The sequence below is a fragment of the Streptomyces canus 299MFChir4.1 genome, assembly GCF_000383615.1.
GTDB lineage: Bacteria > Actinomycetota > Actinomycetes > Streptomycetales > Streptomycetaceae > Streptomyces > Streptomyces canus_C.
The window spans coordinates 379924-435294 of sequence record NZ_KB911586.1; the positions used below are offsets into that span (position 1 = coordinate 379924).

General features: G+C 69.8%; 58 protein-coding genes, 1 tRNA gene and 1 pseudogene (1 of these 60 only partly in view). 20 read left to right on the forward strand and 40 right to left on the reverse strand.

The features are described 5' to 3' along the window. The coding region (locus tag H293_RS54830) for a transposase (protein ID WP_199790165.1) at positions 1-289 on the forward strand (289 nt) is incomplete at its 5' end. On the opposite strand, the gene H293_RS0115425 is transcribed toward H293_RS54830, so the two are convergent. Next, positions 279-704 (reverse strand): hypothetical protein, encoded by a 426-nt coding sequence (locus H293_RS0115425; RefSeq protein ID WP_158694421.1) that lies wholly within the window; start codon positions 702-704, stop codon positions 279-281. The two genes, H293_RS54830 and H293_RS0115425, sit on opposite strands and share 11 nt — an antisense overlap. Before the next feature lie 146 nt (positions 705-850). Further along, on the reverse strand, positions 851-1876 hold the full coding sequence (locus H293_RS0115430) for an XRE family transcriptional regulator (protein WP_020118764.1): 1026 nt from the start codon (positions 1874-1876) through the stop codon (positions 851-853). A gap of 155 nt (positions 1877-2031) precedes the next feature. Between H293_RS0115430 and H293_RS0115435 the strand changes: the two genes are divergently transcribed. The 3 genes from H293_RS0115435 to H293_RS0115445 are packed head-to-tail and all read left to right on the forward strand — an operon-like array spanning position 2032 to position 4571. Continuing rightward, the gene (locus H293_RS0115435; RefSeq protein ID WP_078612588.1) at positions 2032-3042 is read left to right on the forward strand and encodes a CBASS cGAMP-activated phospholipase; all 1011 of its coding nucleotides are present in this window, start codon (positions 2032-2034) and stop codon (positions 3040-3042) included. Beyond that, positions 3032-4180, forward strand: a complete 1149-nt coding sequence (locus H293_RS0115440) for a nucleotidyltransferase domain-containing protein (protein ID WP_199790166.1) — start codon at positions 3032-3034, stop codon at positions 4178-4180. The genes H293_RS0115435 and H293_RS0115440 overlap by 11 nt, the downstream gene beginning before the upstream one ends. Continuing rightward, on the forward strand, positions 4152-4571 hold the full coding sequence (locus H293_RS0115445; protein WP_020118767.1) for a type II CBASS E2 protein: 420 nt from the start codon (positions 4152-4154) through the stop codon (positions 4569-4571). The genes H293_RS0115440 and H293_RS0115445 overlap by 29 nt, the downstream gene beginning before the upstream one ends. A 193-nt stretch (positions 4572-4764) precedes the next feature. Here H293_RS0115445 and H293_RS0115450 read toward each other — a convergent pair. The 3 genes from H293_RS0115450 to H293_RS0115460 form a co-directional block, all read right to left on the reverse strand. After that, positions 4765-4838: transfer RNA gene (locus H293_RS0115450), tRNA-Pro, on the reverse strand. Positions 4839-4872: 34 nt separating this feature from the next. Then, the gene (locus H293_RS0115455; protein WP_028807879.1) at positions 4873-5658 is read right to left on the reverse strand and encodes a Pr6Pr family membrane protein; all 786 of its coding nucleotides are present in this window, start codon (positions 5656-5658) and stop codon (positions 4873-4875) included. A 92-nt stretch (positions 5659-5750) separates the two neighbouring features. Beyond that, a complete protein-coding gene (locus H293_RS0115460; protein ID WP_020118769.1) occupies positions 5751-6677 on the reverse strand; it encodes a metallophosphoesterase in 927 nt (308 codons plus the stop codon). Between the two features lie 133 nt (positions 6678-6810). Between H293_RS0115460 and H293_RS0115465 the strand changes: the two genes are divergently transcribed. Then, complete coding sequence (locus tag H293_RS0115465) at positions 6811-7275, forward strand: GatB/YqeY domain-containing protein (protein ID WP_020118770.1); 465 nt, start codon at positions 6811-6813, stop codon at positions 7273-7275. A gap of 114 nt (positions 7276-7389) precedes the next feature. Here H293_RS0115465 and H293_RS0115470 read toward each other — a convergent pair whose 3' ends face one another. Continuing rightward, on the reverse strand, positions 7390-9654 hold the full coding sequence (locus tag H293_RS0115470) for a transglycosylase domain-containing protein (protein ID WP_020118771.1): 2265 nt from the start codon (positions 9652-9654) through the stop codon (positions 7390-7392). A gap of 507 nt (positions 9655-10161) precedes the next feature. Here H293_RS0115470 and wblA point away from each other — a divergent pair. After that, positions 10162-10500, forward strand: a complete 339-nt coding sequence (gene wblA / locus H293_RS0115475; protein WP_020118772.1) for a transcriptional regulator WblA — start codon at positions 10162-10164, stop codon at positions 10498-10500. Between the two features lie 114 nt (positions 10501-10614). Here wblA and bagB read toward each other — a convergent pair whose 3' ends face one another. Continuing rightward, the gene (bagB, locus tag H293_RS0115480; protein WP_020118773.1) at positions 10615-12084 is read right to left on the reverse strand and encodes an ATPase BagB; all 1470 of its coding nucleotides are present in this window, start codon (positions 12082-12084) and stop codon (positions 10615-10617) included. Continuing rightward, positions 12081-13058, reverse strand: a complete 978-nt coding sequence (bagA, locus tag H293_RS0115485) for an ATPase BagA (protein WP_020118774.1) — start codon at positions 13056-13058, stop codon at positions 12081-12083. Before bagA ends, bagB begins: the two co-directional genes overlap by 4 nt. Positions 13059-13176: 118 nt before the next feature. Here bagA and H293_RS57260 point away from each other — a divergent pair, with 118 nt between their 5' ends. The 4 genes from H293_RS57260 (at position 13177) to H293_RS0115505 (ending at position 16031) form a co-directional block, all read left to right on the forward strand. Further along, positions 13177-13341 carry a DUF4177 domain-containing protein gene (locus tag H293_RS57260; protein ID WP_007383662.1) on the forward strand — a complete coding sequence of 55 codons (165 nt, stop codon included), beginning with the start codon at positions 13177-13179 and terminating at the stop codon, positions 13339-13341. Further along, on the forward strand, positions 13338-13817 hold the full coding sequence (locus H293_RS0115495) for a RidA family protein (RefSeq protein ID WP_020118775.1): 480 nt from the start codon (positions 13338-13340) through the stop codon (positions 13815-13817). The genes H293_RS57260 and H293_RS0115495 overlap by 4 nt, the downstream gene beginning before the upstream one ends. A 517-nt stretch (positions 13818-14334) precedes the next feature. Beyond that, positions 14335-15204, forward strand: a complete 870-nt coding sequence (locus H293_RS0115500) for an NUDIX hydrolase (RefSeq protein ID WP_020118776.1) — start codon at positions 14335-14337, stop codon at positions 15202-15204. Continuing rightward, positions 15201-16031: an MBL fold metallo-hydrolase gene (locus H293_RS0115505; RefSeq protein ID WP_020118777.1), complete on the forward strand. Its 831-nt coding sequence runs from the start codon at positions 15201-15203 to the stop codon at positions 16029-16031. The genes H293_RS0115500 and H293_RS0115505 overlap by 4 nt, the downstream gene beginning before the upstream one ends. On the opposite strand, the gene H293_RS0115510 is transcribed toward H293_RS0115505, so the two are convergent. Then, positions 16028-16876, reverse strand: coding sequence for a nucleotidyltransferase domain-containing protein (locus tag H293_RS0115510; protein WP_020118778.1), 849 nt, complete (start codon positions 16874-16876; stop codon positions 16028-16030). The two genes, H293_RS0115505 and H293_RS0115510, sit on opposite strands and share 4 nt — an antisense overlap. 322 nt (positions 16877-17198) lie before the next feature. After that, positions 17199-17873, reverse strand: a complete 675-nt coding sequence (locus H293_RS0115515) for a Crp/Fnr family transcriptional regulator (protein WP_007383667.1) — start codon at positions 17871-17873, stop codon at positions 17199-17201. 252 nt (positions 17874-18125) lie between these two features. On the opposite strand from H293_RS0115515, the gene nth reads away from it, so the two are divergent. The 3 genes from nth (at position 18126) to H293_RS0115530 (ending at position 21807) form a co-directional block, all read left to right on the forward strand. After that, positions 18126-19166, forward strand: coding sequence for an endonuclease III (gene nth / locus H293_RS0115520; RefSeq protein WP_063746917.1), 1041 nt, complete (start codon positions 18126-18128; stop codon positions 19164-19166). Positions 19167-19827: 661 nt separating this feature from the next. Then, positions 19828-20517, forward strand: a complete 690-nt coding sequence (locus H293_RS0115525; RefSeq protein ID WP_028807880.1) for an NUDIX hydrolase — start codon at positions 19828-19830, stop codon at positions 20515-20517. Positions 20518-20607: 90 nt separating this feature from the next. After that, positions 20608-21807: a MarP family serine protease gene (locus H293_RS0115530; RefSeq protein ID WP_020118781.1), complete on the forward strand. Its 1200-nt coding sequence runs from the start codon at positions 20608-20610 to the stop codon at positions 21805-21807. A 22-nt stretch (positions 21808-21829) separates the two neighbouring features. Here H293_RS0115530 and H293_RS60130 read toward each other — a convergent pair whose 3' ends face one another. The 5 genes from H293_RS60130 to acs all read right to left on the reverse strand — a co-directional run bounded on the left by H293_RS60130 (position 21830) and on the right by acs (position 27192). Continuing rightward, positions 21830-22015: a hypothetical protein gene (locus H293_RS60130; protein WP_007383671.1), complete on the reverse strand. Its 186-nt coding sequence runs from the start codon at positions 22013-22015 to the stop codon at positions 21830-21832. Between the two features lie 127 nt (positions 22016-22142). Continuing rightward, entirely contained in the window at positions 22143-23084 is a 942-nt protein-coding gene (locus H293_RS0115535; RefSeq protein WP_020118782.1) for an alpha/beta fold hydrolase, read from the reverse strand. After that, on the reverse strand, positions 23081-23587 hold the full coding sequence (locus tag H293_RS0115540) for a phage holin family protein (protein WP_020118783.1): 507 nt from the start codon (positions 23585-23587) through the stop codon (positions 23081-23083). The genes H293_RS0115535 and H293_RS0115540 overlap by 4 nt, the downstream gene beginning before the upstream one ends. A gap of 76 nt (positions 23588-23663) precedes the next feature. Next, positions 23664-25082, reverse strand: a complete 1419-nt coding sequence (gene nhaA, locus H293_RS0115545) for a Na+/H+ antiporter NhaA (RefSeq protein WP_020118784.1) — start codon at positions 25080-25082, stop codon at positions 23664-23666. A 151-nt stretch (positions 25083-25233) separates the two neighbouring features. Beyond that, positions 25234-27192 (reverse strand): acetate--CoA ligase, encoded by a 1959-nt coding sequence (gene acs / locus H293_RS0115550; protein ID WP_028807881.1) that lies wholly within the window; start codon positions 27190-27192, stop codon positions 25234-25236. 230 nt (positions 27193-27422) lie between these two features. Here acs and H293_RS49520 point away from each other — a divergent pair, with 230 nt between their 5' ends. Together H293_RS49520 and H293_RS0115560 are read left to right on the forward strand one after the other, a co-directional pair. Beyond that, a complete protein-coding gene (locus H293_RS49520; protein ID WP_033415412.1) occupies positions 27423-28028 on the forward strand; it encodes an RNA polymerase sigma factor in 606 nt (201 codons plus the stop codon). After that, positions 28025-28597 carry a hypothetical protein gene (locus tag H293_RS0115560; RefSeq protein ID WP_020118787.1) on the forward strand — a complete coding sequence of 191 codons (573 nt, stop codon included), beginning with the start codon at positions 28025-28027 and terminating at the stop codon, positions 28595-28597. Before H293_RS49520 ends, H293_RS0115560 begins: the two co-directional genes overlap by 4 nt. 52 nt (positions 28598-28649) lie before the next feature. Here the strand turns inward: H293_RS0115560 and H293_RS0115565 are convergent, their stop codons facing one another. After that, positions 28650-31061 carry a SulP family inorganic anion transporter gene (locus H293_RS0115565; RefSeq protein WP_020118788.1) on the reverse strand — a complete coding sequence of 804 codons (2412 nt, stop codon included), beginning with the start codon at positions 31059-31061 and terminating at the stop codon, positions 28650-28652. A 297-nt stretch (positions 31062-31358) separates the two neighbouring features. Here H293_RS0115565 and H293_RS0115570 point away from each other — a divergent pair, with 297 nt between their 5' ends. Then, positions 31359-32636, forward strand: coding sequence for a polysaccharide deacetylase family protein (locus H293_RS0115570; RefSeq protein WP_020118789.1), 1278 nt, complete (start codon positions 31359-31361; stop codon positions 32634-32636). 19 nt (positions 32637-32655) lie between these two features. Here the strand turns inward: H293_RS0115570 and H293_RS0115575 are convergent, their stop codons facing one another. Next, positions 32656-33636, reverse strand: a complete 981-nt coding sequence (locus tag H293_RS0115575) for an ATP-binding protein (RefSeq protein ID WP_020118790.1) — start codon at positions 33634-33636, stop codon at positions 32656-32658. 101 nt (positions 33637-33737) lie between these two features. Between H293_RS0115575 and H293_RS0115580 the strand changes: the two genes are divergently transcribed. Continuing rightward, on the forward strand, positions 33738-34562 hold the full coding sequence (locus H293_RS0115580; RefSeq protein WP_020118791.1) for a Fic family protein: 825 nt from the start codon (positions 33738-33740) through the stop codon (positions 34560-34562). A 336-nt stretch (positions 34563-34898) separates the two neighbouring features. Here the strand turns inward: H293_RS0115580 and H293_RS0115585 are convergent, their stop codons facing one another. Next, complete coding sequence (locus H293_RS0115585; RefSeq protein WP_020118792.1) at positions 34899-35732, reverse strand: HAD family hydrolase; 834 nt, start codon at positions 35730-35732, stop codon at positions 34899-34901. Positions 35733-36340: 608 nt separating this feature from the next. Between H293_RS0115585 and ssd the strand changes: the two genes are divergently transcribed. Continuing rightward, entirely contained in the window at positions 36341-37459 is a 1119-nt protein-coding gene (gene ssd / locus H293_RS0115590) for a septum site-determining protein Ssd (RefSeq protein ID WP_020118793.1), read from the forward strand. A 2-nt stretch (positions 37460-37461) separates the two neighbouring features. Then, a pseudogene (locus H293_RS49525) lies at positions 37462-38241 on the forward strand (ATPase, T2SS/T4P/T4SS family); the annotation flags it as partial. Between the two features lie 127 nt (positions 38242-38368). Here the strand turns inward: H293_RS49525 and H293_RS0115600 are convergent. Genes H293_RS0115600 through H293_RS0115610 form a run of 3 tightly spaced genes read right to left on the reverse strand, consistent with a single transcriptional unit; the run spans position 38369 to position 39089 of the window. Next, positions 38369-38548, reverse strand: a complete 180-nt coding sequence (locus H293_RS0115600) for a hypothetical protein (RefSeq protein ID WP_020118795.1) — start codon at positions 38546-38548, stop codon at positions 38369-38371. Further along, positions 38548-38754, reverse strand: coding sequence for a hypothetical protein (locus H293_RS0115605; RefSeq protein WP_020118796.1), 207 nt, complete (start codon positions 38752-38754; stop codon positions 38548-38550). The genes H293_RS0115600 and H293_RS0115605 overlap by 1 nt, the downstream gene beginning before the upstream one ends. Beyond that, complete coding sequence (locus H293_RS0115610) at positions 38751-39089, reverse strand: hypothetical protein (protein ID WP_020118797.1); 339 nt, start codon at positions 39087-39089, stop codon at positions 38751-38753. The genes H293_RS0115605 and H293_RS0115610 overlap by 4 nt, the downstream gene beginning before the upstream one ends. A 117-nt stretch (positions 39090-39206) precedes the next feature. Between H293_RS0115610 and H293_RS0115615 the strand changes: the two genes are divergently transcribed. Further along, positions 39207-39992, forward strand: coding sequence for a GntR family transcriptional regulator (locus tag H293_RS0115615; RefSeq protein WP_259294476.1), 786 nt, complete (start codon positions 39207-39209; stop codon positions 39990-39992). A gap of 63 nt (positions 39993-40055) precedes the next feature. On the opposite strand, the gene H293_RS0115620 is transcribed toward H293_RS0115615, so the two are convergent. The 19 genes from H293_RS0115620 to H293_RS0115715 all read right to left on the reverse strand — a co-directional run. Continuing rightward, a complete protein-coding gene (locus H293_RS0115620) occupies positions 40056-41150 on the reverse strand; it encodes a lectin-like domain-containing protein (RefSeq protein WP_028807882.1) in 1095 nt (364 codons plus the stop codon). Between the two features lie 10 nt (positions 41151-41160). After that, positions 41161-41844, reverse strand: a complete 684-nt coding sequence (locus H293_RS61395) for a hypothetical protein (RefSeq protein WP_051138103.1) — start codon at positions 41842-41844, stop codon at positions 41161-41163. Continuing rightward, positions 41841-42107 carry a hypothetical protein gene (locus H293_RS0115630; protein WP_020118799.1) on the reverse strand — a complete coding sequence of 89 codons (267 nt, stop codon included), beginning with the start codon at positions 42105-42107 and terminating at the stop codon, positions 41841-41843. Before H293_RS0115630 ends, H293_RS61395 begins: the two co-directional genes overlap by 4 nt. A 31-nt stretch (positions 42108-42138) precedes the next feature. Beyond that, entirely contained in the window at positions 42139-42363 is a 225-nt protein-coding gene (locus tag H293_RS0115635) for a hypothetical protein (RefSeq protein ID WP_020118800.1), read from the reverse strand. 25 nt (positions 42364-42388) lie between these two features. Further along, on the reverse strand, positions 42389-43180 hold the full coding sequence (locus tag H293_RS0115640) for a peptidoglycan-binding protein (RefSeq protein ID WP_020118801.1): 792 nt from the start codon (positions 43178-43180) through the stop codon (positions 42389-42391). Between the two features lie 2 nt (positions 43181-43182). Then, the gene (locus H293_RS0115645; protein WP_020118802.1) at positions 43183-44004 is read right to left on the reverse strand and encodes a C1 family peptidase; all 822 of its coding nucleotides are present in this window, start codon (positions 44002-44004) and stop codon (positions 43183-43185) included. Between the two features lie 65 nt (positions 44005-44069). Next, positions 44070-44321, reverse strand: a complete 252-nt coding sequence (locus H293_RS61400; protein ID WP_020118803.1) for a hypothetical protein — start codon at positions 44319-44321, stop codon at positions 44070-44072. A gap of 10 nt (positions 44322-44331) precedes the next feature. Continuing rightward, entirely contained in the window at positions 44332-44871 is a 540-nt protein-coding gene (locus tag H293_RS0115655; protein WP_020118804.1) for a hypothetical protein, read from the reverse strand. A 13-nt stretch (positions 44872-44884) separates the two neighbouring features. Beyond that, positions 44885-47830, reverse strand: a complete 2946-nt coding sequence (locus tag H293_RS0115660; RefSeq protein ID WP_020118805.1) for a hypothetical protein — start codon at positions 47828-47830, stop codon at positions 44885-44887. Positions 47831-47846: 16 nt separating this feature from the next. Continuing rightward, positions 47847-51173 carry a phage tail tape measure protein gene (locus tag H293_RS52710; RefSeq protein ID WP_020118806.1) on the reverse strand — a complete coding sequence of 1109 codons (3327 nt, stop codon included), beginning with the start codon at positions 51171-51173 and terminating at the stop codon, positions 47847-47849. 39 nt (positions 51174-51212) lie between these two features. Further along, positions 51213-51689 carry a hypothetical protein gene (locus H293_RS0115675; protein ID WP_020118807.1) on the reverse strand — a complete coding sequence of 159 codons (477 nt, stop codon included), beginning with the start codon at positions 51687-51689 and terminating at the stop codon, positions 51213-51215. Then, positions 51682-51837 carry a hypothetical protein gene (locus H293_RS59175; protein ID WP_020118808.1) on the reverse strand — a complete coding sequence of 52 codons (156 nt, stop codon included), beginning with the start codon at positions 51835-51837 and terminating at the stop codon, positions 51682-51684. The genes H293_RS0115675 and H293_RS59175 overlap by 8 nt, the downstream gene beginning before the upstream one ends. Positions 51838-51878: 41 nt before the next feature. Next, positions 51879-52331: a hypothetical protein gene (locus tag H293_RS0115685; RefSeq protein WP_020118809.1), complete on the reverse strand. Its 453-nt coding sequence runs from the start codon at positions 52329-52331 to the stop codon at positions 51879-51881. Between the two features lie 15 nt (positions 52332-52346). Beyond that, positions 52347-53309 (reverse strand): phage tail tube protein, encoded by a 963-nt coding sequence (locus H293_RS0115690; RefSeq protein ID WP_020118810.1) that lies wholly within the window; start codon positions 53307-53309, stop codon positions 52347-52349. Continuing rightward, positions 53302-53481 carry a hypothetical protein gene (locus H293_RS0115695; protein WP_020118811.1) on the reverse strand — a complete coding sequence of 60 codons (180 nt, stop codon included), beginning with the start codon at positions 53479-53481 and terminating at the stop codon, positions 53302-53304. Before H293_RS0115695 ends, H293_RS0115690 begins: the two co-directional genes overlap by 8 nt. A gap of 8 nt (positions 53482-53489) precedes the next feature. Next, positions 53490-53957 carry a hypothetical protein gene (locus H293_RS0115700; RefSeq protein WP_020118812.1) on the reverse strand — a complete coding sequence of 156 codons (468 nt, stop codon included), beginning with the start codon at positions 53955-53957 and terminating at the stop codon, positions 53490-53492. Beyond that, entirely contained in the window at positions 53954-54838 is an 885-nt protein-coding gene (locus H293_RS0115705) for a hypothetical protein (protein WP_020118813.1), read from the reverse strand. The genes H293_RS0115700 and H293_RS0115705 overlap by 4 nt, the downstream gene beginning before the upstream one ends. Positions 54839-54858: 20 nt before the next feature. Then, positions 54859-55182: a hypothetical protein gene (locus H293_RS0115710; protein WP_020118814.1), complete on the reverse strand. Its 324-nt coding sequence runs from the start codon at positions 55180-55182 to the stop codon at positions 54859-54861. Positions 55183-55254: 72 nt separating this feature from the next. Continuing rightward, positions 55255-55371, reverse strand: partial view of a phage major capsid protein gene (locus tag H293_RS0115715; protein WP_020118815.1) — the 3' portion only. Its footprint extends 1323 nt past the window's final position; the window shows 117 of its 1440 coding nt (coding positions 1324-1440); the start codon falls outside the window, past its right edge — the gene reads right to left on this strand; its stop codon occupies positions 55255-55257.

Below are 55371 nucleotides of genomic sequence, written 5' to 3' on the forward strand. Positions count from 1 at the left end.
CGACCTGCTGGCGTTCACCGCGTTCCCGCGTGAGATCTGGCGGCAGATCTGGTCGAACAACCCGCAGGAACGGCTGAACAAGGAAATCCGCCGCCGCACCGACGTGGTCGGCATCTTCCCCGACCGCACCGCCCTCATCCGGCTCGTCGGCGCGGTCCTGGCCGAGCAGAACGACGAGTGGACCGAAGCCCGCCGCTACATGGGCCTCGACCTGCTCGCCAAGGCCCGCCTCCACCCGATCGAGTCAGAAAACGACGACACCGTCGTGCCCACCGAACTCACCGCATAGCCTCAAAGAAGAGATCACCGAGTGGCCGTCGATACACCACTCCCGCGGACGTGACCCCCCGTGTGACGGTCTGAGCGTGGATAACAGCTGTTCGCTGGACGAGGGTGTGTTCCAGGCCAGCGTCCCACCGTTGGAACTCCGCTACCTCAACCCAGCTCTCTCCCCGCACAAGCCGAAGCGGGCCAGGAGTGTCGAGGTCCGAGACCATGTGGCTGCGCAGCTTCTTCTTGAGCTTCTCGGCGATCTCAAAGCTGGTTTTCTCCTGGTCGCGACCGGTCAGGTCGAGTCCACTGCCGGCCACCCCAAGTTTGAGTGCGGACTTGACGCGGGGGTCGAGCCGGACTCCGTTGTCATCGATGACCTCGCCGACGAGCCGCTCGGACCAGTAGACGTACCTGCCTACGGGCTTGGGCAACACTGACCTCCTCGGAGATCGGGCCCAGCCTTCGGGAAGTCAGGGCCGCGGGTATGGGGAAGCGCACAGTCACTGGTGCCGGACTCACGACTCCCTACGGCCGAGGGCACTCCTATGAGGGCTGGCCGCGGGAGGTGGTACTGCGGTTACGCAGCTGACGCTGTTCCGATGCTCTCTATGATCTGCGGGGGTAGGACGGCTCGCGCAAGGCTGCTCTCAGGAGAAGCGAGGTAGTCCAGGAGCCGTGTTGGCTGCTCCGGTCGGCCGAGGGGGACGGGTTCCACGCGGCGCCACCCCCTGGCGGACGCCGCCTTGACAGCCGTCAGGTAGGTGCCGTCGCTGATGCGGCCCAGTGTCCGTGCGCGCATCAGCAAGGCGGCGAGGGACACTTGCCAGAACCGCTTAAGTTCGAACAAGGTCGACCAGTCGACCGTGGTGGGCAACTGGTCGTGGATGTCGTCGGCAGGCATCAAGAAAGCTGCCGCGAACTGATGTGCCTGGGTCTCGACCTCTTTGACACCCCAGATCTGCTCACCGTGCATCACCAGGTGGGCGAGCTCGTGCGTGGCGTCGAACCGGGATCGAGCGCGGTCGTTCTTGTCGGTGCCCAAAACGACGACCGGGTGGTCGGCGAAGGGCAGGGAGAAGGCATCAACGTCCGCACTGTCCAGGGGAAGACGGATCACGGCAACTCCGTGCGCTTCCAGAAGCTCGACGACATTGGGAACCGGGCCCCGTGATACTCCCCACATGGCCCGAACCCTGGCCGCGGTCTGCTCGATCTCGGCTGCTGGAGCCTCAAGCCCACTCACCGGAATCATCGGCACATCACCCGCACAGAATCGTTGCGCGGCCGAGGCCCGGACGGCGAGGTCGTGGGCAACGTGAGCGATTGCCCGGGCACGGCGACGGTCGACTACCGATGTCCTGCGCAGCGACCGGAAGAAGCCCTCATGACTCTCGACCATCGCCTCATGAAAGAACCCGGCGGGCACCATGAGGATCTTGGCCAGAATTCCGACCGTCTCCGGGCTTGGGCGCGCCGAACCGCTCTCGAACTGGCTGATCGCGGCAGGCGTGAGCCCTGCCTCTCGAGCCAGCTGCGCCTGGCTTAGCCCGGCCAACTCGCGGGCTGTTCGAAGTCGAGTGCGCTCGAACGCCTGCGTGTTCATCTCTCCCCTTGCTTGCCCTTGCCTGATCTTGGTCCCCACATATTGGCGGATCGTGAAAGCCGCGCACGCCTCCGGGGGGCGCCACGGGCATAAGCACTACGATCTGAGTGTAGAAGGCCGCGCGGAAAACAGTGCCGTGATATTAAGTACACTCGATGGTGGAGATCCGGCCCGCCGGGCCGGATCTTCTGTGGGCTGCAGCGCTGGGGGCGGTTGAACTGACAGAGCGTTTCCAGATCTTGGCCTTGGATGGCGGAGGTTTTCGAGGCATGTTCTCCGCGGCGGTCCTGACCCGCTTGGAGGAGGATCTCGGCACTCGGATCGTCGATCACTTCGACCTGATCGCAGGCACCTCGACGGGTGGCATCATCGCGCTGGGTCTCGGCCTCGGGCTGTCCCCCCGGGAGATCCTCACCTTCTACACGGAGCACGGCCCGCGGATCTTCCGAGATCGCAGCCGGATGCGCGGTATCCGGCACCTGATGCGGGCGAAGTACGGCTCCGAGCCGCTGGCCGCAGCGCTCACCGAGGTGTTCGGCGACCGAACCTTCGGTGAGAGCACCAAGCGGCTCGTGATCACCTCGTACAACATCGCCGCCGATGACGTCTACCTCTTCCGGACCCCGCACCTGCCCACCCTGAAACGGGACTGGCGCGAGAAGGCCGTGAACGTCGCACTCGCCACCTCCGCCGCGCCGACCTACCTGCCCGGGATGCCGCTGGACGGCGCGCGGCTCATCGACGGCGGGGTGTGGGCGAACAACCCGACCATGGTCGCGCTGACCGAGGCGGTGGGGCCGCTCTCCGTTCCACACAAGTCGATCCGGGTGTTCAGCCTCGGAACCACGATGGACGTTCGCAGCCGCCATCGCCGTCTTGATCGCGGCGGTCTGCTGCCCTGGGCCAGCGACGCGGTGGAGGTGCTCATGCGGGCACAAAGCGAGAGCGCCGCCAAGCAGGTGAAGCACTTCGTCGGGAAGTCCAACGTGCTCCGCCTCAATCCGACGGTGCCGACCGGCGCCGTCGTGCTGGACAAGGTCAACACCGAGACCCTCTACGGACTCGCCGGCCACGTCAGTCGCGACGCCTCGCCAACTGTCCACCGCATGTTCTGCGATCACCGTGCCCCGGTGTTCGTTCCGTACTACCCCGCAAGTGAGGAATGACGTGGACTCGCTCGATCAAATGCTGTCGATGCTGCTCGACGGCGCTGTGGAGGTGCTCGACATCTCCCCCGACCTGTATGACAACGCCGTCGGACGCTACGAGGAGGTCGGAACCTGGCTCGCCGAGCACGGCAGCCCGGGGTGGCAGATCTACCCCCAGGGCTCCTTCCGTCTGGGTACTGTCGTCCGCCCTGGCACGCCCAGCGGCGAGTACGACATCGACCTGGTCTGCTGGCTGCCGTTGCACCACGAGAGCACGACGCAAGAGAAGCTCAAGCAGCGAGTCGGCGACCAGTTGACCGCCTACAGTCAGTGGAAGCAGGAACAGGGCGACACCGACGGCCCAGAGACCCTCGAACCCCGTCGTCGCTGCTGGACCCTGGGGTATCCGGGCTTCCACCTTGACGTCCTGCCCGCCATCCCGGACCAGGACCACCAGCCCACCGGCATCCGCCTGACGGACAAGGACCTCTGGGAATGGCAACGCAGTAACCCCATCGGATACGCGGACTGGTTCCGGCAGCGCTCAGAACTGTCCCTTCAGATCCTGGACAAGCGGCACGCCAGCGTCGCGGACGTCCCGACCTGGCCGGTCCGCAGCCCGCTGCAGCGCGTCGTGCAGATCCTAAAATGGCACTGCATGATCAAGTTCGCGGAGGACTCCGACAACCGCCCCCCGTCCATCCTCATCACCACGCTCGCCGGACATGCCTACTCCGGCGAGGAGGATCTGTTCACCGCTGTGCGCAGCGTGCTGGACAACATGACGGGCTTCATCGAGAAGCGCGACGGCAAGTGGTGGGTGCCCAACCCGGCACATGAGGAAGAGAACTTCACCGACAAGTGGAACGAGTACCCCGAGCGGCGGAGAGCTTTCCACGCCTGGTTCGACGAGATCGCCACGACCGTCACCGAACTCGCCGGCATGGAAGGTAAGGGCCTGCCCGCCGTCTTTGACCGCCTCGTCAAATCCTTCCAACACGACCCCATGCTCCGGTCCTACGAGCGCTACGCCGCCCGTATGGGGAGTGCCACCAACCATCGGATGGGTGCCACAGGACTGCTATCTGCGTCCGCGACCGGGCCCCGCAAGCGGGAGCACACCTTCCATGGCCAGCATTCCCACCCGCGCGATTAACCTCGGCCTCCAGCTGGCCTCTATCAGGGCCGTCCTTCCCGAGGCACAGGGAACCGTGCGTGGTGGCGAACTCGCCTGCACGGTCGCCCTGCAACCCACCCCCGCCAGCCAGTGCTACACGGTGCGGATCGCCTACCGGCACCGGCATCGACCGCGCGTAACGGTTATCGACCCGCCCTTGACTCTGCATCCACGAGCCACGGCCCTGCCGCACGTCTATCCTGGGGGCGACCTCTGCCTGCACCTGCCGGGGGAGTGGAAGGAGCACATGCTCCTGTCACACACGATCCTGCCGTGGGCCTCGGAGTGGCTCCTGCACTACGAACTGTGGCGGGTCACGGGGCGCTGGGCTGGCAGCGGACACGACTACGCGGTGCCACGGGCCCAATAGGAAGCGCAAGGGAGGGGGTGATGTTGACCCCTCACTGCGTGGTGAGCGCTGACCGTACACCTGATCTTGCGGCCCGGCCGTTCGGGAGCGGGATTTCGAACTCGGCTCCCAAATGGCTCCCAAAACGGCCCCCGGAACCACTCAGGGGCCCGACCCGCTAAGCGGATCAGGCCCCTGACCTGGTACTTCACTGTCGGGGTGGCGGGATTTGAACCCACGACCTCTTCGTCCCGAACGAAGCGCGCTGCCAAGCTGCGCTACACCCCGATTGTCGCTGCTCGTCGCGGCGACGTCGTTTACTTTAGCCCACCGGTGGCTGGAGACGAAATCCGGTTTTGGCGCGGTGGCGGGTGGGGTTCGGGCGGACGTGGTCGAGGGCGACCAGGAGGATCGCGAGGGCGTAGAAGGAGAGGCCGAGGAGGAGGGCGTTGCCGAGGACGTTCTTGTAGCCGTGAAGGTCGACGTCCAGGAAGGGGTAGAGGTAGCGGCCCGGTGTGCCCGGGGGGATCAGTTCGCCCCGGGTGAAGGAGAACAGCAGGTACGCCAGGGGGTAGAGCAGCCACGTCGCCGCCTGGCGCAGGTGCAGGCGGCCGGGGGGTGTCAGCAGGAGCCAGTCCGCCAGGGCCGCCGCGGGGATCGCCGTGTGCAGGAGATGGGCGGTCACCGCGTGCCAGCCCGTCGGGTGCGCCGCCTCGCCGGTCAGGAGGAAGGGACTCGCCGCGTTCGCCAGCAGCACGTGGTGGACCAGGGCCGTGATCGTGACGTACAGGAGAGCCGCGCCCGTCAGAGCGGACGGGAGGGGGCGGCGGGCGGTCCAGGCCCTGCGCGCCGACAGCAGGAGCACCATCGTCAGCAGGATCGTGCTCTGGACCGAGAAATAGCTCAGGGTGCGGACGGTGCTGCCCAGGAGCAGTTCGACGGTCACTGTCCCCGCGGCCACCAGGGCCACCAGCACCCGGTAGGCGGCGGTCACGGGATGGCGTACGGGAGCCACCACCGCCGTGGCGGGGACGGGCGAGGGCAGGAATGCGGGCATGCCCGGGAGGGCGGGGAGGTCCGGGATGTCCCTCGGTATTGGCGCGGTCATGCCTTCACGGTAGGCATATCAGGCAAAAGGGGCGATACGGGCGAGCCGTGTGAGTGAGCGCTTCAACACGCCCCAACGCTTCCCGCGCCCTCCTACTCCCTGCCCACCAGCGTCAGCAAGGTCACCTCCGGCGGGCACGCGAACCGCACCGGCGTGTAGCGGCTGGTGCCGCAGCCCGCCGACACGTGCAGGTACGACGTCCTGCCCTCCGCCGTGTGCCGGGACAGACCCTTCACCCGGTCGGTGTCCAGGTCGCAGTTCGTGACGAAGGCGCCGTAGAAGGGGAGACAGAGCTGGCCGCCGTGGGTGTGGCCGGCCAGGATCAAGGGGTAGTCGTCGGCCGCGAACGCGTCCAGGACGCGCAGGTACGGCGCGTGCACGACGCCCATCGAGAAGTCCGCCGCGCTCGACGGGCCGCCGGCCACCTCGGCGTAACGGTCCCGCTTGATGTGCGGGTCGTCCAGGCCGGTCAGCTCGACCGACACGCCCTCGATCTTCAGCATGCCCCGAGTGTTGGTGAGGTTCTGCCAGCCCGCCGCGTCGAAGCCGTCCCGCAGGTTCTCCCACGGGTTGTGGGTGACCCCTACGGCGGGGGCGTTGCCGTTCAGGCCGTGGCGGCCCTGGGCCTTCTCGTACAGGTAGCGGGCGGGGTTACGGAACGTGGGGCCGTAGTAGTCGTTGGAGCCGAAGACGTACGCGCCCGGGAACTCCATCAGCGGGCCCAGCGCGTCCAGGACCTCCGGGACGCCCTCCGGGTCCGAGAGGTTGTCGCCCGTGTTGATCACGAAGTCGGGGCGCAGGCCCGCCAGTGAACGCAGCCATCGCTGCTTCTTGCGCTGGCCGCCGACCATGTGGATGTCGGAGACCTGGAGCACCCGCAAGGGGCGCATGCCGGGCGGCAGGACGGGGACCGTCACTCGTCGCAGCCGGAAGGAACGGGCTTCGAAACCCGCCGAGTAGACGAGACCGGCGGCGCCAACCGCCGCGATTCCCAGGGGAACTCCGTATCGCGAGCGCATGCCTCCATCGTGTCAGATCCCGAGCACCTCCTTGACCGGGCGCCCGCCGTCCCGTAACGCCCGCCCCCACCCCACTGAGCTCCGTCGTTAATGCACGGGCACCCCGCCCCCCACACCTGCGACAATCACCCCCATGACCACGCTCAAGTCGAAGCTGCAGGAAGACCTCAACGCCGCGATCAAGGGGCGCGACGAGCTGCGCTCCTCGACGCTCCGGATGACGCTCGCCGCGATCACCAATGAGGAGGTCGCGGGCAAGGAGAAGCGTGAGCTCTCCGATGCCGAGGTGCTGAAGGTGATCACCAAGGAGGCGAAGAAGCGCCGCGAGGCCGCGGACGCCTTCGCTCAGGGTGGTCGTGCCGAGTCCGCCGAGCGGGAGAAGGCGGAGGGCGCGGTTCTCGCCGAGTACCTGCCCCAGCAGCTCAGCGACGAGGAGCTGAACGACATCGTCGCCCAGGCCGTCCAGGAGGCGAAGGCGGCCGGTGCCGAGGGGCCGCGGGCCATGGGCGCCGTGATGAAGATCGTGAACCCGAAGGTGGCCGGCCTGGCCGAGGGCGGCCGCGTCGCCGCCGCGGTGAAGAAGAACCTGGCCGGCTGAGAACAGCAGCCGACAGCCGTACAGCCGACAGTCGTACAACCGACAGTCGTACGAGAGCCCGGTCCCGCGTGTTCAGCGGGGCCGGGCTCTCATCCGTACGCAGGCCTGCGGGCGTCAGCCGCGCCCGCCTCCGCCTCCGTTGCCGTTCCCGTTGCCCTGGATGAAGCCCTCCGGGATCGAGAAGGTCGGCGTCGGGAAGGTGGTGTTGCCGTTGTTCCCACCGTTGTCGTTGCCGCCGTTGTCGTTCCCGCGGTTGTCGCCGTTGTCACCGTCGTCGTGGCCCTTGCCGGGGTTTTCCTTCTTCGGCATGTCCGGGATGTAGACGGTGTTGAACTGCGGGGCGTCCTTGCCCTCCAGGGCGCCGCTCATCATGTCGCGCCAGATCGGGCCGGGGACCTGGCCGCCGAACACCTTCTCGTTCCATTCGCCGCCGATGCGGATGTACTGCATCTTGCGCTTGTGCGCCGGGTCGCCGACCCAGACCGCGCCGGCCATGTTCGGCGTGTAGCCCACGAACCAGGCCGCGTAGCGCTCGTCGGTCGTACCCGTCTTGCCCGCGCTGTCACGGCTGGGGCCGAGGCCCGCCTTCGAACCCGTGCCGTCCTCGACCACGCCCTTGAGGAGCGTGTTGATGGTGTCCGCGGTGTTCTCCGACATCGCCCGCGAGCAGGTCGACTTCGGGACCCGGAGGGACTTCGACTTCTCGCCGACCCGCTGGGTGATCGACTCGATCGCGACCGGGGTGCAGTACATCCCGCGCGAGGCGAAGGTCGCGTACGCGTTCGCCATGGTCAGCGGGGACATCTCCTGGGTGCCCAGGGCGATCGACGGGGCCTGCTGGATCTTGCGGCCGTCGGCGCGCTGGACGCCCATCTTCGCGGCCATCTCCGTCACCGGGCAGATGCCGATGTCGCTGATCAACGACACGTAGTAGGTGTTGACCGACTTGGCGGTCGCCGTCTTCATGTCGTACGGGCCCTTTTCGGAGGTGTTCTCGTTGGTGACCGGGACGCCCTTCTCGTTCCAGACACCGCCGTTGCACTCCTGGACCGGGGCCGGGTAGTCCATCTTGTACGGCGAGGGGTAGATCTTCGTCGCCGGTGTGCCGCCCTCTATGGCGGCCGCGGCCACGATCGGCTTGAACGTCGATCCGGGCTGGTAGCCCGCGCCGCCGCCCATGTCCGAGTTGACCGAGAGGTTGAGCGTCGTCTCGTTCTTCTTGTTGTTGATGCCGTACGGCCGCGACTGGCCCATCGCGAGGATCTTGCCGGTGCCGGGTTGGACGATGGTCGCGGCGGTGGCCACCTCGTCGCTCTGGTAGACGTGCTCCTTGATGGAGTTCTGGGCCGACTTCTGGGCCTGCGGGTCCATCGTGGTCCGGATCGTCAGACCGCCCTGGTTCCAGACCTTGGCGCGGGCCTCCTTCGTCTTGCCGAAGACCGGGTCGGTCAGGAAGACCTCACGGACGTAGTCGCAGAAGAAGCCGGCGCCCTTGACCGCCGTGATGCAGCCGTTCTTCGGCTTGCTGACCTTGAGGCCCAGCGGCTGCTCCTTGGCCCTGTCGGCCTCCGCCTGGGAGACGTCACCGACCTCGGCCATGCGCTGGAGCACGGTGTTGCGGCGCTTGGTCGCCTCGGCCTCGTCGTTGACCGGGTCGTAGCGGCTCGGGGACTGGACGATGCCCGCGAGCAGCGCCGACTGCTCCAGGTCGAGGTCCTTGGCGTGCCGCGAGAAGTAGCGCTGGGCGGCGGCCTCGACGCCGTACGCCTGCTGGCCGAAGAAGGTGATGTTCAGGTAGTTCTCGAGGATCTTCTTCTTGCCGAGTTCCTCTTCGAGCTGGATCGCGTACTTCAGCTCGCGGATCTTGCGGCCGATGGTCTGCTGGGTGGCCTCGGCGACCTTCGTCGGGTCGTCACCGGCCTCCTCCACCGCGACGTTCTTCACGAGCTGCTGCGTCAGCGTGGAGGCGCCCTGGGCCACCCCGCCGCTCTGGGCGTTCTTGTTGAGCGCGCGCAGGACGCCCTTCAGGTCGACCGCGCCGTGCTGGTAGAAGCGGGAGTCCTCGATCGCGACGATCGCCTTCTGCATGTACGGCGAGATGTTCTTGAGATCGACCACCGTACGGTCGCGCGAGTACACCGTGGCGATGGTGCCGCCCTCGCTGTCGAGGATCGTGGTGCGCTGGCTCAGCGGCGGGGTCTTCAGGTTGGTCGGGAGCTCGTCGAAGCTCTCCACCGTCCCCTTGGCCGCGAGCCCCAGCGCGCCGGCCGCGGGCAGCGCGATGCCGGCCATCACCGCTCCCGCGAGGACACTGACACCGAGGAACTTGGCGGCCTGCTGCGTGGGCGACAGACCGCCGCCCGAGCGCTTCTTCGACATAGGGGCAGCCTAATCCGTACTCATGAGCGTTCAGGGCGAGCCCATGTCACGGCATGGCGACGGAAGCGGGCACCACCGCCCCGGAGCGGGCATGGCGACAGGAGCGCCCTACCTTCTCATTCGCCGGACACGCGCACAGGCCTTGGCCTAAGCTGCTCTCAACTGTCACAGCAGTAGGGCCACGTATCAATACGTCCGGCGACCCCGAATCGTTCCGGAGGTTCCCCGACTTTTTTGGTGGGGACGTGTCCGAATCCGCCTCGTGTGTCATCAGGTGCCCGTTGTGACGCAAGACAAGTGTCCTGGTTTGCCGGGATAGTCATGTATGTCGCGGGCTCACTCCCCCGGGTGATCTGCCGCTTACGCATAGTCCGTTCGGGCCATTCAAGATTGGGCCCGAAGGGGGTGTTGCGCTGTGCCTCCCTTCCGTAACGTCCTCAACTGGCGGCGGTGAATATGCCGCTGCCGCCGTGGGGGAGCCTCGATTCGGGAGAGGACGGCGCCGGTATGGGCTGGGTAGTCGACTGGAGTGCGCAGGCGGCCTGCCGCACTACCGATCCGGATGAACTGTTCGTTCAAGGAGCAGCGCAGAACCGGGCGAAGGCGGTGTGCACCGGATGTCCGGTGCGTACGGAGTGCCTCGCCGATGCGCTGGACAACCGCGTCGAGTTCGGCGTGTGGGGAGGCATGACGGAGCGCGAGCGCCGCGCGCTGCTGCGTCGGCGGCCGACGGTGACGTCGTGGCGCAGGCTGCTGGAGACGGCACGCGTCGAGTACGAGCGGGGGGTCGGCATCCTGCCGCTCGAAGACGACGAGATCTACGAGAACTACGCGGCGGTGGGCTGAGCGGGGACACGCCCCGTTGAGGGGGACGCACCCCTGCTGAGGGGACGCACCCCTCGGGTCAGCCGACCCAGGTCAGCCGATTCGGGTCAACCGACTCAAGTCGGTCGACTCGGATCAGTCGACGGCAGTCTCGGGCAGCTCCGGCTGCCCTGCCGCGAGCCGGTTTCCGATGTCCCGCAGTCCCGCAAGGTCGTGCACATCGCCGGGCAGCGCGGCCACTTCGGCCACCGCCACCTCGGGGTGGAGCGCGGTGAAGCGGTCACGCGTGCGCTGCTCGCGGGAGAGCAGTTGCATACGGTCGGCGTGCAGCTTCAGCAGGCCCGCGGTGAGCTGGTCGACGGACCGGTCAGCCGGATGGGCGGACCGCTCCTTCTCCGTGCGCTTCGAGCTCGGGTTCTCCGAGTGGGCGGGGGAGCCTTCGTCAGGAGCCGGGGCCTCGGAAGCGGGAGATTCTGAACTGCCGTACGTGTCGGAAGAGTTACGAAGTCCAGCTTTCCCGCCCTCCTGATCGACAATGCGGGGCTCTTCAAGATTTTCCACGGCCCCGGGATTTTCGGCGGTCTCGGGGCTCTCGGGGCCCTCCGCGGTCTCGAGGTTCTCCGCGGCGGCGAGCGCCCGCTCGGCCGAGAGCCGTTCGGCGCCGCTGCCGTGGACCCGGTTGAGCACCAGACCGGCGAGCGGCATGCGCTCCGCGGCCAGCCGCTCCACGAAGTACGCGGCCTCGCGCAGCGCGTCCCGCTCCGGGGCCGCGACCACCAGGAACGCCGTCCCGGGCGCCTGGAGCAGCTTGTACGTCGCGTCCGCGCGCGTGCGGAAGCCGCCGAAGGTCGTGTCCATCGCGGCCACGAACGTCTGGACGTCCTTGAGGAGCTGACCGCCCAGCAGTTTGCCGAGGGTGCCGGTCATCATCGACATCCCGACGTTCAGGAACTTCATCCCCGCCCGTCCGCCGAGCTTGGCCGGGGCGGTGAGCATCCGGATGAGCCTTCCGTCGAGGAAGGAGCCGAGCCGCTTCGGCGCGTCCAGGAAGTCGAGGGCGGAGCGGGAGGGGGGTGTGTCGACGACGATCAGGTCCCACTCCTCCCGGGCCCGCAACTGCCCGAGCTTCTCCATCGCCATGTACTCCTGCGTGCCCGCGAAGCCCGCAGAGAGCGACTGGTAGAAGGGGTTGGCCAGGATCGTGGCGGCCCGCTCGGCGTCCGCGTGCGCCTCGACGATCTCGTCGAAGGTGCGCTTCATGTCGAGCATCATCGCGTGCAGTTCGCCGCTCGCGGAGTCGTCGAGACCCTTCACCCGGCGCGGGACGTTGTCCAGCGAGTCGATGCCCATCGACTGGGCGAGCCGGCGGGCCGGGTCGATGGTGAGGACGACCACCTTGCGGCCCCGCTCGGCGGCGCGCAGCCCGAGGGCCGCGGCGGTCGTGGTCTTGCCGACGCCGCCCGAGCCGCAGCAGACCACGATCCGGGTCTTCGGGTCGTCGATGAGGGGGTCGAGGTCGAGCACCGGCGCGGGGGTGAGGCGGTGATGGCGGTCCGGGTGCGGATTGTGGGGCGTTCGGTTGTGCCGGTCGGCGTCCGGACTCATGACATCCCCTGCTTCCGCAGCTCGGTGGCCAGTTCGTACAGACCCGCCAGGTCCATGCCCTCGGTCAGCAAGGGCAGTTCGTGCAGCGGCAGCCCCAGTTCGCCGAGGACCGAGCGCTGTTCGTGCTCCAGCGCGTACCGCTCGGCGTACTCCTCGGCCTGCTGGACCAGCGGGTCGACGAGCTTCTCGGCGTTGCCCCCGCGGCGGGCGCCGCCGAGGCCGGCCGAGGACAGCGCCTTCGCCACGGCTGAACGCGGCGTGGTTCTTACGAGTTCCAGATCGGTGCCGTCCAACACCTCCGGGCGCACCATGTTCACGACGATCCGGCCCACGGGGAGTTGGGCGGCCCGCAGTTCGGCGATGCCGTCCGCGGTCTCCTGGACGGGCATCTCCTCCAGGAGGGTCACCAGGTGGACGGCGGTCTCCTTGGACTTCAGCACCCGCATCACGGCCTGCGCCTGATTGTGTATCGGGCCGATCTTGGCGAGTCCCGCGACCTCGTCGTTGACGTTCAGGAAGCGGGTGATACGGCCCGTGGGGGGCGCGTCCATCACGACGTAGTCGTAGACGAAGCGGCCGGACTTGCTCTTGCGGCGGACCGCCTCGCACGCCTTGCCCGTCAGGAGGACGTCTCTGAGGCCGGGCGCGATGGTGGTCGCGAAGTCGATCGCGCCGAGCTTCTTCAGGGCGCGTCCCGCTCCGCCGAGTTTGTAGAACATCTGGAGGTAGTCCAGAAGGGCCAGTTCGGGGTCTATGGCCAGTGCGTACACCTCCCCGCCCCCTGGAGCGACGGCGATCTTCCGCTCCTCATAGGGCAGCGCCTCCGTTTCGAAGAGCTGCGCGATTCCCTGGCGACCCTCCACCTCGACGAGAAGCGTCCGCTTCCCCTCGGTGGCGAGGGCCAGCGCGAGGGCTGCGGCGACCGTGGTCTTTCCGGTCCCGCCCTTGCCGCTGACGACCTGGAGCCTGCTCACGTATTCGAGCGTAACCAGTCGGCGGCGAACCTAAGCAGGAGGCTGTGGATAACGCGGGTACCGGCTGTGGGGAGCAGCGCCTGAAAGCCGGGGGTGAGCAGCGGCTAAAGTCGGCCGCATGACCAAGAAGTGGGAATACGCGACCGTGCCGCTGCTCGTCCACGCCACGAAGCAGATTCTGGACACCTGGGGCGAGGACGGGTGGGAGCTCGTGCAGGTCGTGCCCGGGCCGAACAACCCCGAGCAGCTGGTGGCGTACCTGAAGCGGGAGAAGGCCGCGTGAGCGGGGGCGGGGCGGTCGAGGCGCGGCTCGCGGAGCTGGGGCTGACGCTGCCGGCGGTGGTGCCGCCGCTGGCCGCGTACCAGCCGGCCGTGCAGTCGGGTGTGTACGTGTACACCTCGGGTCAGCTGCCGATGGTCGACGGGAAGCTTCCGGTCACCGGGAAGGTGGGCGCGGAGGTCACGGCCGAGGAGGCGAAGGAGCTGGCCCGCACGTGTGCGCTGAACGCGCTGGCGGCGGTGAAGTCCGTGGCCGGTGACCTGGACCGGATCGCGCGTGTGGTGAAGGTCGTGGGGTTCGTGGCGTCGGCCTCGGACTTCACGGGACAGCCGGGTGTGATCAACGGGGCGAGCGAGTTGCTGGGCGAGGTGCTTGGCGAGGCGGGTGTGCACGCGCGTAGTGCGGTGGGGGTGGCTGTGCTGCCGCTGGATGCGCCGGTTGAGGTTGAGGTGCAGGTGGAGCTGATCGCTGAGGCGTGACGCCTCCGGCGGTTGAGCGGGGTCTTGTGTGGGTGCGGGTGTGGGTGCGGGTTGGTGGGGGCGGGCGTTTTTGCGCAGTTCCCCGCGCCCCTGATGCCTGCGGCGCAGCTGCGGGTCCGGTGGGGGCTTGTGTAGCGCGTGGGGGGGGGGGGGGGGGGGCGCCGCGGGGGGCGGGTGTTATGTGCGGTGGGGGTGGCGGGGGGACGCCGGCCGCTGCGGGCGGACACCCCCCACCCCGTCCCCTGCCCGCCGTACGCGGCCAACGGCCCGTCGTGGCGCCGGTGACTGCACCCACCCAGGGGCGCGGGGAACTGCGCGACCAGCCCCCACGCACCCGTGGCCGCCCGACAACCTGACCCGGCACCTCCGTAGGCGCCCCGCCCAAGCCCAGCGCAGCTGCCCGCGGGGAACTGCGTGACCAGCCCCCACGCACCCGTGGCCGCCCGACAACCTGGCCCGGTGCCCTCAGAGGTGCCCGGCCCTCGAACATCTGCGCCCCAGGAGTTAGCCTCCGGCCATGGCAAACGGGCAGTGGTACCCAGCGGAATGGCCGGACCGTATCCGTGCGCTCGCGGACGGCTCGCTCGCGCCGGCCGTGCCGAGACGCGCCGCCACCGTGATGCTGCTGAAGGACGGGCCGGCCGGGACTGTCGTGCACATGTTGCGCAGACGGGCCTCCATGGCGTTTGCCGGTGGCGCGTACGCCTATCCCGGCGGTGGCGTCGACCCCCGTGACGACGAGCACCAGATCCACTGGGCGGGCCCCACGCGCGCGTGGTGGGCGGCTCGGCTCGGGGTGGACGAGACGACGGCTCAGGCGATCGTGTGCGCGGCCGTGCGGGAGACGTACGAGGAGGCGGGCGTGCTGCTCGCCGGGCCGACGGCCGAGTCGGTGGTCGGTGACACCACGGGCGCGGAGTGGGAGGCGGACCGGGCCGCTCTCGTGGCGCGGGAGCTGTCCTTCGCGGAGTTCCTGGAGCGTCGGGGACTCGTGCTGCGGTCCGATCTGCTCGGGGCCTGGACGCGCTGGATCACGCCCGAGTTCGAACCCCGCCGCTATGACACGTGGTTCTTCGTCGCCGCCCTCCCGGAGGGGCAGCGCACCCGCAACGCCTCCACCGAGGCCGACCGTACGGTGTGGATCAGGCCCGAGGACGCGGCGGACGGCTACGACAAGGGCGAGCTGCTGATGATGCCGCCCACCATCGCCACGCTGCGGCAGCTCACCGAGTACGGCACCGCCGCCGGCGCGCTCGCCGCCGCGCCCGACCGTGATCTGACCCCTGTGCTCGCGCAGGCCCGGCTGGTGGACGGCGAGATCGTGCTCTCCTGGCCGGGACACGACGAGTTCACCAAACACATCCCGACCGGTGGAGCCTCCGCATGACCGACGCCGCAGCCCTGCCCGGCCAGCCCCGGGGCGGGGTCCTCTCGGGCCCCGCCACCCCACGGGCCGTCAACGTCCTCGCGCCCAACGCCTCCGCGATGACCCTGGACGGGACCAACACCTGGATCCTGTCGGAGCCGGATTCGGAACTGGCGGTCGTGGTCGATCCCGGTCCGCTCGACGAGGGGCATCTGCGTGCCGTCGTCGACACCGCCGAGGCGGCGGGCAAGCGCGTCGCGCTCACGCTGCTCACCCACGGCCACCCCGACCACGCGGAAGGCGCCGTCCGTTTCGCCGGGCTGACCGGCACCAAGGTGCGGGCTCTCGACCCCGCGCTGCGGCTCGGGGAGGAAGGGCTGGGCGCGGGGGAGGTGGTGCGCGTGGGCGGGCTGGAGCTCAGGGTCGTGCCCACACCCGGGCACACCGCGGACTCGCTGTGCTTCCATCTCCCGGCCGATCAGGCCGTCGTGACCGGTGACACCGTCCTGGGGCGGGGTACGACCGTCGTGGCCCATCCCGACGGCCGCCTGGGCGACTATCTGGACTCCCTGCGGCGGTTGAGGTCCCTCACGGTCGACGACGGCGTCCACACCGTCCTGCCGGGCCACGGGCCCGTCCTGGAGGACGCCCAGGGTGCCGTCGAGTTCTATCTCGCCCACCGGGCCCATCGGCTCGCCCAGATCGAGACGGCCGTGGAGAACGGATACCGGACGCCCGACGCGGTCGTAGAGCACGTGTACGCGGACGTGGACCGGTCGCTCTGGCCCGCCGCCGAGCTGTCGGTGCGCGCCCAGCTGGAGTATCTGGAGGAGCACGGGCTCATCTAGCGCGGGCTCGTCGAAAGGGCTCCTCCAGGGGTCTTCACGCCGTGCACGCGCGCGTACTCGGCTGCCAGCCAGGGGCCGAGGTCGTCGACATACGTGCGCAGTACGGCAAGGTCGGCGGTCGGGGTGTGGCCCAGGGCGGACGCCGTTCGCAGTTGGCCGGCGCGCTCCGGGTGGTACGCGGCCAAGACCTCCGCCATCTCTCCCAGGTCGCTCGTCCAGCCGTTCCAGCGGGGCATGACCAGGGTGAACGCGGTGCGGACCAGGTGGCCGGAGATGAAGCGGACGAGGCGGGTCCGGGTCTTGTCCGAGTCCGCCGTGCCGATCCGTTCGCGCCAGCGGGGGAGCAGGGCGGCGAGGTCGCCGTTCGTCTCGCGGGCCAGGAGGGAGTCGGGGCGGTAGCGCGGCAGGTACTCCGCCAGGTCGTCGCCCAGCAGCGGGGTGCACAGACAGGCCACGAACCAGCCCATGTCGTGGCGTTCCAGGTCGCTCAGCAGGACGTCTCGGCCGTACAGCAGCGTTCCGACGCCGTCGATCTGCGGGAACTCCTTGTCCAGGGCCTCCCCGAGTTCCCGTAGGCCCTCCCGGTCCGCGTCGGTCGGCTCGTCCCGCAGGGCGAGCAGGAGGTCGAGGTAGCTGCGGCCCACGCGCGCGGTGCCGCGCGGAATCGAGCCGTAGAGGTACGCGCTGTGCAGCCGCGGCCCGAACAGGTCCAGCACCCGGTCGCGGGCGGCGGCGACGACCGGGCGGAAGGGCTGCGGGATCCGCCCGAGGGAGCCCTCGCGTTCGATGTGGCCCTGGGCATCGAGTCCCTTGGGGGCGACGGGGGGAACTGTTTCGGCGGCCATGCGATCAATTTGCCCGGGGGTGGGACCGTGGGCAGCTCATTTACGGCCCTGGGCGGGCCGTGTGGGGCCGAACGTGGTCAGCGCCACCGAAGACGCGTGGACGGTGCGGGTCGCCGCCGGAGGCGCGCCTCACGACGATCACGTCACCGGACGCAGCGGAACTCTCGGGTGCGGCTCCGGTCCGTGACCGTCCGGTCGGGCGGGTGCGACGGTCCACCGTCTTCGTCCTCGTACGTCCCGCCCCCGGCCGTACGCGAAGGGCCCCGCCGTGTGGCAGGGCCCCTCTGCGTCGCTGTTCTATGTCGTTCGTACGGTCATGCGCTCACCGCGAGCGCTTGGCGAGCCTCTCGACGTCCAGGAGGATCACCGCGCGGGCCTCCAGGCGCAGCCAGCCGCGCTGGGCGAAGTCCGCGAGGGCCTTGTTGACGGTCTCGCGGGAGGCGCCGACCAGTTGGGCAAGTTCCTCCTGCGTGAGGTCGTGGACGACATGGATGCCCTCCTCGGACTGCACGCCGAAGCGGCGGGAGAGGTCGAGCAGCGCGCGGGCGACGCGGCCCGGCACGTCCGAGAAGACCAGGTCGGACATCTGGTCGTTGGTCCTGCGCAGCCGTCGCGCGATGGCGCGCAGGAGCGCGGAGGCCACCTCGGGACGCGCGCTGAGCCAGGGCTGGAGGTCGCCGTGCCCGAGGCCGAGCAGCTTGACCTCGGTCAGCGCGGTGGCGGTCGCCGTGCGCGGGCCCGGGTCGAAGAGCGACAGCTCGCCGATGAGTTCGCCGGGGCCGAGAACGGCCAGCATGTTCTCGCGACCGTCGGGTGAGGTGCGGTGGAGCTTCACCTTGCCCTCGGTGACCGCGTAGAGACGGTCGCCCGGGTCGCCCTCGTGGAACAGGGAGTCGCCACGCGCGAGAGTCACCTCACTCATGGAGGCGCGCAGTTCCGCGGACTGCTCGTCGTCGAGTGCCGCGAAGAGCGGGTTGCGCCGCAGAACGTCGTCCACGAGTTCTCTCCTTGTCGACCTGCTCAGGGGATCTTGTTCCCCCTTGGTACCAGGGGAACCCGGTGCCCATTTTGCCGGACGGTCCAAACAGTGTGATCTGTCACAAGGATGCCGCACACATGTCCCGGGGTAAGCGGCAGGGGTCCAATTGGGGGCCGGTCTTCGGGGTCCGGGGCGGATGTCAGTGCCGGGCTCTAGGCTGGCCGGGTGTCCAAAACGCCGGTGAGAGCACAGGCCAAGGGGGCTGGGCGGGTGGTTGCCCGTCGGGATTCCGCTCTGGGCGAACAGGGCGTCGGGGGCGGAAAGAAAACGGCAAAAGCGGCAGGGAAGGCTCCGGTGGAGAAGAGGGCTTCGGCGAAGAAGGCGGCAAAGAAGGCGACGGAGACGGCGGCCAAAAAGGCGGCTCCCGTGCGGAAGGCCGCCGCCGTGAAGAAGGCGGTCGTCGCACCCGAGAAGGCGTCGGCTCCGGTGAAGAAGGCGTCGGCCACGAAGAAGGTTGCCCCGAAGCCGCCGAGGAACGAGTCGCAGACCGCCCTCGTCCGCCGCGCCCGGCGCATCAACCGCGAGCTCGCGGAGGTGTTCCCGTACGCCCACCCCGAGTTGGACTTCGAGAATCCCTTCCAGTTGATCGTGGCGACGGTCCTGTCCGCGCAGACCACCGACCTGAGGGTCAATCAGACGACTCCCGCGCTGTTCGCCAAGTACCCGACTCCCGAGGACCTGGCCGCGGCCAACCCCGAGGAGGTCGAGGAGATCCTCCGGCCGACCGGGTTCTTCCGGGCCAAGACCAAGTCGGTGATAGGGCTGTCCAAGGCCCTCGTGGAGAACTTCGGCGGAGAGGTCCCGGGGCGGCTCGACGACCTCGTCACGCTGCCCGGTGTGGGCCGCAAGACCGCCTTCGTCGTCCTCGGCAACGCCTTCGGGCGGCCCGGCATCACCGCTGACACGCACTTCATGCGGCTGGTCAGGCGCTGGCAGTGGACCGACGAGACGGACCCGGACAAGATCGAGGCCGCCGTCTCCGCGCTCTTCCCGAAGAGTGACTGGACGGACCTGTCGCACCACGTCATCTGGCACGGCCGCCGCATCTGCCACGCCCGCAAGCCCGCCTGCGGCGCCTGCCCCATCGCTCCGCTCTGCCCGGCCTACGGCGAGGGCGAGACGGACCCGGAGAAGGCGCAGAAGCTCCTCAAGTACGAGAAGGGCGGCTTCCCGGGCCAGCGACTGAACCCCCCGCAGGCCTACCTGGACGCGGGCGGCAAGGCCGCGCCGCCCCTGGGGGCCACGGGGTGAGGACGCGGACGGCGTGGCGGGGAGGACCGGCACGGGCCGGCGGGCCACAGCATCGGATCGCCGCGGGCACCCGTGCCGTGCCACGGGTCGGATCACCCTGGACCGAGCCGCGCGGAGCGGGGGCGCCGGTAAGGGGCGGTCGGGCGGGCCTGCGGGACCCGTGGGACGGTCGGGCGGCGTCGCGCTGCGGGTCGAGTGGGCGTTGCTGTAGGGCTGGAGTACTGGATCGGGCGCGGGAGCCGGGCCGGGCGGTAGTGCCGCGGCGGGCAGGAGCGCTGAGTTGGGCCGGTATCTCCGGTCGGGCGGTAGCCCCGGGCCGGCCGTCAGGAGAGCAGCGTCGAGCCGGAGCATCCGGTCGGGCGGCTGAGGCCGACCGGGCGGAAGAAGCTGGCGGGACCGGAGAACCGGCCCGGACCGGAGAACCGGCCCGGACCGGAGAACCGGCCCGGACCGGAGAACCGGCCCGGACCGGAGAGCTGCGCCGGGCCCAGGCCCTGCGCCGGACCACGGCGCTGAGCCGGCCCGACGCTCCAACCCCGGTCGGGGTGCCGGCCCGGGCCCAGTCGGGTGAGCGGCCGTGGCTGTCGGACCGGTGCCGTGCCCGGGCGGAACGATCTAGGGGCCGTCAGGCGTTGGGCTGTGCAGAACGACGGGGGTGGCGATGACTCGGGCGAGCCATACGGAGGGCGTGACGCTGAGCAAGGACGGGCTGCCGGCCTGGCTGGATCCGGTGGTGCACGCCGTGGAGACGGTCGAGCCGCTCCAGCTGAGCCGCTTCCTGCCGCCCGCGGACGGCGCGGGGCGGCAGTCCGCGGTGCTGATCCTGTTCGGGGAGGGCGAGCGCGGGCCCGAGCTGCTGCTCATGGAGCGGGCGAGTTCGCTCAGGTCGCACGCCGGGCAGCCGTCGTTCCCCGGCGGCGCGCTCGACCCGGAGGACGGCGACCCGAAGGGCGACGGGCCGCTCAGGGCCGCCCTGCGCGAGGCCGAGGAGGAGACGGGCCTCGACCCCTCGGGTGTCCAGCTCTTCGGCGTGCTGCCCAAGCTGTACATCCCGGTCAGCGGCTTCGTGGTGACCCCGGTGCTGGGCTGGTGGCGCCGGCCGACCCCGGTCGGGGTCGTCGATCCGAACGAGACCGCCCGCGTCTTCACGGTTCCCGTGGCGGATCTCACGGACCCCGACAACCGTGCGACGACCGTCCACCCCAGCGGACACCGAGGTCCGGCATTTCTGGTCGAATCGGCCCTGGTGTGGGGCTTCACCGCCGGAATCATCGACCGGATCCTGCACTACGCGGGCTGGGAGCGCCCCTGGGACCGCGAGAAGCAGGTCCCGCTCGACTGGCGCGCATGACAGGGTGGCGTCCGTGCTGTGTCTTCCCGGGGCAGCCCCCGGCCGGCCGACCTGTGGGGAACGCGAAGTGATGAGGCGAGGCTCGAACCGGTGAACGTGCTGGACATCCTGTTGCTGGTCGCCGCCGTCTGGTTCGCGATCGTCGGCTACCGCCAGGGCTTCGTCGTAGGCATCCTGTCGGTGATCGGGTTCCTGGGCGGCGGTCTCGTCGCCGTCTACACCCTTCCCGTCATCTGGGACGCGGTGACCGACCACGCGGAGGTCGGCACGGTCGCCGCCGTCGTCGGCGTCGTCATCGTGATCGTCTGCGCCTCCGTCGGCCAGGCCCTGACCACCCATCTCGGCAACAAGCTGCGCCGGTACATCACCTGGTCGCCCGCGCGTGCCGTCGACGCCACCGGCGGCGCCCTGGTGAACGTCGTGGCGATGCTCCTGGTGGCCTGGCTGATCGGTGCCATGCTCGCGCAGACCACGATGTCCACGGTCGGCAAGGAGGTGCGCGGTTCCAAGGTGCTCCTCGGTGTCCAGGAAGTGCTGCCCTCCGACGCGGACACCTGGTTCAAGGACTTCACCTCGGTCCTCGCGGACAACGGCTTCCCCCAGGTCTTCAGCCCGTTCTCCAACGAGCCCATCAAAGAGGTCCAGCCGCCCGACCCCAAGCTCGCGCACAGCGCCGTCGCCACCCGCGCCCAGCGCTCCATCGTCAAGGTCATGGGCACCGCGCAGAGCTGCGGCAAGGTCCTGGAGGGCACCGGCTTCGTCTTCGGGGACCGCCGTGTCATGACCAACGCCCATGTCGTCGGCGGCGTCGACGAGCCCACGGTCCAGATAGGCGGCGAGGGCAGGAAGCACGACGCCACGGTGGTCCTCTACGACTGGCAGCGCGACATCGCCGTCCTGGACGTGCCCGATCTGGACGCGCCCGCGCTGAAGTTCACGTCCGAGGACGCCGCCAGCGGGGACAGCGCGATCGTCGCGGGCTTCCCGGAGAACGGCTCGTACGACGTCCGCTCCGCGCGCGTGCGCGGGCGCATCGACGCCCACGGACCGGACATCTACCACCGCGGCACCGTCGACCGCGACGTCTACTCCCTCTTCGCGACCGTCCGCCAGGGCAACTCCGGCGGTCCGCTGCTGACCCCGCAGGGCAGGGTCTACGGCGTGGTCTTCGCGAAGTCGCTCGACGACCCCGACACCGGGTACGCGCTCACCGCGGACGAGATCCAGGAGGACATCGTCAAGGGGCGCACCGCGAACCAGCAGGTGGACAGCGACAGCTGCGCGCTGTGAGAGGCGTCGGGCGACGGGTGCGTCAGCCCCGGGGGTGACGCAGGCGTACCGAGACCCAGCGGGCTCGGCGGCGCAGGATGCGCGGGATGCCCACCCTCAGATCCGTGCCGCCCGGCAGTTGCGGGGCACCGCCCTGATGGTGGGAGCTCAGGGCAGCGCCCGAGCGTCGATTGCGTGCCACGTCACCGTAGTCGTGCGTCCAGCCCATACCCGGACGTGTGCCCCTGCCCCAAGGTCGATAACCGCCCCCACGCCCCCCAATTGGCCTATGCGCCGGGCAAGTGGCCGTTCGTAGGACAGGTGTTCAGATCCGGATACCGGGCGCGACACTTCGGTCACCGATCGGGTTCGGGATCCTTCAGCCAATTGATCAGTTCTGTCGAGAAGGCGACCGGATCCTCCTCGTGCGGGAAGTGCCCCAGGCCGTCGAACAGCCGCCAGCGGTACGGCGCTTCGACGTACTCCCCGGATCCGGCCGCACTGCGCGTCCGCATCACCGGGTCGAGGGAGCCGTGCAGATGAAGGGTCGGCACACGCACGGGCCGCTTCATGCGCCGGTTGAACTGGATCCCGTCGGGACGGGCCATCGACCGCACCATCCAGCGGTACGGCTCGACCGAGCAGTGCGCCGTCGAGGGGATGCACATCGCCGCGCGGTACGTCTCCACCGCCTCGTCGTCCGGCAGCCGCGGGCCGGACCAGTCCCGGATCAGCTCGGCGACCAGCGCGCCGTCGTCCGCGGTCAGCTGCCGCTCGGGCAGCCACGGCCGCTGGAATCCCCAGATGTAGGAGCCGGCCCGCGTCTGCTTGACGTCCGAGAGCATCGCCGAGCGCCAGCGCCGGGGATGCGGCATCGAGGCGACCGCGAGCCGTCGTACGAGCTTGGGACGCATCGCGGCCGCCGTCCACGCCAGATAGCCGCCCAGGTCATGGCCGACCAGCGCGGCGTCCGGCTCGCCGAGGGAGCGGATCACGCCGGTGACGTCGAGGGCGAGGTTGGCCGGGTCGTAGCCGCGCGGGGTGCGGTCGCTGCCGCCGACGCCGCGAAGGTCCATGGCCACGGCCCGGAAGCCGGCATCCGCGAGCGCCTCCAGCTGGTGGCGCCAGGTCCACCAGAACTGGGGGAAGCCGTGCAGGAACATCACGAGCGGTCCGTCGCCCAGTTCGGCGATGTGGAAGCGCGCGCCGTTGGCCGCCACGTCCCGGTGCGTCCAGGGACCGTCGGGCCGTACGAGAGAGGCGGGCTGCTGCGCCGAAGGGGCGGCGGGATCGGTCATGACGACGAGCGTGCCACAGCCTCGATGGCCTTCGACTCCCGGACCCGCTCCTCCAGGGCCTTGTTGTCGTTGCCGGGACGCGGGTGCGGCTTGGCGTTCTGCAGCACGCCGGCCGTCTCCTTCATCGAGGCGGCGACCTTCTGCGGGCCCTTGCTCTTCTGCGCCTTCTTCGCGAAGACGACACCGATCAGCGCGAGGACGAGCGCGACCAGGACGTTGGCGGCGAAGGACAGCAGGAAGCAGACCGCGAGGTTCCAGTCGCTCCAGGTCCGGATGCCGTACGCCAGCGCGAAGTTGAGCATCGGCAGGGAGAACAGCAGGACCCCGCCGGCCACGCTGAACGCGCCGCCGCTCATCGCGCCCTTCTTGACGTCCTGCTTGAGCTGCGCCTTCGCCAGCGCGATCTCGTCGTGCACCAGGGCCGACATCTCGGTCGTCGCCGAGGCGAACAGCTGGCCGATGCTGCGTTCGGCGCCGACCGGGCTGCCGTCGGGTGCGCTCATCGCGGTCTCCCTCTTCACTGACTCTGTATGGGTCGTGACTGTGTATGGGCCGTGTCTTTTGTACCGTCCCGTCAGATCATGCCCGACGGTTGTCCTCCTCGCCTGCCCCGCCCGTCACTTCGGCAAGCCGCTCGGCCGTCTTGAGCTCGGCGATCCGGCGGTGCTCGGCCGCCTTGCGCTCGTAAATGGCCGCCATCCGCAGGTGGTACGCCGGGTCGTCCTCCTCGTACATGTCCGGGATGCCGTCCTGGTCGTCGTCGCGCTCCTCGGCCTCGTACAGCCTGCGGTACTTGGCGTTGCGCAGCTTCAGCAGCACCGTCGCGAGGGTGGCCGCGGTGAGCGAGCCGAGGAGTACGGCTGCCTTGACCTCGTCGGTCAGCGTCGCGTCGCCGTCGAAGGCGAGCTCCCCGATGAGCAGCGACACGGTGAAGCCGATGCCGGCCAGGGTCGCCACGGCGAACACGTCGGCCCACTGGAGGTCGTCGCTGAGCGAGGCCCGGGTGAAGCGGGCCGTCAGCCAGGTCCCGCCGAAGATGCCGAGCACCTTGCCGAGGACCAGCCCGAGGACCACGCCGAGCGTCTCCGGCTGGGTGAACACATCGCCGAGCGCGCCGCCGGAGACGGAGACGCCCGCGCTGAAGAGGGCGAAGAGCGGGACCGCCAGGCCGGCCGAGAGCGGCCGTACAAGGTGCTCGATGTGCTCGCCCGGGGAGAGCTTCTCGTCCTCCTGCCTGGTGCAGCGCAGCATGAGACCCATCGCGACGCCCGCGATCGTGGCGTGGATGCCGCTGTTGTACATCAGCGCCCAGATCACCAGCGCGAGCGGGATGTACACGTACCACCCGCGCACGCCCTTGCGCAGGAGCGCCCAGAAGACCGCGAGGCCCACGGCGGCGCCGCCGAGTGCCACGAAATCGATGTCGGCGGTGAAGAAGACCGCGATGATCAGGATCGCGAAGAGGTCGTCGACGACGGCGAGGGTGAGCAGGAAGGCGCGCAGCGCGCTCGGCAGCCAGGTGCCGATGACGGCGAGTACGGCGAGCGCGAAGGCGATGTCGGTGGCGGTGGGCACGGCCCAGCCGGACAGGGAGCCGCCGCCGGTGAGGTTGGTGAGCGTGTAGACGAGTGCCGGTACGGCCATGCCGCACAGGGCCGCGGCCACGGGCAGCGCGGCCGCCCTGGGGTCCTTCAGGTCACCGGCGACGAGCTCGCGCTTGAGCTCGATGCCGGCCACGAAGAAGAAGATCGCGAGGAGTCCGTCGGCGGCCCAGTGTTCGATCGACAGGTCGAGCCCGAGGGCTGCGGGGCCCAGGTGGTAATGGCTGACGCTCTCGTAACTGTCGTGCAGGGCGGGAACGTTCGCCCAGACCAGCGCGGCGACCGCGGCGAAGAGCAGCAGGACACCGCCGACCGTCTCGGTGCGCAGCGCGTCCGCGACGAAGGTCCGCTCGGTAAGGGAGAGACGTCCGAGGACCTTGCGAGTGGACGCGGGCATCAGGGGGACCTCCGGTCGGTGGGCAGGACGGGGCTACTCGCCGACCAGACTTCCCGGCACACCTTGAGGGTCACGCTGTTTTGTTTAGTTTACCTAAAAGGGGCGCCGGGCGCGCTCTCGCGCCCGGCGCCCCCCTTGTTCAAGAAGCCGCTCAGTCCTCGCTGGGCGCGGCCGGCAGCTTGGCCTGGATGAGGTCCATGACCGTGGAGTCCGTCAGCGTGGTGACGTCACCGAGCTGGCGGTTCTCGGCCACGTCCCGCAGCAGACGGCGCATGATCTTGCCGGAACGGGTCTTGGGCAGCTCGGCCACCGGCAGGACCCGCTGCGGCTTGGCGATCGGACCGAGGGTGGCGCCGACGTGGTTGCGCAGGCCGGCGACGAGGCCCTCGTCCTCGGCGTTCGCCGTGCCGCGCAGGATCACGAAGGCGACGATGGCCTGCCCGGTCGTCTCGTCCGCGGCACCGACGACGGCGGCCTCGGCGACCGAGGGGTGGGAGACGAGCGCGGACTCCACCTCGGTGGTGGAGATGTTGTGGCCGGAGACCAGCATGACGTCGTCGACGCGGCCCAGCAGCCAGATGTCGCCGTCGTCGTCCTTCTTGGCGCCGTCACCGGCGAAGTACCGGCCCTCGAAGCGCGACCAGTACGTGTCGAGGAAGCGCTGGTCGTCGCCCCAGATGGTGCGCAGCATCGACGGCCACGGCTCGGTGAGGACGAGGTAGCCGCCTCCGCCGTTCGGGACCTCGTTCGCCTCGTCGTCGACGACGGTGGCCGAGATACCGGGCAGCGGTGTCTGCGCGGAACCGGGCTTGGTCGCGGTCACCCCCGGCAGCGGGGAGATCATCATCGCGCCGGTCTCGGTCTGCCACCAGGTGTCCACGATCGGGGTCCGGTCGGCGCCGATGTGCTTGCGGTACCAGATCCACGCCTCGGGGTTGATCGGCTCACCGACCGAGCCGAGCACGCGCAGGCTGGACAGGTCGAACTTCGCGGGGATGTCGTCGCCCCACTTCATGAACGTACGGATCGCGGTCGGCGCCGTGTACAGGATCGTCACCCCGTACTTCTGGACGATCTCCCAGAAACGGCCCTGGTGCGGGGTGTCCGGCGTGCCCTCGTACATGACCTGGGTGGCGCCGTTGGCGAGCGGGCCGTAGACGATGTACGAGTGCCCGGTCACCCAGCCGACGTCGGCCGTGCACCAGTAGACGTCGGTCTCCGGCTTGAGGTCGAAGACGGCGTGGTGGGTGTACGCGGTCTGGGTGAGGTAGCCGCCGGAGGTGTGCAGGATGCCCTTGGGCTTACCCGTCGTGCCGGACGTGTAGAGGATGAACAGCGGCTGCTCGGCGTTGAACGCCTCCGGGGCGTGCTCGGCGGACTGCCGCTCGACGATCTCGTGCCACCACACGTCCTTGCTGTCGTCCCAGGCGACCTCCTGGCCGGTACGGCGGACGACCAGCACGTGCTCGACATTGCCGGCCTTGCCGACCGCCTCGTCGACGGCCGGCTTGAGCGCGGACGGCTTGCCGCGCCGGTAGCCGCCGTCGGAGGTGATGACGACCTTGGCGTCGGCGTCCTGGATGCGGGTGGCGAGGGCGTCCGCGGAGAAGCCGCCGAAGACCACGGAGTGGGCCGCGCCGATGCGCGCGCAGGCGAGCATCGCTACGGCCGTCTCGGGGATCATCGGCATGTAGACGGCGACCCGGTCGCCCTTGCGGACCCCCAGTTCCAGCAGGGCGTTCGCGGCCTTGGAGACCTCGTCCTTGAGCTCGGCGTAGGTGATCGCGCGGCTGTCGCCCGGCTCGCCCTCGAAGTGGATGGCGACCCGGTCGCCGTGCCCCGCCTCCACATGCCGGTCGACGCAGTTGTACGCCACATTGAGCTCGCCGTCCTGGAACCACTTGGCGAACGGCGGGTTCGACCAGTCCAGTGTCTCGGTCGGCTCCTTGGCCCAGCTCAGCCGGCGGGCCTGCGCGGCCCAGAACCCCAGCCGGTCAGCCTTGGCCTGCTCATACGCCTCCGCCGTGACGTTGGCGTTGGCGGCCAGGTCGGCGGGGGGTGCGAACCTGCGCTCTTCCTTGAGCAGGTTGGCCAGGCTTTCGTTGCTCACGGCATCTGCCTTTCCCAGGGTGTCCGTTGTGTCCCGGGCCACAGCTCATCAGACCGGGGGTGCGATGACAAGGGTCGACCGGAAATTGGTTTAGACCTGTGGACCCGTCGAGTCCGGCGGCCGTGGTCATCCGTACCCACGTACACCGACCAGGCGGAGTTCAGCGCCTGTAACGCCTTTCACACTCCCGCCCAAGTACGGGTGAAGCGCCATCGACGAAGGGAGCTTGCGTGGACGGCATACGGGGCGGGCCGCGGGCTGCGGCTCGCGACCCACGGCTCTTCGAGGAGTTCTACCGGTGCCATGTGGACGCGATGACGTCCTTCGTGGCCCGGCGTGTCGCGGACCCGCACACCGTGGCCGATCTGACCGCGGAGATCTTCCTGGCGGTCCTGGACTCGGCCCACACCTACCGCCCGTCCCGGGGCAATGAACGGGCCTGGCTGTACGGCATCGCCCGCAACGTCGTCGCGGGGGAGCGCCGTCGGGTCGCCCGCGAGACCGACCGCGACCGGCGCATCTCGGGCCGGCGGCTGCTGGAGCCCGACGACATCGCCCGCCTGGAGGACAAGCTCGACGCGCAGAGCCCGGGCCGCCGCGCCCTGGCCGCCATGGAACGGCTCCCCGCGGGGGAGAGAGCCGTCCTGGAACTGGTCGCCGTCGACGAACTGACGGTCGCCGAGGCGGCGACGGCGTTGGGGATCAGCCGGGTGGCGGCGCGTGTACGGCTGCACAGAGCGCGCAAGTCCCTGCGGGAGCAGGCGGAATCACAGGGTGGGGAGCCGTACGGCGGCTTCCTGTCGTACGTCACGGAAGGAACCGGGGGAGCGACATGACGACGAGGACGACGTTCGAGGACCGGCTGCTGGTGGAGTTGCAGGGCGAGATCGAGCGGCGGGAGTCCGGGCCGGTGCCCGCCGCGCGGCGCGCTCTGCTCACCGGCCGCCGACTCGCCCTGGCCGCGGGGCTCTGCGCGGCGGCCGGGCTCGCGGTGGTGCTGTCGCCGGGGACGCCGGCCCAGTCTCCGGCGTACGCCGTGGAGCGCCACGACGACGGCACCGTCACCCTCACGGTCAAGGATCAGGACATCGGCGTGGAGGAGCAGCGCGAACTCGCGCGGAAGCTGAGCCGGAACGGCATCGAGATGGACGTGCAGATCCTTCGGCCCGGCTATGTCTGCAAGGGTGATCCAGTGCTCTGGGGAGTGAACGAGCGGGGCGAGCGCGTGCCGCTGTTCGCCCTCCAGTGGAGCCGGAAGATCACCCTGCACCGCGGCAATGTGCTGGTCTTCTTGAACCTCAACGACAGGACAGAGCCGTACCGGGTCTACGTCTACCCGACCGAGGCGGACGTCGAGCCCTGTGTCCCCGTGAAGCCGACGCCGAACCGGTCTCAACGTGCCTAGTGCCCCTCCGGCGGTGTGCGGCCTCTCCAGAAGGGGCCGCACACCGCCGGACTCACGCCGGCAGGTCCGCCGCCGCCTCCACATGGCCGAACAGCCCGTCCCCGTCCGTCTCGGTGAGCAGGTACGCCTGGGCCTCGCCCACGTGGAAGTACATCCCGTGCAGCTCCAGCTCCCCCTCCCGCAGAGCGCGGGCGACCGAGTCATGGGCGCTCAGATGCTCCAACTGCTGGACCACGTTGGTCAGACAGAGCTGCTCGACCGCGTCGGCGGGCGCCCGCCCGGCAAGCCTGGCCGAGGGCCCGCTGCCGTCGGCCATCCGCTCCAGGCTGGGCAGTCCGTGCCGCAGCCACCGCTTCAGCGGGGTCCGGGTGCCGCCCGGCTCGGAGTCGAGCAGCGCCTGCATGGCCCCGCAGCCGGAGTGTCCGCACACCGTGATGGAGCGCACCTTCAGCACGTCCACCGCGTACTCGATCGCGGCCGCCACCGAGTCGTCCCCGCTCTCCTCACCGGGCAGGGGGACGAGGTTGCCCACGTTGCGCACCACGAACAGGTCGCCCGGACCACTGGAGGTGATCATCGAGGTGACCAGCCGTGAGTCGGCGCAGGTGAGGAAGAGCTGGTCCGGCTGCTGGCCCTCGCGCGCCAACCGGGCCAGCTCACCGCGCACGATCGGCGCGGTGTTGCGCTGGAACGCGCTGATGCCACGCGCCAGTTCCTGTCCGCTCGACTCGCGGGGCGCGCCCGGAGGCTGGGTGGCACAGGGCTCGCCGGACGCACCGGGCTGTCCGGCGGTCTGCGCGGTGTACGGGCGCTCGCACTGGTGGTTGCGCCAGGCCGTCCAGGGGCGGCAGCGGCAGTGGGCGGATTCGGACGGCTCGGCGATGCGCGTCCCCGGTCTGCGCCCGGTCAGCTCGACGGAACCGCCCTGCGCGGTGTGCGTCTTCTGCCAGTCCTGCAGCGCTTCGAAGGCCGCGTGGTCCATGAACGACCCGTCCAGCTCCACGACGGCGTCCGCCCCCTGGGGGACGAGATGCAGGGCCCGGCTCAGCCGGGGGACCGCGAGGAACGTCAACTGCCCGCGTACGTGGACGTGATGGACTCCTTCCCTCTCGCAGTGGGTGATCCGGGTGCGGGTGAGGCGGTGCAGGGAGACGGCGACGGCGACGGCGATCCCCAGCGTCACGCCCTCCAGGACGCCGAACACGACCACGCCGAGGGTGGTGACGGCGTAGACCAGGACCTCTCGGTGGCGGGTCACCGTGCGGATGTGGTGCAGGGACACCATCTGGATGCCGACGGCCATCACCAGGGCGGCGAGCGAGGCGAGCGGGATGAACTCGAGGACCGGGACCATCAGCAGCGCGGCGATCACTACGAGAACGCCGTGCAGCATCGTGGAGTTCCGGCTGACGGCACCCGCCTGGACGTTGGCCGAACTGCGCACCGCCACACCGGCGACGGGCAGTCCGCCCAGGGCGCCGGAGACGATGTTGGCGGCTCCCTGTCCGAGCAGCTCGCGGTCGAGGTCGGAGCGGCCGACCCGGGTACGGCGACCGGGATCCGGGCTCGCGGCGATCAGGTCGGGGCGCCCCGACGCCAGTTTGTCGACGGCCACCGCACCCAGCAGCGACTGCACGCTGCACACCAGCGTGGTGGTGAGCACGGCGGCGGTGAGGCCCAGCAGGGGTCCCTCGGGCAGTCCGGCCAGGGCATGGCTGCTCCAGGACGGCAGGTCGACCTTCGGCACGGCCAGCCCGGTGAGGGAGGCGGCGGTGGTGGCTCCGGCGACGGCCACGAGCGCGGCCGGGATCCGGCGCAGGAGATGGCCCGCCCGGCCCGGAATGCGCGGCCAGATGAAGAGCAGCGCCAGGGTCAGCGCGCTCACCGAGACCGCGGCGGGCTGCACGTGCGCCAACTGGGCGGGCAGGGCGCGGAGGTTGTCGAGGACGGCGCTGTGCGGAGTGCCGCCGAGGACGATGTGCAACTGGGCGACGGCGATGGTGACACCGATGCCGGCGAGCATGCCGTGCACGATCGCGGGGCTGACGGCGAGCGCGGTGCGGGCCACTCGCAGGCAGCCGAAGCCGAGTTGGACCACTCCGGCGAGGACGGTGATGGCGCAGGTCGTCCGCCAGCCGTAGCGGTGGATCAGGTCGGCGGTGACCACGGTGAGTCCGGCGGCGGGACCGCTGACCTGGAGCGGGCAGCCGCCCAGCCGGCCGGCGACGATCCCTCCGACGGCGGCGGCCACGAGACCGGCCTGGAGGGGGGCGCCGGTGGCGAGGGCGATGCCCAGGGACAGGGGCAGGGCGATCAGGAAGACCGCGATCGAGGCCGACACGTCGGCGCCCGCGACACGGAAGCGGCGGGGCGGGGTCGGTGGGGGGCTGTGGGAAGGGTGGATGCGCCTCGTGTGGTGCGAGTCGCTCGGGTCGGTGGCTCGGGTGGGAACACAGGCTGACATTTTTCCCGTCTCCTCCGGGGCGGCGCGGTCGCGGGACAGGTGGTCCCCCGTCGATGGCGGGGGTCGGGTCGCGGCCGTGGGTCACGGCGTGCAGCGGCGGGATGAATCAACGCTCGGTAAATGGATCGTAATGCAGAGTAAAGCGCAGGCATAGACTTTCCGGGCAAATAGGTGAATAGCTCACCTGAATGGGTGAAGTGGCAATTTCATCGGCTTGTCGTACTAATTCCTTCTCGGGCTCATGCGAACTTGGCGGCGCTGTCGTTGCCCCGAGAGAAGGAAGAAGGTGGGCGGAACATGGCCGCCACCCACAGGATTGCCGCGGGAGCCGTGGTCGCCGCGGTCTGCGCCGCCTCGCTCGCCGGTTGCGCGACCGGCACCGACGACCTCGAGGGAGGCGCCGCCGGCCCGCTGAAGGCGAAGCCCGCCCAGGCACCCCCCAAGCGGGTGTTCCGCCTGATCGGCGACGGCTCCACCGCGTACACCGGAGCCCAGCCGCACCTGCCCAGAGCCCAGCGCCTCAAGCCCGGCGAGAAGCCCCCGCAGTTCGTGGTGTTCTCCTGGGACGGCGCCGGCGAGGACAGCCAGAAGCTGTTCTCCCACTTCCGTGAGGTCGCCAGGGCGAACCACGCGACGATGACGTACTTCCTGAGCGGCGTGTACATGCTGCCGGAGGACAAGCGTGCCGAGTACAAGCCGCCGCAGCACTCCCCGGGCCGCTCCGACATCGGCTTCAACGACCAGCAGGGCATCGCCGACACCGTCAAGCAGCTGCGCCTCGCATGGCTGGAGGGCAACGAGATCGGCACCCACTTCAACGGCCACTTCTGCGGCAGCGGCGGCGGGGTCGGCCAGTGGTCGGTCGAGGAGTGGAAGGACGAGATCGCCCAGGCGAAGAAGTTCGTCAAGTCCTGGAAGACCAACACCGGGATGACGAAGGCCTCCCCGCTGCCCTTCGACTACGACAAGGAGCTCGTCGGCGCCCGCACCCCCTGCCTGGAGGGCCAGGAGAACTTCATGAAGGCCGCCCGCGAGCTGGGCTTCCGCTACGACACCAGCGGGGTCAACGAGCAGCTCTGGCCGAAGAAGAAGCAGGGCCTGTGGGACCTGTCGATGCAACTCGTGCCCTTCCCCGGGCACTCCTACGAGCAGCTCACCATGGACTACAACTTCATGGTCAACCAGTCCGGCACCAGGACCCAGGGCGACCCGGGCAAGTACGAGTTCTGGGGCGACCAGATGCGCGACGGCCTCCTCAAGGGCTTCCAGCGGGCCTACGAAGGCAACCGCGCGCCTCTGATCATCGGCAACCACTTCGAGTCCTGGAACGGCGGCACCTATATGCGCGCCGTCAAGGAGACCGTCGAGCAGGTGTGCAACAAGCCCGGCGTGCGCTGCGTCTCCTTCCGGCAGCTCGCCGACTGGCTGGACGCCCAGGACCCGAACACCCTTGAGAAGCTGCGTGCCCTGGGGGTGGGCGAGGCACCGAAGCAGGGCTGGCCGGCCTTCCTGTCCGGCCGGCCCGCCCCGGCGCCGAAGGGCGTCCCGGGGGCTCCGGCGGCCAAGAAGCAGTAAGCGCTCCGCCCGGCCGTCCTCAGACGGCCGCCACCGCGCTGTCACCGAGCACGAACGAGGGGTCGATCTGCGCCGCCAGGTCGGCCCCGGTGCGCTCGTTGCCCCACGCCTGGGCGTTCTTCAGATGGAAGTGCACCATCTGCCGGGTGTAGCGCTGCGCGTCGCGCAGGTCGTACGTCGCGTCGGTGGCCGTCCGCAGCCGGTGCAGGGCGCGCCGGTTGACGTCCTCCAGGAGCGCGAACCGGGGCGGCCTGCCCTTCTCCAGGGCCCGCACCCAGTCGGAGTGCCCGACCGTCACCAGCAGGTCGTCCCCGACTTCGGCGCGGAGGAAGTCGAGGTCGTCCTGGCTCTGCACCTTGTTGCCGACGACCTTCAGGACGACACCGAAGTCGCGGGCGTACTCCTTGTACTGGCGATAGACGGAGACCCCCTTACGGGTCGGCTCGGCGACGAGGAACGTGATGTCGAAGCGGGTGAACATGCCGGAGGCGAAGGAGTCCGAGCCCGCCGTCATGTCCACCACGACGTACTCGCCCTGCCCGTCCACCAGGTGGTTCAGGCACAGCTCCACCGCTCCCGTCTTGGAGTGATAGCAGGCGACCCCCAGGTCGGCGTCCGTGAAGGGGCCGGTGACCATCAAACGGACGATGTCGCCGTCGAGTTCCACCGGCCGGGCACACGCGTCGTAGACCGGGTTGTCCTCGCGCACCCGCAGCAGCCGCGAGCCCTCGCCGGGCGGGGTGGTCTTGATCATCTCCGCGGCCGAGGCGATTCGCGGGTTGGTGCCGCGCAGGTACTCCTTGATCAGCGGCAGCCGCTCGCCGAGGGCGGGTAGCGCGGCCGCCTCCGCCTCGTCCAGGCCGAGCGCCGGCCCCAGGTGCTGGTTGATGTCGGCGTCGACGGCGATCACCGGTGCTCCGGTGGTCGCCAGATGGCGGATGAACAGGGAGGACACGGTGGTCTTGCCGCTGCCGCCCTTCCCGACGAAAGCAATTTTCATGTTCACGAAGAGTAGTCGGGTAGTAGCTGTATGTGGCAGACGGGCGTGAAGAAGACCACTCCATCGAGGGGCGGGCGGCGAGGTTGCGTAATGTCGTACTCATGAGTACGACAGGCGCGAACGCCGATCCGCTCGCGGCCCTGGGCTCGCTGCCCGGTGTGGCCGAGTCCGTGGAGTCCGTGCGCAAGTCCGTGGACCGGGTCTACGGACACCGTGTCATGCGGCGCCGCAGCAACGAGATCACTTCCGAGGCGGCCCTGCGCGGCGCCCGTGGCTCGGCAGCGCTGTCCGGCGCGGACTGGGCCCTCGAAGAGGTGCGTCGACGCTCCGACTTCGGCGTCGACGACGAGGCGCGGGTCGTGGGCGCGGCGCTCAGGCTGACGGCCGAGGCGGGCCAACTGCTGTCCATCTGGCGGCAGTCGCCCCTGCGGGTGCTGGCCCGGCTGCATCTGGTCGCCGCGGCGACCGACGAGGACGAGGTCGGGCGTCCCCGTCAGGCCGACGAGAGCGTCGACGAGCCGCTGATCGAGTTGCCGCTGCCGGCCGCGGCCGAGGTCTCGGGCCGGCTGGAGGGCCTGTCCGAGCTGATCATCGCGGGCAGTTCGGCCCCCGCCCTGGTCACGGCCGCCGTCGTACAGGGCGAGCTGCTCGCCCTCAGGCCCTTCGTCTCCCACAACGGCCTGGTCGCGCGCGCGGCGGCGCGAATCGTCCTGGTCGGCAGCGGTCTCGACCCGAAGTCGGTCTGCCCGGCGGAGGTCGGTCACGCCGAACTGGGCCGCGCGGCCTACCTGGCGGCGCTCGACGGGTACGTCTCCGGCACCCCCGAGGGCATGGCCGCCTGGATCGCCCACTGCGGCAGCGCGATCGAGCTCGGCGCGCGCGAGTCGACGGCGGTGTGCGAGGCGCTTCAGCGAGGGGCGGCGTAAAACCCCTGGAACAGGGTTGCGGCGGTACGAGGGACTCGTACCGCCGCTGGCATGTTCACCGGGTTACCAAGCGTCCTCGATATATTGCCCATCAGGTCGGGAACTTTGCCCGTCACCTGGTGCGGCTGGCCCGTAATCGACGGGTCGACGTCGCGTGGGTGCCCGGTGTTCATGCTCGGTCCGTGGGGCCAAATGCGTTTCTAAGGTGATCCTCTCGGATGTCCTTGGTCTCGCGGGCCGTTAACCCCTTTGTACTCCTGGACCGCAGCAAGCGGAACCCCTGGCCGTCGTTCTTTACTTTTGTCCCCAAATGGGCGCCAAGTAGTCGTAATCGCCTCAGGCCAGGGTCGAGCGCCGCCGGTTCGCGTACCAGACGAGGCCTGCCGTCGCCGCTGCCGCTCCTATCGCGGCGACCGCGACGAGCGCCGGGCGGGGCGGTACGGCGAATCCGGGCAGCCGCTGCTTGAGCCGGACCGGCCGGTGGAAATCGAGAATCGGCCACCCGCGCGCGAGCGCTTCCTTGCGCAGTGCCCGGTCCGGGTTGACCGCGTGCGGATGGCCTACGGCCCGCAGCATCGGCAGGTCGGTCGCCGAGTCGCTGTAGGCGTAGCAGCGCTCCAGGTCGTACCCCTCGGACTCCGCCAGCTCCTTGACCGCCTCCGCCTTCGTCGGGCCGTACGCGTAGTACTCCACCTCGCCGGTGAAGCAGCCGTTCTCGCCCACGACCATCCGGGTCGCCACCACCCGGTCGGCGCCCAGGAGTTCGCCGATCGGCTCGACCACCTCGGCGCCGGACGTGGAGACGATGACGACGTCCCGGCCGGCGGTGTGGTGCTCCTCGATGAGGGAGGCGGCCTCGTCGTAGATGATCGGGTCGATCAGGTCGTGGAGGGTCTCGGCCACGATCTCCTTGACCTGCTGGACGTTCCAGCCGCGCACGAGTGCGGAGAGGTACTCGCGGGTGCGCTCCATCTGGGCGTGGTCCATACCGCCGACGAGGAAGACGAACTGGGCATATGCGGTCCGCAAGGCGGCCCTGCGGTTGATCAGGCCGCCTTGGTAGAACGACTTGCTGAACGTGAGCGTGCTCGACTTCGCAATGACCGTCTTGTCCAGGTCAAAGAAGGCAGCTGTGCGGGGCAAGGAGTGGTTTTCCACGACCCCGAGCATAGGCGCAGCCCATTCGGCGTAAGGTGAGGCGCATGGGTTTGCCTGAGAGGGCTCTCGGGTACACCATGGAAGTCACGGATCGTTCGCGACCGTGCTAACCCGGTCCGGCTCCTCCCCCCCCGAGTCGGCCGTGGAGGCGACCCCCACTCTCCCCCCCGGTGGGGGTCGTCGCATGTCCGGGTGGGTTTTCTCTTTCTTGCGCGGTTCTGTGACCGTACCGAGGCGGCTTCGGCCGCCTTTTCCGCATGCTCACGATCCGTCACTGTGCGTAGTCCTCGCGCTGCTCCGTGGAAGTCGTACACAGCTGGCACGGGCTCACCGGTATGGGTGATGGCGATATTCACAACCGCCGAGTTGTCCACAGTTATCGACCAAGATCCACACGATTTCCGGGATCGCTGCACCGTGATTCCCACACGTCCCGCTCCGGCCGCCTTCATGGCCGGTTCTGGTTAGTCGGGCGTGTTTGGCCGGTTCGTATCGGCCGTTCATATGGAGGCCGGTTGCCGGTTCTTCACATGTTTGGGAATCGCGGGGCCGAAGGGGCCGCGTGAGAGAGGCGCCGCGCGGGCCTTTGAGGAGGCTCCCGCATGGCGCGGCGAAGGGGGATGGAGACCGTGACCGCAGCCGTCACACACGAGGGACAGCCCACCGCCGGAGGGCGGCCGGGCCGGCCGTTGATCGTCACGGAGGACGAGGACCTCCTGGACGACCTGCTGCGGCTGTGCGCGGCGGCCGGGGCGACGGCCGAGGTCCATCACGGGGTGCCGCAGCCCAGAGGCAGCTGGGAGGCCGCCCCGCTCATCCTGGTCGGCGACGACGCCGCACGGCGGGTGCGCGGAGCCACCCGCAGGCGCGGAGTGGTGCTCGTGGGCCGGGACCAGGACGACTCCGGGGTGTGGAAGCGGGCCGTCGAGATCGGCGCCGACCACGTCCTGATGCTGCCTGACGGCGAGCAGTGGCTGGTCGACCGGATCGCCGACGTCACCGAGGGCGTCGGCCGCCCGGCCCTCACCGTCGGCGTCATCGGCGGCCGCGGCGGGGCCGGAGCCTCCACGCTCGCGTGTGCCCTCGCCGTCACCTCCGCGCGTGAGGGCCTGCGCACGCTCCTTGTGGACGCCGATCCGCTGGGCGGCGGACTCGACGTACTCCTCGGCGGCGAGAGCACCGAGGGGCTGCGCTGGCCCGCGTTCGCCGCCTCGCGCGGGCGGGTCGGCGGCGGCGCCCTGGAGGAGTCGCTGCCGCGACTGCACTCGCTGCGGGTCCTGAGCTGGGATCGCGGCGACCGCATCGCCGTCCCTCCGCAGGCCGTACGGGCTGTGCTCGCCGCGGCCCGGCGCCGGGGTGGCACCGTCGTCGTCGACCTGCCCCGCCGCCTCGACGACGGCGTCGCCGAGGTCCTCGCCCAGTTGGACCTCGGGATCCTCCTGGTCCCGGCCGAACTGCGCGCCGTCGCCGCAGCCGGCCGCGTGGCCTCGGCGGTCGGCATGGTCCTGCGCGACCTGCGGGTAGCGGTCCGCGGCCCGTACGCACCCGGCCTCGACGACCGCGAGGTGGCCCGCCTGCTGGGCCTGCCCCTGGTGGGCGAGGTGCCGGTCGAGTCGGCACTCCTGCGGCCCCAGGGGAGCGGATCACCGCCGGGGGCGGCCGCCCGGGGACCGCTGGCGCGGTTCTGCAAGGAGTTCTGGGAGCGCGCGTTGACGGAGGCGGGGGCGGGGGCGGCATGAGCATGTTCTCAGGGTTCGAACGGGTAGGCGGCGCGGGCAGGGGTTCCGCCGAGGTGTCGCGGACGGGTGATCCGGCAGCGGGTCTCGTCGAGCGACGGCTGCCTGATGGGGCACCGGTCGCCCCTGCCGGACGGCTGCGGCCGACCCCGGCCGGTGTTCTCACGGCGACCTCGGCGGCCGGCGCCGACACCGCCCACGGGCTGCTGGCCGGCGTACGGCAGTGGCTGGCCGAGAGCGGGGCCGAGCCGACGCCCGCGCGGGTGGCACAGGCACTGCGGGAGCAGGGGCGGGTCCTCGGGGACGCCGAGGTGCTGGGCGCGGCCGAGCGGTTGCGGTCCGAACTGGTCGGCAGCGGGCCCCTGGAGCCGCTGCTCGCCGACCCGTCGGTGACGGACGTCCTGGTGTCGGCGCCGGACCGGGTCTGGGTGGACCGGGGCGGCGGACTCGAACTGACCGCCGTCTCCTTCCCCGACGCGGCCGCCGTACGACGACTCGCGCAGCGGCTCGCCGCGGTGGCGGGGCGGCGCCTCGACGACGCGCGACCTTGGGTGGACGCCCGGCTGCCGGACGGAACGCGGCTGCACGCGGTGCTTCCTCCGGTCGCCGTCGGCTGTGCCTGTCTGTCCCTGCGGGTCGTACGGCCGCGCGCGTTCACGCTCGACGAACTCGTCGCGGCCGGCACGGTGCCGCCCGGCGGGGACCAGGTGCTCAGGGCGCTGCTCGACGCGCGGCTGTCCTTCCTCATCAGCGGAGGGACGGGCACCGGGAACCCCAAGATGTTGTGATCACACCACTAGCTAACGGCTACAGACCGTTACGTCCCCGCAGGTCAGGACATGGAGCGGCCCCGGTCGGCGAGGGGGAGTTCAGCCGACCGGGGCCGCGTTGGGCCCGTCCGCCCCTACGTGCTCACGGGGTACAGGAGCGGACGGGGGTCTCTTGGCGGGGCTGCTGCTTGCAGGTGCCGCCCTTGTGGGCGAACTGGACGAGGTGCGGCCCGGTGGGGCGGTCGTGCACGATCTCGTCGTAGGGATCGCCGGGCAGGATGCCCAGCTGGCAGCGGCAGCAGATCTTGGTGCCCTCGTACATCACGACTCCTTCCGGGAAGTCTCCGGGGCGACGGCGCAGCTCGCGCACGCATAGACCTCGATGTCGAGGACGACGGCCCCCTGCTGCCCCCGCGCGATGCCCGCGCTGACGGCGCCGCTCCAGATGTCCTTGCCGCACCAGCAGCACGCCCAGCCGTCGTACTGAGCCTTGTTCAGCTCCTGGACGGGCGGCGGCTCGGGCTTCACCGCTGTATCCCCAGCTGCGCCCACAGTCCGCACTCGTCGGTGGTGATCCCGGTGAGGTGGGCGAGGCCGTTGATGAGCGTCCAGCCGGGCCCGTGGCTATAGCTGACGGGGAGCGGGTCGGCGCCCTCGGCGGTGATGCGGATGCGGTTGCCCGCGGTCGAGAGGGTCATCTCGATGACGGGGGCGCCGGCCTTGAGGACGGCGACGTACAGCTCGTGTGCGATGAGCGGGGCGTCGGGGTGCTTCACGCGGCCGGCGGTCCACAGGCGGACGTGGGCGGCCTCGATGGGCTCGCCCTTGAACGGCTTCCGCCAGGTATGACCCGACTCGGGCATAGCTGTCCCCCGGAGACAGTGGTTATCTGAGTACAGGTACTGCTTATCTGTACTCAGAATGTAGCCGGGATTGGCGCTGGTCAAGGGGCAGGGGAGAGTATGTGTACTCAGATTGACGTGATCGCTCCGATTGGGGGTGCCGTGGTGGCACAGCCTGAGTACCTGCGGATCGCCGCCGACCTGCGGCGCCGCATCTCCTCCGGCGAGTACGGGCCCGGCGACCAGATCCCGACACTCCCCGAGCTGTGCCGCGAGTACGGCGGCGTCTCCGAGACGACGATCCGCAACGCCCTCGCCCTGCTCCGCAACGAGGGCCTCATCGAGAGCCGGGCCCGCGCCGGTACCCGCGTCCGCCCGCGGCCTGCCATCCACCGGCTTGCATCCGACCGGTACCGGACGACGCCCGGGGCGAAGTCGACGCCGTACACCAGGGACCAGGGCATCGGCTGGTCCGAGTACCGGCTCGACAAGCGGTTCGAGCGGGTACAGGCCGACCCTGAGCTTGCCGCGCTGTTCGAGTGCGAGGTCGGCGAGCGGCTCCTCGCCCGGCACTTCGTGTTCTACGACAACGACCAGCCCACCCAGATGAGCGTCTCCTACGTGCGCTGGTCGGACGTGCAAGGAACCCCGGTCGCCGACCCGATCAACGAGCCGTGGCCAGGCGGCACCAAGGCCCAGCTGGCGACGCTCGGCATCCGCGTCACGGCCATCACGGAGTCGTTCACGGCGGCCATGCCGACCGAGCTCGAGGCCGCGACGCTGCGCATCGGCGCCGGCGTGCCCGTGCTGCGGTACACGCGCAAGCACATCGCCGACACCGGCCGGATCGTCGAGGTTGCCCATCCGATCGTGCGCCGCGGCGACACCACCATCGTCGACTTCCGCATCGACCTGGAGGACTGAGCCAGGGCATGACGAAACGCCCCCTGCGCGGTCGCGGGGACCACGCAGGGGGCGCTGTCGTGTTCAGAGCTGGATGCCGCCGCGGGCGACGAACGAGGTGTTGCGGACGATGTGGTTGTCGTTGCTGCCGCCGTTGCTGCCCGTCCACCCGACCAGTGCGGTGGACGTCGCGGCGACGGCGACAGCGTTGAAGATCTGCGTTCCACCCACCCACGCCGACAGCGCCCCGGACGCGTAGCGGACGCGGACGGAGACCGGGGCCGGCCGCAGGGTGAGCGCCCCGCCGTAGGTCGCCACGGTCGTCATGGCCGTGGCCGTGGTGGTGACGATGCGGGCGCGGGATCCGCCGCCGGTGTCGAGGGCCAGGGCGACGGCGGTGCAGCCGGTGAGGCCGAGGTCGCCGCCGCCGGCGCCGACGAACGTGGCGGCGGTGGCCGGGGCGGCGAGGGCGAAGGTGACGCCGTCGGCGCCGGTGCCGCCGCTCATCTCGACGTCGAAGGTGACGTCGAGACCGTCTGTGGGCTGCGCCGTGCCGTACCAGGACGAGCCTGCGCCGAATCCGTCGGCGGCGTGGGTGAGGTACAGGTCGGTGCCGGACAGGACGGCGAACCCGTTCCTCACCCAGCCGGTGGCGGTCGGTGCGGGGATGACGGAGAACGCGGGCCAGGCCCCGGCCGCCTTCGGCCCGTACAGGCGGCGGGTGCCGGTATCGAGGGCCCAATCGCCGTCGATGCCGAGCCCAGACGCCGGGGCGCCAGACGTTGCCAGAGTGACGCCGCCTCGCGGCACGGCGAGCACGGTGTAGGTACCGGCTACTGGATCGGGGACCAGGACGTCGGCGAGGGCCACGCTCGGCGTCGCCTTGGGCAGGCTGATGTACCGGGTCCAGCTGGGTGCGTTGGTGAAGTTGGCGACGACCTTGTACGTCCAGCCGGTCGGGGACATGCCGGTCGCGTCAGTGGCGACCAGCGGCACCGAGAACTGGCCGTCGGCGAGCTGGACTTTGACGCCGCCGCCGAGGACGACGTCTTGGCCGCCGATGGTGACGAGGTCGGGGCCGGTGAAGGTGAGGGTGCCCTGGATCCAGGTGCCGTCGGGCAGTGTGAGGGGCTGCGCCGAGCGGACGGTGACCAGCTCAACGCCTGCGGGCAGCGGCATGTCGTTCTCCTCACAACCTTCGGTATCTGGCGGTCATGGCGAGCATCGCTGCGCCGAGCAGGCCGCGGCCTTGGGGGCTCGGCGAACTGCCGCTGCCGGCGCTCGTCATCCGGCATGTGTAGTGGGTGGATCCGTCGCTGTCCGGCGTGCACTCGTAGGTAGCGCCTGTGCCGTCCGTGTACGTCCAGCCGGATGGCGGCGGTCCGGCCGGCCCCTGCTCACCCTGCGGCCCTTGGGGGCCGGGGACGGTGGAGTCTGCCCCTGGCTCGCCCTGGGGGCCCTGTGGCCCGGGGACGCCGGCGGCGCCCGCGGCTCCGGATGGTCCAGGCGACGGGGTGATGGTCGGTGCGGCCTTGCCCGGATCGCCCTTGTCACCCTTGGGCCCCGGCGGCCCCGGGATAGGCACGGGGACCGCCGCGCGATCGGGCAGATTCTTGACGGCCTTGGTCGGATCGGGCGCCGCCGGGGTGCCTCCCTTGGCCGTGATCTGGGCGCGTAGGAGCCGCACATCGGAGGCGAGCGTGGTGACGGCCTGGCCGCGCAGGTCGGCCTCGGCAGCGAGCTCGTTAGCGCGCGCCGCTTCGGCCTGGACGCGCACGTAGACGAGCATCACGGCGCCGGTGAGGAACAGCAGGAACGCCAGGAGGGCGATGGGCTTCCACCGTCGGGCGAGCACCCGTTCGGTGCGCGTCATGGCGTCCCTCCCAGCGACTGCACGACGAGGCGTAGCCGTGCCGACTCGGCGCGCTCGGCGGCGAGTTCCAGCTTGAGCGCGGCCACCTCGGTTTTGAGCTCCTTGCGTTCCTCTTGGAGCTCGTTCGTCAGGCTGCTGAACCCGTTCACCGCGGTGCCCTCCTGCTGGGCTCGCCCTGCGACCTTGGAGCCGTACATGGCTGCCGCCCCCGCCACTGCGGCGCTTCCGATCACGCCTATGGCTGTGACGAGGGCGGCGTCCATGCCACCTCCAGGCCGCTCGCATGGGGCAGGGTCAGGACCCCGACGGGGTGCGCGGCGTGTGGCTGGCGTTCCAGCCGGAAAGGAACGTGATCGCGGCCGGGACGATCGCGATGATGACGGGCTGCAGCCAGGACGGCAGCGGCTTCAGCAGGGAGTCGTCCGCGACAACGCCGTTGAGGACGGCGATGACGAGGGACACGACGAAGGTTGCCGACGTGGCCGCCTTCACCTTCGCCTCGACGGGCGCACTGGCCATGGGGGTTCTCCGTTCAGTGAAGGGGTCAGACGTTCGGGACGTGGAGCTTGTCCCAGCTGGTCTTGCCGGGGATGCCGTCGGCGTCGGTGCCGGCGAAGCCGAGGTGCCGCTGCCAGGCCGCATAGGACCGTTCGTCGCCCGAGCCCCACACGTCGGCGTTGGCGTCGGACTGGTAGCGGCCGCAGCCGACCGCGACGAGCCGCTTGTGCATCGCCGCGATGATCGGGCTGCGGCGGCCATTGACGAAGAACGAGCCGCCTGGGAACGGCTCGTAGGCCGGCTGCGGCACCGGAACCTCTGCAGCGGCCGTACCGCCGAGGCTCGGGTCGGCGGAGATCGTCCCCTCCGCATACGCAGGGACCCCGTAGCCATAAGGGCTGCCCGTACCCCGGCGGGGCCGCTGGTGCAGGTAGACGCCGTCGCCCTGATAGGAGCCGTTGTCGTTGCTGTTGCCCTCGATGGTCCAGATGGTGTCGGCGTCGTACTTCCACACGACGCCGGTGTGGTCCGCTCCTCCGGGGCCCATGTAGAACGGGCCACCGAGGACGGGGTATTCGGTGAACCGGTTCTGCTTCTTCCACCAGGAGACGGCGAGCGCGCACGATGCGGTCATCGGCCACAGGGCGTCGATGCCGTTGTGGTGGGCACCCCACGCCTCGAAGACGGCGCACCAAGGCTGCCCGTCGGACCACTCCAGGCCGGGGGTCTGCTCGCTGAACTTCTGGATGTTGTTCCAGATGCCGTTCTGGTCGCGGCCTTCGTGGTATCCAGCCTGGCTCTTGAGGAGGTTGACGAACTGGTCGCGGGTGCTGGTCATGGTCACAGTCCCTTCGCGGTGAGCCAGGTGTGCATCGACGCGGCGAGGGCCTGGTCGACGGCGGACGGGGTGGGAGTCGGCGTCGGGGTGGGCGCCGGGCTGGTGAGCGGGACGAACAGGGTTGCGTCGCCGTCCTCGTCGAGCAGGCGGCCGAGGTCGTCGAAGGAGAACGAGAACGTCCCCTTCACGCCCCACCCGGTGCCCCAGGAGTTGCGGGCGAGGACGTGCTGCTTGGAGGCGTCGATGCCGTACAGGAGGAACTCGTGGCCGCCGCGGATACCGCCGGAGATGGTCACCAGACCGCTCGGGTCTGGGCTGTCGAAGCCTTCGTACCAGTTGACGCCGACGATCAGCGGGCTGGCGGTGAGGGCCTTGAGTGCCGAGTCGAGGCTGAAGGCGTGCTGGTAGCCGGAGATGAGGCCGGCCTTCTGTGCGGCCTTGGCGACGGCGACGCCGGTCGAGCCGGTGTCGGTGGGCGGGTAGACGCCCTGGACGTTGTCGAGGCGGGTTGCCGCGCTGTAGAGGGCAACGGCCTGGGTCTCGTCCGTGGAGGTGTCGCCGGTGGGCCGGGCCTTCACCGTGGTCGGGATGGCGAGGTACAGCGGGTCGCTACCGCTGAACGCTTCGGCGGCATGGCCGGTGCACGATCCCAAGTTGCCCTGGTCCAGGACGGGGATCCGCACCGTGTGGACGGCGCTGGTGTACGTGGACGGCAGCAGGTCCTCGGAGAGGGCGTAGGCGCGGGAGCGCGGGTCGTGCTCGACGTGCCTGCCGAGGCGGCCTCCAATGTGGCTGGAGTACTCGTCGATGAAACGGATCTTCACTGGGCTCCTTGAGGGCGTGAAAAAGCCCCAGCCGCTTCGGCCGGGGCCCGGGAGGGTGACGCAGGTCAGGTCAGCTGCACGGGTGAGATGCCGGTCGTCGATGCGCTCTGGCTGACGTTCCAGCCGGGGTAGGCGTCGGTGAGGGTGGTGGCGATGGCACCCGCGATGGCCTGGACGATCGCGCTGGACGCGTCGGTGATGCCGCTCTGGAAGGTGACCTCGGCGACGGCGCCGTCCTGGGCGAGGGTGTCGGGGTCCGTGGCGGTCACGGTCACGCTGACGGAGCGGGGGGTGTAGCCGTTGGCGGGCAGGCTCATCGGGGGCCTCTCAGGTGATGGCGGTGGCGTTGGTGAAGTTGCTGGAGGGGCCCATGTCCTCGACGAGGATGTAGGCGACATTGTTGGTGCTGGCGGCCACGGAGACGTTGCCGGTGCCGCCAGTGACGAGCTGGTAGGTGCCGACGAGGACGGCGGAGATGTCGGCGCCGGAGTTGTTCGCGCAAATGTTCTGCAGCGTGAACATCGTGTTGCCGCTGAAGATCTGCTGACGGAAGCCGTCGATGTACGCGGTGCCCGACGTGTTGGTCTTCCGCACACGGAACTGGCCCTGGTCGGAAGCGGTGCCCGCGGCCAGGCCCTTGTAGGTGATGCGGAAGGCGTGACCGTTCTGGAAGGTGATCGACGGCGTGGTGATGGCGACGGCCTCGGTGGTGGTCGTCGTGGAAGTGTTCGCGGTGATCGCGGTGTAGCTGACGACCTGCGGCGCGTTGTTGTACAGCCAGTTGATCGGGTTGTAGACCTGGGCGAGCCACCAGGCATCGGAGGCCGGGAACCCGGCTGTGGCCGGGGTGATAGCGGGACGGGCCATGGTTCCTCCGAGGTCATCCGAAGCCGAACAGCGGGCTGGTGCCGCCAAATACGGCGGCCGCGTCGTAACAGGTGGGATAGGTGCCGCCAGGGGGCAGCGTCGCTCCGGCGGGCATCGGCGAGCAGATCAGGTCCCCGCTGGAATGGGACTTTGTGGTGTTCGCGGTGAGGGTGAGCTGCACGGTGCTGTATCCGGCCGTGACGGTCTGCACGGACTGGACGGTGACGGTCTCGGCGTTGGGGGTGCCGTAGCCGAGAACCATCTGGTAGCCGCCCGGGATGACGTACTGCGCGGCGATCGCGGCATTGCCCGAGATCGGCCCGACGGTGACGACGCTGACGCCGGCCGCGATCCCCGCGGACAGGGCCGCCCAGGCGGCGGAGATCATCCAGTAGCGGTATTGGGAGGCTGGGGAGACCTGCAGGTGCAGCTGCAGCGCCTGCCCGGTGTCGTCGCCGGACCACTCCAGCTGCTCGATGAACCCGTCGAGCTGCTTGGCCGGGGCCAGTGCCGGCCGTTTCATGACGCGGACGAGGTCGGCGAACCGCAGGCTCGCCACCTTCGCCTGCAGAGTCGGGCTGTGCGCCAGGTCGACGGTAAGGCCTTGCAGCCGGGTGTGCGGGTCCTTGTAGAGGCTGAGCAGGTAGTTCGCCATGCTCGCGCCGGTGTTCACGGACTTCGGGTTGATCGTGCGGGTCAGGGACTGCGGGAAGTAGGCGGTCTGGCTGGTGGTGTCTTCCGCTTCCTGCATGCGGTTGACGTCGGTGGCGTCCGCGGCCCCGTCGCTGGTGATCTGTACGTCGTTGTACAGGTGGGCGGGGTCCTGCTCGAACTTGATGTCGTCCTCGACGGGGATCTCGCCGCCGGGGAAGTTCTCGCCGAAGGTGGCGATCGGCGTGTTCTGGATCCACCGCCACAGGTGCCCGAACAGGGTAGGGATGCCGTACCGGTCGACGGCGAACTGGCCGTTCTCGGTGTCCGCGGACTCCTGGATGGCGTCCAGGGCGGTGCGCCCGTTCAGAGCCATCGCTCCGAGGGTGCCCTGCGTGCCGATGGCCTGGAAGTTGCCGCCGCTGCCCGGGTGGAAGCTGGCAAGAGTGAGCAGGCGGCTGATGCGGTTGTAGACGGAATCGCCGGACCAGCCGGTCGCGAATCCGGCGGTGAGGTCCGAGAGGGTGTTGACGTCGACTTCGGTGTTCCACTGCGCGAAGTAGGCGATGTCTCCGTTGAAGGGGGTCGTGTTCTCCCCCGCGCCGTTCGTCGTGAGCGTCGCGCCAATGGCGTCGATGGTGTACGTCGACGAGGCCATGCTGGATGCGGCGACGTTGGAGATGTATCCGCCGTCCAGGACCAGCCGGGCGGTGAGTCCGTCCGCGGACAGTGAAAGGGCGGCGCAGTGCCAGTTCCCGTCGCACACGAACTGCCCGGAGTCGATGAGGTAGACCGAGGCGGTGTTCCCCGCGTTCTGGATCTTCATGGCGAGGTAGCCGGTGCTGTAGATCAGGACGGAGGCGACGGACTGGTTGCCGCTGCCCGCGAGGTAGCCGGGCCCGGTTGCCGCCCACAAGGTGGCCGTGGAGAACCGGCCGCCGGTGCCGGGCTGGTTGGGGGTGCGGAAGCAGATCAGCCGTGTCCAACCGCCGTTGGGCAGCATGAGGTGATCGGTGCCGTCCCAGGGCTGCAGATAGGTCGCACCAGCGCTGTTGCCCAGCGAGGCCGCCTGGTTGCTGGCGAGGGTCGTCACCGGCCCGGGAACACCCCACAGGGTCCCCAGGTCGTTCGTCGAGGTGATCGACGTGCCGTAGGTGATGTTCGCCCCGACGACGTCCAGGGCGCCGGTCGTGAGCTGGGCGCCCGCGTAGGGCCTGAATGCGGTCCCTCCTGGCACGTCCGGGCTGGTGCCCGGGGTGGCGAGGTCGTAGGCGCACTGCAGGCTCGCCGACTGGAACGACGTGAGGTAGCTGGGCATCACGTCGGAGTAGGTCAGCTGGGACAGCGGGGCGAGCGCGTCGACACAGGTGACGTCGACGAGACCGTACTTGCCGTTCTGGCCATACGACTGCGGCCAGCGCTCGACGAAGCCCTGCCACAGCTGGTTCCAGCTGCCGGGGTAGACCCAGGCGCCGGCCGCGCCGTTCTGCAGCTGCCAGCCGGTTGCGCGGATCGTGGTGGTCGCGGTGGTGGCGGCGAGGGTGACGATGAGGGGGATCCCGAAGGCGGCCCCCGCCGGGGCGGTGCCGCCCACGGTGGTGCGCTGCCATGTCGTGGTGACGGAGACGGACGGCCCGGCGGTCTGCGCCAGCTGGTTCCCGACGAGGTCGTACCACTGGAGCTTCACCTGGCAGTTGAGGGACGTCATGCCGCCTGCGGCCAGCTGCAGGTCGACGCCGGCGGAGTAGAACGCCCCGGGCGTGACGGTGGTGCCCTCGCAGTCGTGAGCGGTCCATGCCTGGGTGGCGCCGGACAGGCCGAGCCCGACGAACTGGCCGGTCCCGTTCGGGAGCGTCCAGGCGTGCGCGGTGGTCAGCCCCGAGGTGGAGGCGGACAGGCCAGTCGCCAGGGCGAGCGTCCCTGCGGAGACGGCCATCGAGGTCGTCTGGGTGCCGTTCGCAACCCACGGGTACAGCAGGTTGGCGCTCGGGCTGATCTGGGCGATGAGCCGGGCCCTGCGGTACGGCAGCACGTAGGGGTAGAAGAACGAGGTGGTGTTGTCGGGGTCGAACGCGCCGTCGAGGTTGTCGAGGGAGAACGTCATCTGGCCGCTGGTGACGGAATCCAGCTCGTACTGCCGTCCGGCGAGGGTGGCCTTCCACTGGCCGCGCAGCCGCTTGGAGACGGTGTACCAGTGGTTCGGCGCCGTCGAGTTGCCGCCCGCATTCCATGCGATCTGGATGAGGATGCGCGGCCAGGTGCCGATCAGGGGGCCGTCGTCGACGGGGAATCCGGTTGGGACGGTCACGACGAGGGCCCCCTGTTCAACGAGTCTTGGCCGAGAGGCCGTTGGAGGTGTTGCGGCGCTCGTGCTGCAGGGTGCGGCGCTGCATCTTCTTGAAGAGCACGTCGCCGTCGAGCTGCACGACGATGGGGACGTCCACATACGCGGCGCCTGCCACCGCAGCCCCGACGAAGCCCATCCGGCCCGTGGCGAGCTTCGGGACGGTGGGCATGCCCGCGGCCGACACGGCGCCGGCCATCGCGTGCGCGGCGGCCTGGGCGGTCCTCGTTCCGGCGTTGATGCCGTTCGCCAGGCCCTGGGTGATGAAGTCACCGATCTCGTGGAACACCTGAGACGGAGAATGGATCTTCAGGGCTCTCTTGATGGCGTTGGCCATCGCCTTGGCGATGTGCTCCATCGCCTTGGCGATGTTCTTCTGCTGCGAGTGCAGGCCCCGGATCAGGCCCTTCGCCGAGTCGATGCCCGCCTTGTACATGCTGTCCGCGGTCGCCGAGCCGACCTTGCCGGCCGCCGCCTTGGCCTGCCCCTGCAGCTTGTTGATCTCGGCGATCTGCGCCGTGTTCCCGCTCGCCAGCGCGGCCGCGGTCGCCCCGCCCTGGTCGACACCCGAGTCGGCGATCTGCTTGATCAGGTCGGCAGACAGGTGCATCTTGCGCAGCTTGGTCAGGTCCGCGGCGAACTTCTTGGCCCTGGCGACCTGCGCGCGCATGTTCGCGACGACGTCCTGGCTGGTGAGCTCCACGGACCCTTCGGGCAAGGCCGTGACGACGGACACGTTCTGCATGACGCTCGACGCGACGTCGTCCCGCGTCTTCTTCCAGGCCTTTTGCAGGTCGCCGAGCTTCTTGTTCGCCGCCTTCAGCCGGGCCGAGATCCGGTCGCGCTGGTTGGCCAGCTTGACCAGCTCGGCGCCGTCCCTGCGCACCAGGGCCTGCAGGTGCCGGTGCCCGGAAGAGCCGAACTCGCGGTAGAGCATCTGCGCGATGCGGTTGGCCGCGCTCTTCACCCTCGCGGTTGAGCCGGTGAGGCCCTGGATGAGGCCTGCCCCCACGTAGGCGCCGATCTCGGCGAACTTCCTCGACGGCGACTTGATGCCGAGGAAGTTCTTGGCCGCGTCGAGGGCGCCTTTGGCGATGTTCTTGACCGAGCCGAACAGCGAACTGCCCATGCTCTCGACGCCGTGGATGATGCCCTTGACGATGTTGGTGCCGACGTCGACGAAGCTGGATACGAAGCTCTTCGCCCAGCCCAGGACCGTCTTCAGGCCGGACATGATGGCTTTGCCGATGTTGGACATCGTGGAGCTGATCGCGTGCCACGTCGCGATGAGCGGATTGATGATGGCGATCTTGATGCCCGACCAGACGGTCAGGGCGAAGCTCCGGATCACACCCCAGGCCGTCTTCAGCCAGCCGGAGATGGTGTGCCAGCCCGCCTTCAGCGCCCCCCACAGGGACATCATCGGCGTGATGACGGCGACCTGGATCCCAGCCCAGACCAGTCCGGCGACCGCCTTGATGCCGCTCCACACGGCCTTGAAGAACGACGCGATGCCATTCCAGATCGCGCGCGCGCCGGCCTCCAGGGTCTTGTGGGTGTGGTTCCACAGGCTGATCAGGATGGCGATGGGCGTGGCGAAGATGACCAGCAGCAGCGGCCACCATTTCTTGAAGAACCCGGAGATCGCGTTCCAGACCGTCATCGTGATGCGCCACAGCATCTGCCAGCCGTGCACGAGCGGGTCGACCGCCATGTGCCAGGCCGCTGTGAAGAACGAGGCGATCGCGTGCCAGGCGCCCTTCACCCAGTCGACGATGGAGCGCCAGACGCTGGCCGTGCCGTTGGCCACCGTGTGCCAGAGACCGACGACGAACCGGCCCACATCGCCCGCGATCTGCTTGACGAAGCCCCAGACGGTCTTCCAGTGCATCGCCAGCATGATGATCGCGGCGATCAGCGCCATGACCCCGAGCACGATCCAGGTGACCGGGTTGACCGCGGCCGCGGCCGCCATCCCGTACAGGGCGGCGGTCATGGCGGCGATCGCGGCGACCAGGATGACGCCGATGACGATGGCCAGGGCCTTGGCGACGTTGCGGTGCGCGGCCAGGAATGAGGTGACCTTGGCGACCACGCCCATGATCGCCTGGAAGGCGGGCAGCAGGAACTGCCCGACCTGGATGCCGAGGGCCTGCGCCGAGGCCTTGGCCTCGGCCATTTTCTGGTTGAAGTTTTTCTGGACGTCCGCCCAGCCCTCGACGCTCTTGCCGCCCTTTTTGACGTGCTCGTCGATGCCCTGGGTGTTCTTGATGAAGTCCTTCATGTGCGGGCCGGTCAGCTGCAGCGCGGCCTGCATGGACTTGGTGCCGCCGACCATCGTGGCGAGCGCGCCGACGTAGGTCTGCTGCTGCGGCGGCAGGTTGGCGAGGGCCCGCTGGAACTCGGTGGTGTTCTTCGAGGCGCCCTGCAGGTGCCGGATGAGGACGGTGCCGGCGGGGCCCATCTTCTTCTGGATGGCGTCCGTGAGCATCGTCAGCGTGGACGCGAGGCCCTTCTTGCCGAGGTTCTGCCCGACCTGGACGGCGGAGAGGCCGAGGTTCTTCATCTCGGTCGCGGCCTTGTTGGACGGGTTGCTCAACTGGCCGATGGTCTGGCGCAGGTAGGTCGCCGCGACGGCGGCCGGGGTGCCCTGGGCGGTCATCGTGGCCATGGCACCGAGGACTTCATGCAGTCCCACGTGCGCGGCCGCCGCCACGGGCAGGATCGTGCTCATTGACCCGGCGAGGGCCTCGAGGTTGGTCTTTCCCTCGGCCTCGGTCGCGATCAAGCTGTTCATCACGTCGGTGACGGAGCTCGCGCCCGTGTGGTACGCGTTCATCGCCGTGGTGGCGGCATCGGTCGTCGTGTTGAGATCGGCGGCACCGACCTTGGCGCCCATCGCCGCCGTCTTGAGGACCTTGAGGGCGTTCGCGCCGTGGTATCCGGCGGACTCCGTCATGTACAGGCCCTTGGTCAGCTCGTCCGTGGACTGGCCGACCTGTCCGGCCATGGCGAGCACGCCCTGACCGACCATGCCCATGTTCTTCGCCGACTCCCCCGCACCCGTGCGGACGCGGGTCATCTGCTGCTCGAAGTCGCCGGCCATCTTCGCCGTCTTGATGGCGACGCCTGCGGCCGCGATCCCGAGGCCGATGACAGCGGCCTTGGCCATGAGGCCGGTCTTCTTGAAGGCGCCGGCGCCCGCCTCGTCCGCGACCGCCATCTCCGCCTTGACGTCACCGATGGCGGTCTTGACGCCCTTGGAGTGGCCCAGGAACTCGATGAAGACGGGGGGCAGAGCACCCATGAGGGAGTCACCTCCCTCACGAGTCGCGCTGTGGAGTTGTCAGATGCTGGTGGCGCGCCGCCAGTGCGTCGTCCAGACGGCGGCCATCTTCGGTTCGGCCTTGCGGATGCCGGGGCGGACGTAGGGGTACTGGCCTTCGATGCGCTTCTTGTACAGGTTGCGCACGCCGCCGCCGACGCCGACGCCGCCCTGGAAGCCGCCGCCGGGCAGTGGCTTCGGTCTGCGGACGCCGCCGACGCCGCGGGTGAGCTTGCCCGTCAGCCGCCCGGGGCCGCCGCCCTTGGAGACGTGGTGCGGGGTCAGGTTCAGGCTGACGGTCGGCCCGGTCCGCGACGACTTGCCGCGGTGGTCCCACCGCGGCCGCCCCCGCATCCCGGACCTGATGGACTTCTTGGCCAGGGCCTGCGTCGCCTTCAGCGCACGGACCGTCGCGAGGTCGATCTCACGGTCCATGCGCGTCAGGGCGACGCGCACCTCCTTGGTGCCGCGCACGATGGCGGTGATGCCGTCAGGCACGGGCTGCCTCCTCCTGGACGTTGGCCTTGGCCTGCTCAACTGCCCCGTCGACGGCCAGGATCCAGTCGAGCCGTTCGGCCGGCAGGTCCAGCCACGTGTTGGGCGGGCCGACTACCCGGCACAGCTGCCAGTCCCGGTATGCGTCCATCGGCAGCTGGTGCGGCGGGTAGTCGTATTTCCCCTCTAGCGCTACACGGAGGCGGTAGAGGGCTCGGTAGGGCTGTCCGCCTCGGTTGACGGTGAGAAGTCCGGACCCTGCTCGAGGGCGCCCTCGGCGCACATCTCTTTCAGCTTGTCGTAGACCGCCCCGGGCAGGTCCTGCAGGGCGTCGAGGGTGACCTCGTCGCCGTAGGACCAGCCGGCCACCCTGCTGATGATGAGGCGGTCGTTGAGCTCGTCCATGAGGCCCAGGGCCTCGTCGCCCATGACGGAGGCCATCTCGACGGCCTGCGCCTCGTCGATGTCCTCCATCGCCTTGACGCCCTTCGTCTTGGCGTCCTCGACGACGCCCTTGAAGGCTGGGTTCTGCGCGAGCTTCATCTGGATCGTGCGCACAGGACGCCGCAGCCGCTCGGGCACGTCCGCGGCGTCGCGCAGGTCGGCCCAGCCTTCGCCGGGCATCTGGTGACGGGTGATGCTCATGAGGGTGTGATCTTTCTACTTGTAGGTGCCGGACGTGATCGCGTTCTGCAGCGTCGCCTTGATCGGGCTGTAGCCGCCGCTTGCGCCCACGTCGCTCGTGTTGCCGATCGCCGTGAAGGACACGGGGAGCTCGATGTATTCCTTGCCGTAGGACGGCGTGCCCTCGGTGTAGGCGACCTGCGAGCAGTGCAGCGTCAGGCCGTTCGCGGCAGCGCCAGCGCCCTGGCTGTACAGGCAGTCGAAGGACTGCGCGGTACCGGCCTGGAAGATGGTGCGCTGGCTGGCGTCCTCCATGACGAGGGTCAGCTTGCCCTCGACGGACACGTCACCGGTCCAGATCCGGTACGGGTTCTGCGTGCCGGCGGAGCCGCGGATCACGGTCACGTTCCGCTTGATCGTCAGTTCGCCGTCCTGGACGAATGTGTTGGTACCCGCGATCTTGTTGGTGATCGCCCAGTTCGCGACGGGCGGCACCGCCGTGTAGGACGGCGTCGGCGTGGTGGTTGTGGCGTAGGGCCAGGTCATCGCCTTCGCGGACCACTCGAACAGGCCGTCGGCGTTCCATTTGAAGCCGAGTTCGGAGAACTGGGCGCCCGGGTACTGCCAGGTGTTGAGCGGATCGGCGATCGTCCATGTCTGCGGGGTGGGCTGGGTGTCGCCGGTGCACAGCGTGGAGAACACGTGCGAGAACGGGGCGGAGGCGCCGGTGGTGACCAGGTCGGGCAGCACCGAGGCGAGCAGCCAGCCGATGGTGTCGGCGAACACGTCGCCGCCCAGGTCGAGTTCGGCGCCCTTCTGGCCCGGGTACAGGCCGAAGACGTCGACGGGGGCGCCACGCTGCCCGGTGTCCTCGATGAGATTGACGTCGTCCTTCGGCGTGAGCGTCTTGTAGGGGACCCAGGCGGTAGCCGCGACCGGGGTGCCCGGGGTGACCTCCTTGGCCACACCCAGCCTGGAGAGATGGGACGGCTTAGGCATCGCTGCCCTCCTTCTTCTGCGGGGCCGCGGAGGCCTTCTTCGCCTGGGGCTTCGCGGCGTCCCAGCAGCCGTCGCCCGGATCGTCGGGCAGGTCGTAGGTCTCGCCGGGCTGCGGGGCCAGGCCGAGCGTGGGGTAATACCGGCCCTCATCGCCGGTGTACGTGAGCTGCACGGTTTCCCTCACAGGGTCTTGAGACAGTCGATGCCGATCTCGACGACGGCTTGGCGGCCCTTGTGGTCTTCCGACCAGCCGCTGGTGTGCTGCACGGTGCCGGGCTTGCCACGGTCGACCGCACCGCCCAGGGACGGGTCGGAGCGGACGACGGCCACGACCAGGTCGGCGAGCTGGCGGGCGCGGGCGAACACGGTGACGGGGTCGTCGCCGCCGCGGTAGACGTCGACGGTCACGGTGATCGTGTAGTCCTCGCGCAGCCAGTGCGATCCGCCGGAGCCGACGACACTTTCGGGGCTGTACTGCTGGTGGACGTCGCCGACGCTGATGATGTCGTCGGGCTGGTAGGTGCCCGGCTCGTCGAGGCAGACGAGGACGCCCTGGGCGCCGGCGAGTTGCGCCTGCAGGCCCTCGAAGATCCAGGTGCGTGCTGCGGGGATGCTGGAGGCGGGGATGTCCCCGATCGGCGTGGTCATGCGATCCCCGGGGGCCGCTTGAAGGGCTGCCACAGCTCCAGCACGCGCTGCGGCAGGGCGAACCCGGTCGGCACGCCCATCGATTCGCCGTCCAGCGCGGCCCCCCCGAACCTCGGCCGGCCACCTTGCTGGGTGAGCTGGAACAGATGCCGGATCAACTCCAGCGCGCCCAGCCGCACGGTCCACGGGATGGTGCCGCCCGTGCCCGCGGTGTAGACGACCTTGACGTTCTTGATGCCTCGCGGGAACGACACGGCGCCCCCGGTCGCCCTGCGCACGATCTGGCCCTTGTCGAGGTCGACGGTGTAGCCGTAGGCGTCCGTGGAGGTGCCCAGCGGCTGCTCGGTGAGCACCCACGTGGACGCCGACACATACTCAGTGACGGACTGGACCGAGGCGACCGGCTGCCAATCCAGGGTGATCGTGGGCGAGCCCCCGTTGTGCCACTCGGTGTGCTGCTCGGGCAGCATCGGCCCGACGACGTCCCGGGCGAGGTCCCCGGCGGCGAGGATGAAGCCCTGCAGCTCGGCGTCCTGGCTGGTGTCCGTGGTCGGCAGGTTCAGGTGCGCCTTGACCGAGGCGAGGTCGACGACCTGCTCGATGCCCAGCGGCCGCACCTGGAACTGGCCTTCCGACGCGTAGCCCACGCCGGTACCGGTCGCCGTCCACCGGTACTTCCACGTCCCGGCGACGGCGACCGAGGACACGGCGGCGACGTACTGGCCGCCGCCGGCCGAGGTGACGGCCGGGGTGGTGACCGTGCCGGTGGGGTCGGTGACCGTCAGGGCGACGGTCAGGGTGCCGGTGGCGGGGGCGCCGGTGTCGTCGAGCACCAGCTCGGACAGGCGCACGTCCTGGCCGGTGTAGTAGAGCAGCGGCATGGCGCCCCCCTTCCGTTCAGTCAGCGGGTCTCAGGAGGCTTCGCGGCCGAGGCGGTCCGCTTGCCGCCGCGCTTCGGCGACTCGCTGCCCTGGTCGGCTTCGAGGACTTCGCGGATGGTGCGGGCCTGCTCGCGTGCCGTGCCTGCCGCGCCGTCCTGGCCGTCGGCGAGCAGCTGCTCGGCGCGCTTTTCCAGCTCGCCCGCTTCGGCGTCGAGCTCGCCGCGCACGCGGTCGATCTGCTCCTGGACCTGTCCGGCCGTTTCTCGCCGCGACTCGCGCGGACCGTTCTTGCAGATGGCCAGCTCCGCACGGAGTCCGGCCAGTTCAGCGACGCGATCGTGCATCGCGCACTCTCCTCACTGGGGAAGGCCCCGGGCCGCCGCACCCTCAGTCGGCGGCCCGGGGAGCTGGCGGGATCAGAAGCCGGTCGGAGCGATGACGCCGGTACCGGAGATGACCGAGATGGCCTCCGGGCGCCGGTCGGCCATGAACGCGGCGTAGTTGTAGACCTGCAGGCGCACCTGCAGCGTCCC

Coding starts and splice junctions, on each gene's coding strand:
- H293_RS0115705 (WP_020118813.1), bottom strand. CDS start 54,838: ATGCCGCTGCTCTACTACACCGGCCAGGACGTGCGCCTGTCCGAGCTG.
- H293_RS0115565 (WP_020118788.1), bottom strand. CDS start 31,061: ATGTCAGCCTGTGTTCCCACCCGAGCCACCGACCCGAGCGACTCGCAC.
- H293_RS0115435 (WP_078612588.1), top strand. CDS start 2,032: ATGGTGGAGATCCGGCCCGCCGGGCCGGATCTTCTGTGGGCTGCAGCG.
- bagB (WP_020118773.1), bottom strand. CDS start 12,084: ATGAGTCCGGACGCCGACCGGCACAACCGAACGCCCCACAATCCGCAC.
- H293_RS0115525 (WP_028807880.1), top strand. CDS start 19,828: ATGACTCGGGCGAGCCATACGGAGGGCGTGACGCTGAGCAAGGACGGG.
- H293_RS0115700 (WP_020118812.1), bottom strand. CDS start 53,957: ATGACCACGCCGATCGGGGACATCCCCGCCTCCAGCATCCCCGCAGCA.
- nhaA (WP_020118784.1), bottom strand. CDS start 25,082: ATGCCCGCGTCCACTCGCAAGGTCCTCGGACGTCTCTCCCTTACCGAG.
- ssd (WP_020118793.1), top strand. CDS start 36,341: ATGGAGACCGTGACCGCAGCCGTCACACACGAGGGACAGCCCACCGCC.
- H293_RS0115535 (WP_020118782.1), bottom strand. CDS start 23,084: ATGACCGATCCCGCCGCCCCTTCGGCGCAGCAGCCCGCCTCTCTCGTA.
- H293_RS60130 (WP_007383671.1), bottom strand. CDS start 22,015: ATGGGCTGGACGCACGACTACGGTGACGTGGCACGCAATCGACGCTCG.
- H293_RS0115690 (WP_020118810.1), bottom strand. CDS start 53,309: ATGCCTAAGCCGTCCCATCTCTCCAGGCTGGGTGTGGCCAAGGAGGTC.
- H293_RS0115630 (WP_020118799.1), bottom strand. CDS start 42,107: ATGGACGCCGCCCTCGTCACAGCCATAGGCGTGATCGGAAGCGCCGCA.
- H293_RS0115460 (WP_020118769.1), bottom strand. CDS start 6,677: ATGCGCTCGCGATACGGAGTTCCCCTGGGAATCGCGGCGGTTGGCGCC.
- H293_RS0115540 (WP_020118783.1), bottom strand. CDS start 23,587: ATGAGCGCACCCGACGGCAGCCCGGTCGGCGCCGAACGCAGCATCGGC.
- H293_RS61400 (WP_020118803.1), bottom strand. CDS start 44,321: ATGAGCCTGCCCGCCAACGGCTACACCCCCCGCTCCGTCAGCGTGACC.
- wblA (WP_020118772.1), top strand. CDS start 10,162: ATGGGCTGGGTAGTCGACTGGAGTGCGCAGGCGGCCTGCCGCACTACC.
- H293_RS0115470 (WP_020118771.1), bottom strand. CDS start 9,654: ATGTCGAAGAAGCGCTCGGGCGGCGGTCTGTCGCCCACGCAGCAGGCC.
- H293_RS0115600 (WP_020118795.1), bottom strand. CDS start 38,548: ATGTACGAGGGCACCAAGATCTGCTGCCGCTGCCAGCTGGGCATCCTG.
- H293_RS0115455 (WP_028807879.1), bottom strand. CDS start 5,658: ATGACCGCGCCAATACCGAGGGACATCCCGGACCTCCCCGCCCTCCCG.
- H293_RS52710 (WP_020118806.1), bottom strand. CDS start 51,173: ATGGGTGCTCTGCCCCCCGTCTTCATCGAGTTCCTGGGCCACTCCAAG.
- H293_RS57260 (WP_007383662.1), top strand. CDS start 13,177: ATGACCAAGAAGTGGGAATACGCGACCGTGCCGCTGCTCGTCCACGCC.
- H293_RS0115635 (WP_020118800.1), bottom strand. CDS start 42,363: ATGGCCAGTGCGCCCGTCGAGGCGAAGGTGAAGGCGGCCACGTCGGCA.
- H293_RS0115510 (WP_020118778.1), bottom strand. CDS start 16,876: ATGGCCGCCGAAACAGTTCCCCCCGTCGCCCCCAAGGGACTCGATGCC.
- H293_RS61395 (WP_051138103.1), bottom strand. CDS start 41,844: ATGACGCGCACCGAACGGGTGCTCGCCCGACGGTGGAAGCCCATCGCC.
- H293_RS0115580 (WP_020118791.1), top strand. CDS start 33,738: ATGAGTACGACAGGCGCGAACGCCGATCCGCTCGCGGCCCTGGGCTCG.
- H293_RS0115560 (WP_020118787.1), top strand. CDS start 28,025: ATGACGACGAGGACGACGTTCGAGGACCGGCTGCTGGTGGAGTTGCAG.
- H293_RS0115465 (WP_020118770.1), top strand. CDS start 6,811: ATGACCACGCTCAAGTCGAAGCTGCAGGAAGACCTCAACGCCGCGATC.
- H293_RS59175 (WP_020118808.1), bottom strand. CDS start 51,837: ATGGACGCATACCGGGACTGGCAGCTGTGCCGGGTAGTCGGCCCGCCC.
- H293_RS0115710 (WP_020118814.1), bottom strand. CDS start 55,182: ATGCACGATCGCGTCGCTGAACTGGCCGGACTCCGTGCGGAGCTGGCC.
- H293_RS0115570 (WP_020118789.1), top strand. CDS start 31,359: ATGGCCGCCACCCACAGGATTGCCGCGGGAGCCGTGGTCGCCGCGGTC.
- H293_RS0115430 (WP_020118764.1), bottom strand. CDS start 1,876: ATGAACACGCAGGCGTTCGAGCGCACTCGACTTCGAACAGCCCGCGAG.
- H293_RS0115500 (WP_020118776.1), top strand. CDS start 14,335: ATGGCAAACGGGCAGTGGTACCCAGCGGAATGGCCGGACCGTATCCGT.
- H293_RS0115685 (WP_020118809.1), bottom strand. CDS start 52,331: ATGAGCATCACCCGTCACCAGATGCCCGGCGAAGGCTGGGCCGACCTG.
- H293_RS0115610 (WP_020118797.1), bottom strand. CDS start 39,089: ATGCCCGAGTCGGGTCATACCTGGCGGAAGCCGTTCAAGGGCGAGCCC.
- H293_RS0115575 (WP_020118790.1), bottom strand. CDS start 33,636: ATGAAAATTGCTTTCGTCGGGAAGGGCGGCAGCGGCAAGACCACCGTG.
- H293_RS0115445 (WP_020118767.1), top strand. CDS start 4,152: ATGGCCAGCATTCCCACCCGCGCGATTAACCTCGGCCTCCAGCTGGCC.
- H293_RS0115640 (WP_020118801.1), bottom strand. CDS start 43,180: ATGACCAGCACCCGCGACCAGTTCGTCAACCTCCTCAAGAGCCAGGCT.
- H293_RS0115655 (WP_020118804.1), bottom strand. CDS start 44,871: ATGGCCCGTCCCGCTATCACCCCGGCCACAGCCGGGTTCCCGGCCTCC.
- H293_RS0115585 (WP_020118792.1), bottom strand. CDS start 35,732: ATGCTCGGGGTCGTGGAAAACCACTCCTTGCCCCGCACAGCTGCCTTC.
- H293_RS0115505 (WP_020118777.1), top strand. CDS start 15,201: ATGACCGACGCCGCAGCCCTGCCCGGCCAGCCCCGGGGCGGGGTCCTC.
- H293_RS0115620 (WP_028807882.1), bottom strand. CDS start 41,150: ATGCCGCTGCCCGCAGGCGTTGAGCTGGTCACCGTCCGCTCGGCGCAG.